Annotated in this window: 62 protein-coding genes and 2 tRNA genes (1 of these 64 running past the window's edge); 32 read left to right on the top strand and 32 right to left on the bottom strand. The window is 47.5% G+C overall.

Annotated features, from left to right (window positions below):
* The 8 genes from JW881_05270 to JW881_05235 all read right to left on the bottom strand — a co-directional run.
* A protein-coding gene (locus tag JW881_05270) for a hypothetical protein (GenBank protein MBN1696903.1) crosses the window boundary here: on the bottom strand, positions 1-588 show its beginning. It extends 1,614 nt beyond the left edge of the window; 588 of the gene's 2,202 nt are visible here — the first part of the coding sequence; it begins with the start codon at positions 586-588; its stop codon lies off the left edge, out of view.
* A 181-nt stretch (positions 589-769) separates the two neighbouring features.
* Positions 770-1,414 (bottom strand): hypothetical protein, encoded by a 645-nt coding sequence (locus tag JW881_05265; GenBank protein MBN1696902.1) that lies wholly within the window; start codon positions 1,412-1,414, stop codon positions 770-772.
* A 241-nt stretch (positions 1,415-1,655) separates the two neighbouring features.
* Positions 1,656-1,991, bottom strand: coding sequence for a divalent-cation tolerance protein CutA (locus tag JW881_05260; protein MBN1696901.1), 336 nt, complete (start codon positions 1,989-1,991; stop codon positions 1,656-1,658).
* A 94-nt stretch (positions 1,992-2,085) separates the two neighbouring features.
* Positions 2,086-2,634, bottom strand: coding sequence for a hypothetical protein (locus tag JW881_05255; GenBank protein MBN1696900.1), 549 nt, complete (start codon positions 2,632-2,634; stop codon positions 2,086-2,088).
* Positions 2,631-3,224, bottom strand: a complete 594-nt coding sequence (locus tag JW881_05250) for a winged helix-turn-helix domain-containing protein (GenBank protein MBN1696899.1) — start codon at positions 3,222-3,224, stop codon at positions 2,631-2,633. Before JW881_05250 ends, JW881_05255 begins: the two co-directional genes overlap by 4 nt.
* Before the next feature lie 47 nt (positions 3,225-3,271).
* Entirely contained in the window at positions 3,272-3,961 is a 690-nt protein-coding gene (locus tag JW881_05245) for a PspA/IM30 family protein (protein ID MBN1696898.1), read from the bottom strand.
* A gap of 18 nt (positions 3,962-3,979) precedes the next feature.
* Positions 3,980-4,330, bottom strand: coding sequence for a hypothetical protein (locus JW881_05240; GenBank protein MBN1696897.1), 351 nt, complete (start codon positions 4,328-4,330; stop codon positions 3,980-3,982).
* A gap of 81 nt (positions 4,331-4,411) precedes the next feature.
* Positions 4,412-4,960, bottom strand: coding sequence for an anti-sigma factor antagonist (locus tag JW881_05235; GenBank protein ID MBN1696896.1), 549 nt, complete (start codon positions 4,958-4,960; stop codon positions 4,412-4,414).
* 406 nt (positions 4,961-5,366) lie between these two features.
* Here JW881_05235 and JW881_05230 point away from each other — a divergent pair, with 406 nt between their 5' ends.
* Together JW881_05230 and JW881_05225 are read left to right on the top strand one after the other, a co-directional pair.
* The gene (locus tag JW881_05230; protein MBN1696895.1) at positions 5,367-6,161 is read left to right on the top strand and encodes a TrmJ/YjtD family RNA methyltransferase; all 795 of its coding nucleotides are present in this window, start codon (positions 5,367-5,369) and stop codon (positions 6,159-6,161) included.
* 45 nt (positions 6,162-6,206) lie between these two features.
* Positions 6,207-7,043 carry a hypothetical protein gene (locus tag JW881_05225; GenBank protein ID MBN1696894.1) on the top strand — a complete coding sequence of 279 codons (837 nt, stop codon included), beginning with the start codon at positions 6,207-6,209 and terminating at the stop codon, positions 7,041-7,043.
* Between the two features lie 82 nt (positions 7,044-7,125).
* On the opposite strand, the gene JW881_05220 is transcribed toward JW881_05225, so the two are convergent.
* Positions 7,126-9,345 (bottom strand): hypothetical protein, encoded by a 2,220-nt coding sequence (locus JW881_05220; protein ID MBN1696893.1) that lies wholly within the window; start codon positions 9,343-9,345, stop codon positions 7,126-7,128.
* A gap of 398 nt (positions 9,346-9,743) precedes the next feature.
* On the opposite strand from JW881_05220, the gene JW881_05215 reads away from it, so the two are divergent.
* The 3 genes from JW881_05215 (at position 9,744) to JW881_05205 (ending at position 13,175) form a co-directional block, all read left to right on the top strand.
* Positions 9,744-12,254, top strand: a complete 2,511-nt coding sequence (locus tag JW881_05215) for a S49 family peptidase (GenBank protein ID MBN1696892.1) — start codon at positions 9,744-9,746, stop codon at positions 12,252-12,254.
* A 215-nt stretch (positions 12,255-12,469) separates the two neighbouring features.
* Entirely contained in the window at positions 12,470-12,754 is a 285-nt protein-coding gene (locus tag JW881_05210) for a hypothetical protein (GenBank protein ID MBN1696891.1), read from the top strand.
* 16 nt (positions 12,755-12,770) lie between these two features.
* A complete protein-coding gene (locus tag JW881_05205; GenBank protein ID MBN1696890.1) occupies positions 12,771-13,175 on the top strand; it encodes a DUF4332 domain-containing protein in 405 nt (134 codons plus the stop codon).
* Between the two features lie 166 nt (positions 13,176-13,341).
* Here the strand turns inward: JW881_05205 and JW881_05200 are convergent, their stop codons facing one another.
* Positions 13,342-13,620 (bottom strand): hypothetical protein, encoded by a 279-nt coding sequence (locus JW881_05200; GenBank protein ID MBN1696889.1) that lies wholly within the window; start codon positions 13,618-13,620, stop codon positions 13,342-13,344.
* Between JW881_05200 and JW881_05195 the strand changes: the two genes are divergently transcribed.
* Positions 13,612-13,881: a hypothetical protein gene (locus tag JW881_05195; GenBank protein MBN1696888.1), complete on the top strand. Its 270-nt coding sequence runs from the start codon at positions 13,612-13,614 to the stop codon at positions 13,879-13,881. The two genes, JW881_05200 and JW881_05195, sit on opposite strands and share 9 nt — an antisense overlap.
* A gap of 79 nt (positions 13,882-13,960) precedes the next feature.
* Here JW881_05195 and JW881_05190 read toward each other — a convergent pair whose 3' ends face one another.
* Positions 13,961-15,247, bottom strand: coding sequence for a cation:proton antiporter (locus tag JW881_05190; GenBank protein MBN1696887.1), 1,287 nt, complete (start codon positions 15,245-15,247; stop codon positions 13,961-13,963).
* Positions 15,248-15,269: 22 nt separating this feature from the next.
* Positions 15,270-16,076: a PTS sugar transporter subunit IIA gene (locus JW881_05185; protein MBN1696886.1), complete on the bottom strand. Its 807-nt coding sequence runs from the start codon at positions 16,074-16,076 to the stop codon at positions 15,270-15,272.
* 153 nt (positions 16,077-16,229) lie between these two features.
* Between JW881_05185 and JW881_05180 the strand changes: the two genes are divergently transcribed.
* Positions 16,230-16,303, top strand: a tRNA-Arg gene (locus JW881_05180).
* On the opposite strand, the gene JW881_05175 is transcribed toward JW881_05180, so the two are convergent.
* Positions 16,277-17,005: a PTS sugar transporter subunit IIA gene (locus JW881_05175; protein MBN1696885.1), complete on the bottom strand. Its 729-nt coding sequence runs from the start codon at positions 17,003-17,005 to the stop codon at positions 16,277-16,279. The two genes, JW881_05180 and JW881_05175, sit on opposite strands and share 27 nt — an antisense overlap.
* A 153-nt stretch (positions 17,006-17,158) precedes the next feature.
* Here JW881_05175 and JW881_05170 point away from each other — a divergent pair, with 153 nt between their 5' ends.
* The 5 genes from JW881_05170 to JW881_05150 all read left to right on the top strand — a co-directional run bounded on the left by JW881_05170 (position 17,159) and on the right by JW881_05150 (position 21,924).
* Positions 17,159-18,196 (top strand): alcohol dehydrogenase catalytic domain-containing protein, encoded by a 1,038-nt coding sequence (locus JW881_05170; GenBank protein MBN1696884.1) that lies wholly within the window; start codon positions 17,159-17,161, stop codon positions 18,194-18,196.
* Positions 18,197-18,405: 209 nt separating this feature from the next.
* A complete protein-coding gene (gene araD, locus JW881_05165; protein ID MBN1696883.1) occupies positions 18,406-19,116 on the top strand; it encodes an L-ribulose-5-phosphate 4-epimerase AraD in 711 nt (236 codons plus the stop codon).
* 20 nt (positions 19,117-19,136) lie between these two features.
* Complete coding sequence (locus tag JW881_05160) at positions 19,137-20,618, top strand: fucose isomerase (protein ID MBN1696882.1); 1,482 nt, start codon at positions 19,137-19,139, stop codon at positions 20,616-20,618.
* A 429-nt stretch (positions 20,619-21,047) separates the two neighbouring features.
* Positions 21,048-21,557 carry a YkgJ family cysteine cluster protein gene (locus JW881_05155; GenBank protein ID MBN1696881.1) on the top strand — a complete coding sequence of 170 codons (510 nt, stop codon included), beginning with the start codon at positions 21,048-21,050 and terminating at the stop codon, positions 21,555-21,557.
* Positions 21,558-21,615: 58 nt separating this feature from the next.
* Positions 21,616-21,924 carry a DMT family protein gene (locus JW881_05150; GenBank protein MBN1696880.1) on the top strand — a complete coding sequence of 103 codons (309 nt, stop codon included), beginning with the start codon at positions 21,616-21,618 and terminating at the stop codon, positions 21,922-21,924.
* A 75-nt stretch (positions 21,925-21,999) separates the two neighbouring features.
* Here JW881_05150 and JW881_05145 read toward each other — a convergent pair whose 3' ends face one another.
* The 5 genes from JW881_05145 to JW881_05125 form a co-directional block, all read right to left on the bottom strand.
* Positions 22,000-23,349, bottom strand: a complete 1,350-nt coding sequence (locus JW881_05145) for a sigma-54-dependent Fis family transcriptional regulator (GenBank protein ID MBN1696879.1) — start codon at positions 23,347-23,349, stop codon at positions 22,000-22,002.
* 3 nt (positions 23,350-23,352) lie between these two features.
* Positions 23,353-24,609 carry a HAMP domain-containing histidine kinase gene (locus JW881_05140; protein MBN1696878.1) on the bottom strand — a complete coding sequence of 419 codons (1,257 nt, stop codon included), beginning with the start codon at positions 24,607-24,609 and terminating at the stop codon, positions 23,353-23,355.
* 85 nt (positions 24,610-24,694) lie between these two features.
* A complete protein-coding gene (locus JW881_05135) occupies positions 24,695-25,189 on the bottom strand; it encodes a hypothetical protein (GenBank protein ID MBN1696877.1) in 495 nt (164 codons plus the stop codon).
* 200 nt (positions 25,190-25,389) lie between these two features.
* Positions 25,390-26,112, bottom strand: a complete 723-nt coding sequence (locus JW881_05130; protein MBN1696876.1) for a hypothetical protein — start codon at positions 26,110-26,112, stop codon at positions 25,390-25,392.
* Between the two features lie 85 nt (positions 26,113-26,197).
* Entirely contained in the window at positions 26,198-27,388 is a 1,191-nt protein-coding gene (locus tag JW881_05125) for an OmpA family protein (GenBank protein ID MBN1696875.1), read from the bottom strand.
* Between the two features lie 255 nt (positions 27,389-27,643).
* Here JW881_05125 and JW881_05120 point away from each other — a divergent pair, with 255 nt between their 5' ends.
* Together JW881_05120 and JW881_05115 are read left to right on the top strand one after the other, a co-directional pair.
* A complete protein-coding gene (locus JW881_05120) occupies positions 27,644-29,224 on the top strand; it encodes a DEAD/DEAH box helicase (GenBank protein ID MBN1696874.1) in 1,581 nt (526 codons plus the stop codon).
* Entirely contained in the window at positions 29,169-29,783 is a 615-nt protein-coding gene (locus JW881_05115) for a hypothetical protein (GenBank protein ID MBN1696873.1), read from the top strand. The genes JW881_05120 and JW881_05115 overlap by 56 nt, the downstream gene beginning before the upstream one ends.
* A gap of 28 nt (positions 29,784-29,811) precedes the next feature.
* Here JW881_05115 and JW881_05110 read toward each other — a convergent pair whose 3' ends face one another.
* From JW881_05110 to JW881_05085, 6 genes are all read right to left on the bottom strand, one after another.
* On the bottom strand, positions 29,812-30,555 hold the full coding sequence (locus tag JW881_05110; protein MBN1696872.1) for a M48 family metallopeptidase: 744 nt from the start codon (positions 30,553-30,555) through the stop codon (positions 29,812-29,814).
* A complete protein-coding gene (gene larE, locus JW881_05105; GenBank protein ID MBN1696871.1) occupies positions 30,542-31,360 on the bottom strand; it encodes an ATP-dependent sacrificial sulfur transferase LarE in 819 nt (272 codons plus the stop codon). Before larE ends, JW881_05110 begins: the two co-directional genes overlap by 14 nt.
* 179 nt (positions 31,361-31,539) lie before the next feature.
* Entirely contained in the window at positions 31,540-32,304 is a 765-nt protein-coding gene (gene pgl / locus JW881_05100) for a 6-phosphogluconolactonase (protein ID MBN1696870.1), read from the bottom strand.
* 165 nt (positions 32,305-32,469) lie between these two features.
* Positions 32,470-34,089, bottom strand: coding sequence for a phosphoenolpyruvate--protein phosphotransferase (gene ptsP, locus JW881_05095; GenBank protein ID MBN1696869.1), 1,620 nt, complete (start codon positions 34,087-34,089; stop codon positions 32,470-32,472).
* Positions 34,090-34,456: 367 nt separating this feature from the next.
* Positions 34,457-34,540 (bottom strand) — tRNA-Leu (locus JW881_05090).
* A gap of 231 nt (positions 34,541-34,771) precedes the next feature.
* On the bottom strand, positions 34,772-35,392 hold the full coding sequence (locus JW881_05085; protein MBN1696868.1) for a ribonuclease H family protein: 621 nt from the start codon (positions 35,390-35,392) through the stop codon (positions 34,772-34,774).
* 275 nt (positions 35,393-35,667) lie between these two features.
* Between JW881_05085 and JW881_05080 the strand changes: the two genes are divergently transcribed.
* Entirely contained in the window at positions 35,668-36,651 is a 984-nt protein-coding gene (locus JW881_05080; GenBank protein ID MBN1696867.1) for a radical SAM protein, read from the top strand.
* On the opposite strand, the gene JW881_05075 is transcribed toward JW881_05080, so the two are convergent.
* A complete protein-coding gene (locus tag JW881_05075; GenBank protein ID MBN1696866.1) occupies positions 36,635-37,330 on the bottom strand; it encodes a UMP kinase in 696 nt (231 codons plus the stop codon). The genes JW881_05080 and JW881_05075 overlap by 17 nt on opposite strands.
* 110 nt (positions 37,331-37,440) lie before the next feature.
* Between JW881_05075 and JW881_05070 the strand changes: the two genes are divergently transcribed.
* The 4 genes from JW881_05070 to JW881_05055 are packed head-to-tail and all read left to right on the top strand — an operon-like array spanning position 37,441 to position 40,968.
* Complete coding sequence (locus tag JW881_05070) at positions 37,441-38,208, top strand: UvrB/UvrC motif-containing protein (protein ID MBN1696865.1); 768 nt, start codon at positions 37,441-37,443, stop codon at positions 38,206-38,208.
* Between the two features lie 6 nt (positions 38,209-38,214).
* The gene (locus tag JW881_05065; protein ID MBN1696864.1) at positions 38,215-39,054 is read left to right on the top strand and encodes a hypothetical protein; all 840 of its coding nucleotides are present in this window, start codon (positions 38,215-38,217) and stop codon (positions 39,052-39,054) included.
* A 44-nt stretch (positions 39,055-39,098) separates the two neighbouring features.
* A complete protein-coding gene (locus tag JW881_05060; GenBank protein MBN1696863.1) occupies positions 39,099-40,028 on the top strand; it encodes a TraB/GumN family protein in 930 nt (309 codons plus the stop codon).
* Complete coding sequence (locus JW881_05055) at positions 40,015-40,968, top strand: D-2-hydroxyacid dehydrogenase (protein ID MBN1696862.1); 954 nt, start codon at positions 40,015-40,017, stop codon at positions 40,966-40,968. Before JW881_05060 ends, JW881_05055 begins: the two co-directional genes overlap by 14 nt.
* Positions 40,969-41,050: 82 nt before the next feature.
* Here the strand turns inward: JW881_05055 and JW881_05050 are convergent, their stop codons facing one another.
* The gene (locus JW881_05050) at positions 41,051-41,980 is read right to left on the bottom strand and encodes a cation transporter (protein MBN1696861.1); all 930 of its coding nucleotides are present in this window, start codon (positions 41,978-41,980) and stop codon (positions 41,051-41,053) included.
* A 184-nt stretch (positions 41,981-42,164) separates the two neighbouring features.
* On the opposite strand from JW881_05050, the gene glmS reads away from it, so the two are divergent.
* On the top strand, positions 42,165-43,988 hold the full coding sequence (gene glmS / locus JW881_05045) for a glutamine--fructose-6-phosphate transaminase (isomerizing) (GenBank protein MBN1696860.1): 1,824 nt from the start codon (positions 42,165-42,167) through the stop codon (positions 43,986-43,988).
* Between the two features lie 78 nt (positions 43,989-44,066).
* Here glmS and JW881_05040 read toward each other — a convergent pair whose 3' ends face one another.
* Together JW881_05040 and JW881_05035 are read right to left on the bottom strand one after the other, a co-directional pair.
* Positions 44,067-44,483 carry a hypothetical protein gene (locus tag JW881_05040; GenBank protein MBN1696859.1) on the bottom strand — a complete coding sequence of 139 codons (417 nt, stop codon included), beginning with the start codon at positions 44,481-44,483 and terminating at the stop codon, positions 44,067-44,069.
* A complete protein-coding gene (locus tag JW881_05035) occupies positions 44,461-44,610 on the bottom strand; it encodes a hypothetical protein (protein ID MBN1696858.1) in 150 nt (49 codons plus the stop codon). The genes JW881_05040 and JW881_05035 overlap by 23 nt, the downstream gene beginning before the upstream one ends.
* Before the next feature lie 299 nt (positions 44,611-44,909).
* On the opposite strand from JW881_05035, the gene JW881_05030 reads away from it, so the two are divergent.
* The 4 genes from JW881_05030 (at position 44,910) to JW881_05015 (ending at position 48,265) form a co-directional block, all read left to right on the top strand.
* Positions 44,910-45,194 (top strand): flagellar biosynthesis anti-sigma factor FlgM, encoded by a 285-nt coding sequence (locus tag JW881_05030; protein MBN1696857.1) that lies wholly within the window; start codon positions 44,910-44,912, stop codon positions 45,192-45,194.
* A gap of 98 nt (positions 45,195-45,292) precedes the next feature.
* Positions 45,293-46,441, top strand: coding sequence for an iron-containing alcohol dehydrogenase (locus tag JW881_05025; protein ID MBN1696856.1), 1,149 nt, complete (start codon positions 45,293-45,295; stop codon positions 46,439-46,441).
* 12 nt (positions 46,442-46,453) lie between these two features.
* Positions 46,454-47,242: a TrmH family RNA methyltransferase gene (locus tag JW881_05020; protein ID MBN1696855.1), complete on the top strand. Its 789-nt coding sequence runs from the start codon at positions 46,454-46,456 to the stop codon at positions 47,240-47,242.
* A gap of 210 nt (positions 47,243-47,452) precedes the next feature.
* On the top strand, positions 47,453-48,265 hold the full coding sequence (locus tag JW881_05015; GenBank protein MBN1696854.1) for a hypothetical protein: 813 nt from the start codon (positions 47,453-47,455) through the stop codon (positions 48,263-48,265).
* Between the two features lie 25 nt (positions 48,266-48,290).
* Here JW881_05015 and JW881_05010 read toward each other — a convergent pair whose 3' ends face one another.
* Positions 48,291-49,361: a KamA family radical SAM protein gene (locus JW881_05010; protein MBN1696853.1), complete on the bottom strand. Its 1,071-nt coding sequence runs from the start codon at positions 49,359-49,361 to the stop codon at positions 48,291-48,293.
* Positions 49,362-49,517: 156 nt separating this feature from the next.
* On the opposite strand from JW881_05010, the gene JW881_05005 reads away from it, so the two are divergent.
* Genes JW881_05005 through amrA form a run of 4 tightly spaced genes read left to right on the top strand, consistent with a single transcriptional unit; the run spans position 49,518 to position 52,941 of the window.
* Positions 49,518-50,060 (top strand): O-acetyl-ADP-ribose deacetylase, encoded by a 543-nt coding sequence (locus JW881_05005; GenBank protein MBN1696852.1) that lies wholly within the window; start codon positions 49,518-49,520, stop codon positions 50,058-50,060.
* A gap of 15 nt (positions 50,061-50,075) precedes the next feature.
* Positions 50,076-51,500, top strand: a complete 1,425-nt coding sequence (locus JW881_05000) for an NFACT family protein (GenBank protein ID MBN1696851.1) — start codon at positions 50,076-50,078, stop codon at positions 51,498-51,500.
* Positions 51,501-51,533: 33 nt separating this feature from the next.
* The gene (gene amrB / locus JW881_04995; protein MBN1696850.1) at positions 51,534-52,388 is read left to right on the top strand and encodes an AmmeMemoRadiSam system protein B; all 855 of its coding nucleotides are present in this window, start codon (positions 51,534-51,536) and stop codon (positions 52,386-52,388) included.
* The gene (gene amrA / locus JW881_04990) at positions 52,378-52,941 is read left to right on the top strand and encodes an AmmeMemoRadiSam system protein A (GenBank protein MBN1696849.1); all 564 of its coding nucleotides are present in this window, start codon (positions 52,378-52,380) and stop codon (positions 52,939-52,941) included. Before amrB ends, amrA begins: the two co-directional genes overlap by 11 nt.
* Positions 52,942-52,969: 28 nt before the next feature.
* Here the strand turns inward: amrA and JW881_04985 are convergent, their stop codons facing one another.
* Together JW881_04985 and JW881_04980 are read right to left on the bottom strand one after the other, a co-directional pair.
* Complete coding sequence (locus JW881_04985) at positions 52,970-53,374, bottom strand: PIN domain-containing protein (GenBank protein ID MBN1696848.1); 405 nt, start codon at positions 53,372-53,374, stop codon at positions 52,970-52,972.
* Positions 53,371-53,598 carry an AbrB/MazE/SpoVT family DNA-binding domain-containing protein gene (locus tag JW881_04980; GenBank protein MBN1696847.1) on the bottom strand — a complete coding sequence of 76 codons (228 nt, stop codon included), beginning with the start codon at positions 53,596-53,598 and terminating at the stop codon, positions 53,371-53,373. Before JW881_04980 ends, JW881_04985 begins: the two co-directional genes overlap by 4 nt.
* A 211-nt stretch (positions 53,599-53,809) precedes the next feature.
* Here JW881_04980 and JW881_04975 point away from each other — a divergent pair, with 211 nt between their 5' ends.
* From JW881_04975 to JW881_04960, 4 genes are all read left to right on the top strand, one after another.
* Positions 53,810-54,049, top strand: coding sequence for a type II toxin-antitoxin system Phd/YefM family antitoxin (locus JW881_04975; protein ID MBN1696846.1), 240 nt, complete (start codon positions 53,810-53,812; stop codon positions 54,047-54,049).
* On the top strand, positions 54,046-54,447 hold the full coding sequence (locus JW881_04970) for a type II toxin-antitoxin system VapC family toxin (GenBank protein ID MBN1696845.1): 402 nt from the start codon (positions 54,046-54,048) through the stop codon (positions 54,445-54,447). The genes JW881_04975 and JW881_04970 overlap by 4 nt, the downstream gene beginning before the upstream one ends.
* 101 nt (positions 54,448-54,548) lie before the next feature.
* Entirely contained in the window at positions 54,549-55,997 is a 1,449-nt protein-coding gene (locus JW881_04965; protein MBN1696844.1) for a hypothetical protein, read from the top strand.
* A 105-nt stretch (positions 55,998-56,102) separates the two neighbouring features.
* Positions 56,103-56,552: a hypothetical protein gene (locus tag JW881_04960; GenBank protein ID MBN1696843.1), complete on the top strand. Its 450-nt coding sequence runs from the start codon at positions 56,103-56,105 to the stop codon at positions 56,550-56,552.
* A gap of 70 nt (positions 56,553-56,622) precedes the next feature.
* Here JW881_04960 and JW881_04955 read toward each other — a convergent pair.
* A partial coding sequence (locus tag JW881_04955) for a PocR ligand-binding domain-containing protein (protein MBN1696842.1) occupies positions 56,623-57,671 on the bottom strand: 1,049 nt, incomplete at its 5' end.

Raw genomic sequence — 57,671 nt, 5'->3', positions numbered from 1 at the left:
GTGAAGGATGTAATAACCGCCGAGTATAAGGCAAAGCGCGCTGAAAATCCGGTATATTTCCACATTGATGAAGTTGAGTACCATGCCGTCGAAAATGTATTCATCATAATTGCCGATTGAAATTTCGGGTATCTCGAACTTTCCGTATTCATGAAACATCCTTACCGCGATGAGGTTGGGTTCGTCGTAGCGGACGATTTCCGGAGGTATGGCGTACTGTTTGAGAGATGCATCGTCAAAATTAAAATCAGGCGGAAAGCTTCCGTGAAACCCCGTGAGGACGCCATTGACAAATACTTCGACCGCTCCGAAAGTTTTCCCCAAAAGCAGAAAGATTTTTTCACCCTCAAGGCGTTTGGTAACGGTGAAAGAACCCCGAATCCAGAGAAACAGGGCGTCGTGCGGTTTTGATGTATCGAGGTCCGCCTTGTAGGGAAGCACACCTTTTTTCCAGCCTGCATCGTCAAACCCGGTGTTTTTGTATCGTGGATGGTCGTCGAATCTGAAACGCCATGTCGATGAAACTGCGGTTCTTTTTTCAATCGAGTGAATCGTATCTCCGGCTGCCGGAACCGTGAATGAAAGCAAAATGAATAAATGTAGTAAACTTTTTATTAAGGGACTCACAAAATTAAAGTATAGTCGTCCGCGGCACATATGCAAACCATTTTGAATATATTTTTATTCCCGTTTCGGGCATTACCGGCGGGTATCTCTCCTCCCCGGTAATGCCCGTTCAATAAAGGGAAACAGCTCTTCACTCGTTATCTTACCACTTGATAATGAGTTCAAGCCTGTCCTTTACCGACATCATATTGGATATGGGAATGCGGTAAGTACAGGTCTTTTTGTCGGCGGAAAGCTCACCGATATTATGTTCCTTGATCGGTTTCGGGGTTTCGACGCTGAATGCCAGTTCGTAACCGGCGAACATCGACTCGATCATCGCGATACTCTCTTCATCGACATCTTCCTCCGACCCCTCGGTGATGAGTTGCTTGTAGATATATGTTCCCCCTTCTTTTTTATAACTGATCGTCCATTCGGAGAAGGTTTCAGAGTCATTGAGTTTTTCGACATTATCGAACTCGAGTTCCGCATTGATTATGAGATCCTTTTCATTCTCTTCCTGTGTTACATTGACCACACGCAATCCTTCAATGCCTTCGACCTGTTCCTCAAAATCTTCCTTGGTAATGGGAAGCGGCATGTCGCTTCCTCCCTCTGCAGACGATTCCTCGCCTTCGCCTTCAGCCTCTTTTCCCATATTGAGCAGCATCTGCGAGATCCTGTACGAGAAAAAGATATGGCCCGAACCATCGGCATTGAGTTTGATCCTGCTTTCAACCCCCAAACAGGACGCGAGAAAAAAAGCAGTCATGATAACGATAACGATAATAATAGATTTCTTCATTTCAGGCTCCTTAATATAAGATAATCCCCCACAATGTCCACACCACTGTTCCGGTATTCCGGGAATACTAGGATAATTTATATTTATTTTCACCGCGTTGCTTTTTTATCCGGCTGCTGATGCATCCGTTCGATATAAAAAGATGTGAGACATATCCCTCCTTCTATGAAGGATAATACAATTAATCCAATATTGCCAGCGAAAAAGCCCCGTATTCGGTATATTCTTCCCGTCGCTGTAATCAAACCGGCGCAGCGGACACTGTTTCATCGATCCAGTTGAAATATGACGGGAGTCCGGCCGATATCGGTAGAAAGATGAGTTCCGGGATCTCGTAGGGATGGATCGTTTTTAAGACCTCCTCTATGCTTTTTGTGCATTTTTCTTTTGTTTTTATAAACATGAGGGCTTCTGTATCCTTTTCCACCTTTCCTTTCCACCAGTAAAAACTCGATATCGGACCGGCGATTTGTATGCACGCGGCAAGGCGTTTTTCCACGATTACCCTGGCAATATGTTCGGCGTCATCCTGAGGAGCCGCTATTATTCCCAGAACATACTCCTTCTTTGTTTTCATCTTTTTTTACCCCTTTATAGACTGTATTATTGATAATCCGTCTTCCGTAACGATGATTTTTGATCCGGGATATACCCGAATCAACAGCAGGATATTATCGATCGAGAAGACCGGAAAGCCCGGCTTCTTCAAGAAGCAACTTCAGATCGGATTTTATCCGGTCTTTCATTCGTCTGTATTCCGATAACGGCCCTCCGATCGGATCCGGGATGTCAAAACCGGACTCTCCGTCCTTATTCCGGACAAAACCTCCCAGGGTGAAGACACGGTCGGCCCAGCGGGGAACCGATGTTTTTACCGCGTCCGTTTGTTGCCGGGTCATCGTAAGAATAAGATCGGGTTTTTCGATTTTAGTGATCAGTCTCCCGCGATGCCGCTGACACCGCCGTACCGGTACCCCCTCTTCTCTCATGAGCATGTGCGCCGAGTTTTGCGAGATCGGCATATCGTCATATGAGGTGCCGGCGGATTCGATAATGATGTATCTGTTCATATCGGAAAGCGAATTGAATCGACTGAGAAGCATTTTTTCAAAGAGAATTTCGGCGACAGGTGAACGGCAACAGTTAGCCGTACAGACAAAGACGATGCGCAGGGGCCGCTTTTTCTGTTTTTTTTTCAATTCGGTTAAGAAGCTTTTCATTGGATCATATATCCTCCGTTTTTAATCGTTTTTATGAATGTGTCCGCTTCGGGCTTTGGAATTATTTTTGTCAATTTTTTACGGAGAGAGGATATATGGACATCCAGCACCCTGCTTTTAGTGTTTCCTCTTTTGTTCCAGATCGTATAAAACAACACTTCTCTGCTGACGGTTTTTCCCCGTTGTCTCAGCAAACGGGTAAGTATTTTATATTCATGTATAGAGAGGGGGGCGATTCCCAAGGCAGTTATTGCCCCGGTTCCCCTGAAGGAGATACTGCCCCAGGGAAAAGAATAATGCTTTTCACAGATGTTCTTGATACGGGTAAGCCTGACATCAAGCTCGTCAATCGCCCACTCGTCTTTAAGATAATCCGAACACCCTGATAGAAATGCCTTTCGTAAATAAGAAGGGCTTCCGTATCCGATTATCGGAAGCCCGTTGTCCGCCGTATTTCTCCGGTCCAGAATCGCCTCGATTTCTTCTGCCGGAGCGATATAGATATCCGCTTTGTCTTCAGTAAGCGGTTTTTCGGAAAAAAGAATCTCAATATCGTCACGTTCCCTGAAATAAAACTTTATTCGTTCCACCAGGGATTGACTGCCGGTGATGATATTGACTCTGAATTTGTTTTCTATTACTCCCCGCCGCCTTCTTTGTCCATTTTTGCCTTCAATTCCTCGAGAAGGAGGTCGGCACTCGTCCCCGAAGACTCGAGTTCCTTGAATTGTTTGTCCAGGTCGGATGATGCGCTCATATCTTCGAGTTCTCCCAGCGCATCGGCTTCTGCCTCTATTCTGTCGACCTTCTGGGACATTCTGTCGAACACGGCAAAAGCATTATTGTTTGCCATCGAGCCCATGGTCTGCTGGATTTTCTTTGTCGTCTCGGCCCTCTTTGCCCGTGCAATAAGGATATTCTTCTTTCTCTGGGCTTCCTCAATTTTCTGTTGAAGTGCCCGTAATGAATCCTTGAGTTTCGACACTGCGGCGTGCTGCGCTTCCCATTGGGGTTTTAACTCACCATGATAGTTCGCATACTCCTGTTTGCGAAGCAGTGCCTGTTTTGCAAGATCTTCTTTTCCGGCCTTGAGGGCGATCATTGCCTTGCCTTCCCATTCCTGTGCTTTCTGAAGATTTTCATTCATCTGCCGTTCGAGTCTTTTTTCATCGGCGATTGCAGAGGCGACACCTTTTTTTGCATCAATAAGATGTTCGTTCATATCGATAATCATCTGATTGAGCATTTTTTCCGGATCTTCTGCCTTGCTGATCAAATCATTTATATTTGCCTTGAATACGTCTGATACTCTCTTAAAAATTCCCATACGAAAGACCTCCTTTTCTTAATTTCGATACTCTGCAAGTACCTTGTAGTGTTGGGTCAGTGCCAATCCAATTGCGTCAAGAGAAGCCTGCAGTTCCTTTAAATCGAGGGTTTCTCCCTCAAGCGTATCAAGAAGGACGATTGCATTTCCTTCAATTGCATAAGCACCATGCATTAAATCCGTTGCATTGAGTGCTAAAAGCTTGCTGAAAAGTTCTTCCTTCCCTTTATTTGGCACTTGCATAACATTGACGGTAATTGTCACAATAGAATCCTCCAGAGTAACCGCGATATTTTGAAGCGACCTGCTTTCGTCTGAAATAATCCAGAGGTTATCCTCTTTTCGCTCATAGGGGACATCGAGCTCGATAAAATAATTCTCTATTTTCTCTTTGATATTCATAAGCCTCTCCCATATATTTAATATTTTGGATAAAGAAACGATGATTCCTTACCCAAGTAATACCTGGCCCGTATTATCGATCACCAGGATGCTTTTACATTCGGAACATCGAAATCGACCGGCTTTTATGGCTTTTAATTTTTTAGAGCAAATAGGGCATTTGAAAATTTTGGGGAATATTTCTGGTTTTAATTCGTCTGTTGTTTTTCTGAAAAAAGCAACCGCTTCTTCGAGGTTGTCTTTGATATTGAAAAATTGAGAAAAACCGAGGAGTTGAAACACTTCATATACCTTGGGTTGAATCTCGAGGAGGACAATATCTCCTCCGCGCGGTTTGACGGATTTAAGAAACGCCGTAAATGACCCGATTCCGGTACTTGACACATAGTTTAGTCCGCCGCAATGAAAAATAAGCTTTGTAAATCCCGATTCAATCGCTTTTCCCACACGTTTTTGAAAGTTGTTGGAATTATATGTGTCAATATAGCCTGTCAGGTATAAGGCAACAAGTCCATTTATATCTTTGAAATTCTGGAGTCGTATTTTTAGACTATCGTCCTTTTCGTCATCAAAACCAGGAACTATTTCATTATTCATAGTATTCCTTTATGCCCAATTATATTTACACGATTGCATAAAAAAAATCAACCTCACTGATACAGTTTATATATTATAAATCATACAGGTATTTGTCAAATAAAATTCAAAAAAAAGTATCATGTTTGCCGGTTTCTCTCACCTGCATTCTATCCATATCATATCATCGGTAATTTTTGTCTATTTCAAAAGACTATCCCGGATTTATTACAGTTTATCAATAATAACTACATTATCATAGTTTTCCAATCGTTTTCACGTATTTTACACGTTTTTATATCAAAGAGAAGTGGAATTTAACGGGTAAAAACTTAAAAATATGAACTTTTATCGCCGGATACGCCGTATATGCTTTTGTTTGCCATACGGTATACGGTCCGGCAGCGCGGTTTTCGCCTGATTCGGGATGATGAACGGGGGTCCGGTGCAGGTTGTCGAGACAAGCAACGATATGGTATCCTTTGTTATGGACAGTGCTTTGGAGAATATTCGCATCATTCTGGTTCATCCGCAGGATGCGAAAAATGTCGGTGCGGTATGCAGGGCAATGAAAACAATGCACGTGAAGTCGCTTGCCATTGTCGGAAGGAAAAGGCTTGATCTCACCGAGGTAAAAAATCTCGCCATTCATGCATATGATGTGTTCGAACAAGCGATGACGGTAAGCCGGCTTGAAGAGGCGATCGGGGATATTTCTCTCGTTCTGGGAGTAACGAGGCGGAGGGGGAAAAAAAGGAAATACTTTTCCCTGTCGCCGGAAGAGGCGATAGCAAAAATAATGCAGCATCCGAACGGAAAAGCGGCTTTTGTATTCGGAAATGAAGAATCGGGGCTTTCGGATGCCGAACTCGCTCTCTGCCATGTGGCCGTACACATCCCGAGTTCACCCCTTTTCCCTTCACTCAACCTTTCTCACGCCGTTCAAATTCTTGCCTACCTGTTATACAGGGAATCAACAACCGCCGGATCGCACTCACGATATACACCGATAACGGATGAAAAACTGAAACTGCTGGTCTCCGTGATGATTCACTCACTCAAACACATCGGGTTTTTTACAAGGGGCAAACCGGAAGATCTCGGCCGTTTTTTCAAGGATATTCTTGCCCGCGCCGGGCTGTCGGGAAGGGAGGCGAAAAGACTCGAAACGGTATTTCGAAAAATCAGCGGGCTTGTCGTAAAACATAGGGGCGGTTATTGACCCGCCGTATCGATATCGATATTATTTGAAATGAAAGGGGGAATTATGAAAAAAAAGGGAATAATTCTCATTATTTTTGCCCTGTTTATACTGCAGCTTCCTTTTGTTTTTCCCGTTTCCCGAACAGATTTTGACGATATTATCGACTTTTCAGTGACCCTCGAGGTACTGAGTCGGTCACTTGAAAGCGGAAATTATGATGCGATCGATACCAATAAACTCGTTCTCCTTAACGGTACAATGTCCGTCGTCAAACCCGCAAAATCAAATGCGTTTTTTCTCTCGCCCGACGATTTTCCCGTCCCTTCGAATTTCATTTTGAAATTGAAAAACGGAAAAGATCCCCTGTCGCGAATGCTCATGGAATCGGTTTCTGATCAATTGCGGACAAAAATCAAAGCTTACGGAAGTGCCTCATCCGGGACGGTCCTCCTTGTCAGGGAACTTGTTGCCGAACTAAATACCATTATCGAAAACGGTCCGCTTTATGAGCCTTCGCGTCTGAAATCCGTTGTTTCCGATAAGGACCTCCTCGCCCTTGCCTCATCATCACTGTCCGGAGAAGACGTCTCGTTCGTCAACAGGCTGATACTGGAATCGGCATATCCGGGAGACCTGAAGAAATTTGAGGTGCGTGTGGAAATTTTATACGGCACATGGGTAGGGTACGACGAAGTGAAGAGCTACAAGACGATTATCACCTTTACCGGCACCGAAACCTTTAAATTGTACAGGCGTAAAAGTACACGAAATGTGTCCGGGGCGATGATCGATGTGAATGCCACCGTGCTTATCGTGGCGCAGATTATCGAACCCATAACCCTGGTGACCGGAGAAAAAGCATGGCATCTGAACGGTGTGTATATCAGGGAGATCAAATAAGGATATCTCCAACTCCGGCATCCCGAATAGAAAATATCCTTATTTGGAATCACCATGAAATGGGACCCGCTTGCGGGCGGGGTCAAACCATAATACTCGAGGAGTTGGCCGTGATGGTAAGTGCCTGAAAGGCACATTTGCCGCAGTAACGCTGGTTGTTGATCAGGTATTTGACGGTTTCGTTCAATTGTTCCTGTTCCTTTGAATTGACGTTCGATGCGCTGCTGCCGCTTTTAATCCAGCCGAGCAGTTTCATGTTTTCCCTTGACTTGAACTCGTTTTCGAATACGTAGCGTTTAATCGCGTTCTGGTACGAGGGTTCGTCACTCAGAAGGACCGAATAACTGACACTCGCGATCGCGTCACTCAACTCTTTCCGGAAGGTGTCTTTATCCGGAATGCCAAGATACTGCTCGATGGTCTGCATGAACCGTTCGTCGGGCTGAACATCGGCCTGGGTGACTTCGTGTTTCACGGTGGTATTATGCGCATAAGCCCTGACGTGGTCCGTGTATTTCTTCCATGTCGTTTCGATAACCGTGTCGTCCCTGAGTATCGCGCTGTAAACGTCGCTCGCGATCTGGCCGAATATCCATTTCTTGACCTGGGGAAGAATTTTTTCCACATAGTGATTGAGCCGCGTCTTGTCTGTCGCAAAATTCTCTTTCAACGCGTTTTCGATACGCACGTAGAGATCGAGCGGGGTGACGCAGGGGTTCTGCAGTGCGATTGAGGTAAGCATGGCGGGATCGGTCTTTTCCTCCTTCAGGCGCTTTATGTTGGCATAATGTTCGTCGATCTGGAAATGTTCGGTGTTTTCAAAAACATTCTGGATGAAACGGGGATCGAGTCCGAATGTCCCCTCCGAGGGTTTGACGAACTCGAACTCCTCGAGAATTGTCCGTACCATATTATTGTCCACACCGCTGTCGGCCCGGCCCGCATAAATGAGTCCTTTTTGCAGGAGGGAAAGATTGGGATTCTGTTTTGATTCATATAGCCTCGTCATCACCGCGACCAGACTCAGGAATTGCAGGCTGTGGGGGGCGACGTGGGCGGTATGCTTCTTCGCTTTCACCCATTTCCGCTGTTCATTCGAATAGGTAAAGAGATAGATATTCTCTTCGTCCTTGAAATTGACAGAAAGCGGCATCTCTATGAATGTGGTTCGGGACTGGAGTGCCTCGAACGTTTTGTTCGCCATGAACATGTTGTACTCGTGAAAATTGGTATGTCCGATTATCACCCCATTGAAGGGGATCGGCGGCTGGCCTTCGGGCTTAAAAAACCTGTCCTGTGTTGCAAAAAGCATTTCATAGAGAAATTTGTCAGAAAGTTTGAGTATTTCATGAATTTCGACAAACCCGTTTGCGCCGCTGCAAAGCTCTCCTTTATAGTCATGGACAAGGGGATGAGATTCGCTGCCGAAGAGCGGAAGCAGGCTGTAGTCGATATTGCCGACGAGTGACCCCGCTTCCTGGCTTTTTTCGTCCCTCGGTGTGTATGAGCCGATACCTGCTTTAGTTCTGGCGTCGTATATCATCCTCCTCACTTTTAAAAAGGGTATGAGTTCTGCGAATGATATTTCTTTTTTATTCATGAATTCATTGATGATGAAATCGGCAAAGGGCGAGATCAGCCCGTCTATCTTGATTCTGAATTCGTTATCGTACTGGGGATGCGAGTGAAGAAACTCCTTGACCCGGCCGGGATCGAGCGATGCGTTGAGTTGTGCAAGAAAATCCTTTCTCAAGGCAGGGGGAATTATCTGAAGCGGCCGTTCGAAAATAGGCCCCTGGATATAATAAATATTTCCCTCCTTGAAGAGGGCTTTTTCCTTTAGCCGTTCGTCCAGGGTGGGGATGAGAAGGGTATAGGTTCTCCCCTCTTCCGTTTTTGAGTACATGTTCAATGCTCGTTTGATGCCGTCCATCGAGCGTGACTTGGCTGCCCCCGGGGGGCCCAGAAGGATCCACAATCGTTTGGAGGCCTCGAGCCCCCGGCTTGCATTATCGATTTTTTCAACAAGGTTTTCTTTTGCTTTCTGCTGGCCGAACACCACGTACTCACCGACAAGCTGCTCGTCCTCGAAAAATTTATACCGGTGGCGTATGGGTTTGCCTGGTATTATCGTATATTCGACACCGCTTGTGAGAATCATATCATGAAGCAGTTGAAAGGTATTTCGCGTAATCCATGGTTTTTGCTTGATAAGATCCAGATAATCGGGAAAAGAAAGAATTTCGTCTTCAGGCCTGTTTTCAGATGCTTTCTGGAAGATTTGATAAAGATTGGAATCCATAACCGCTCCTTCTTTTGAATCAGGTTTCCGTTGTCCCGACGACCGGCTGCCACTTCAATATATCACGTCATGTAAAAAAAACCATCCAACCGTTCGGTTTTCATATCAAAATCGGTGTAAAAACAACGTTCATTGAAAAAGATAAGCCGAAGAGCCAACGGCGTCAAGTAATATAACGCTTTTTATCGGGACGCGGGGTGGCGTCCCCGTGATCGTAGCGATACAATGTCACGGCCGTTATTCTGTTTATTACCATAGTATGACGGCTTCCTGACTCACGGCAAAATGATACCATATGTCTGTAATTTCCGGAATACCGGTGTTCCAATGCAGTGCTGTTCTTGACAGAATGACAATACGAAAGTACTCTGATCCGACACGAGAAAAGGAGGGAGATTGTGAAAAAAGTATTCTTTGGAATTTTATTTTTATTGGGATTGATTCCCTGTTTTCCCCAGCCGCCATTCACTCCGTATCACGATAATACGCAGTTTTTACTCGCCCCCCCGGGGGAGATGGATATCGGGCTTTACGGTTTTGTCAACCCCGCCGTGTTGAGTTACGTAAGATCGTTCGATACCATGACTGCTTTCTCCAATCTGGCCGATGACGAATATACCTTTGACCGCTTTGGATTTTTTCTGGCATTTCCCGGATTGGGTTTCGGTGTCATGAACAGACTCGGCTTGAATGATGACTGGAAGGCGACGTACAGGATATCCAGCAGTTTCGGTAATACCGCCTTCAGTGTCGGCTTCGGATACGAGTGGACGGAAGACGCTTCGGGCATATTCGATGCCGACAACCTTTATGTCATGGGACTTCTCGCACGGCCTTTCCCCTTCCTTTCGCTCGGTCTTTCCGGGAGTACATCCTTTTCGGGAGAGCACTATGAAGCGGTTTTTGAAACCGGCATAAGGCCGTTTCGGGCCGATTTCCTTACCCTTTTCGCCGATTATGCACTACAGGATTCCCGGGATTTTGACGAACTCCTTGACGGCACCTCGAGTATCGGGCTTGTTGCGCGATTTCCGTTTATCGAAGGGTTGTATTGTTCCGGACGGTTTTATCCGAAGACGCTCGATTTTTCAATCGGACTGAAAATATCATCGGGGTATTCAAGCCTGGCCGTCGTACCGCATTTTTCATCCGGGATGGGGATGACCCGTTTCACATATACCATGCGCGCGGGAGCCGCCGAACCCGGATTGATCGATACACTGGTGACAGGGGGCGGCAACTATGTTAAACTCGAATTGAACGGAACACTCGAATACCAGGGGGTTTCCTTTTTCCGTAAACGGAACACGCTTCTTTCTCTTTTAAAACAGATCGATAACGCGGGAAAAGATCCGTCGGTCGCCGGAATCGCGGTCAATACCTCGGGACTGCAGGCGGACGCTGAAATGTTATGGGAAATACGCCGGATGCTCGAGGATTTCAAAGCGTCGGGCAAACATGTCGTCATATACCTGGATAACGGGGGGGTCAATCTCTACCATCTCGCGACGGTCGCGGACAGGGTCGTCATCGATCCCCTGGGCGGGATCATGCTTCAGGGTTACCTCGCGGGCTTTTCCTTTTATAAAGGCAGCCTGGAAAAACTGGGGATCGGTTTCGAGGAAATCCGCCTCTATACCTATAAATCCGCTTTGGAATCGTTGTCGAGGGAATCGATGTCCGACGCGAACAGGGAACAGTACGACAGGTATATCGGTGATATTTACGATTATGTCAAAAAGGAAATTTGCGATGCGCGCGGAATAGCGGAAGACGAATTCGATACACTGGTGGATACCGTGATCCGCTTTAATGCCGAAACCGCGATATCTCACAACCTCGCCGATGCCGCCGGCAGGTGGGACGCGATTGAAGAGGAGATTGAAAAACTCGAAGGGAGAAAGACGGCCCTTATCCCCCCCGAGGCGATGATGTCGCTGAAAGGGCCGTATGACAAAAACTGGGGCGTTCCCAAAACGATCGCCGTCGTTTACGCCCTCGGTGTCTGCGCCATGGATACGGGAATCAAGGCGCGTTCGCTCGAGAAGGTCATCGATGCGGCGGGGGAAGATCCTGTTATCAGGGCCATTGTGGTCCGCGTCGATTCGCCCGGCGGCGATCCCCTTGCTTCGGACCTCGTCGCCGAGGCGATCGAACGCTGTAAAAAGAAAAAGCCGGTCGTCATTTCTCAGGGCCTGGTCGCGGGCTCGGGCGGGTATTGGCTTTCCATGAACGGGGACGCGATCTGCACCGCACCGCAGACCCTGACCGGTTCAATCGGCGCGATCGGGGGGTGGATGTACGATAATGGATTGAAAGAAAAGCTGGGAATCACCACGGATTTCGTAAAGCGGGGCGACCACGCGGATCTTGGATTCGGTTTTGCCCTCCCGTATCTCATGCTCGGATTACCGGACCGTAACCTGGATCAGGATGAACGGCGTATGCTCGAAGATACCATCGCCTATATTTACAAGCAGTTTGTCTCAAAAGTGGCTTCCGGCCGAAATAAAGAGGAAGATGAGATTGAGAAAATTGCGCAGGGAAGAATCTGGTCGGGGCTCGCGGCAAAGGAAGTGGGCCTTGCCGATGAAATCGGCGGGTTATGGAAGGCGATCGCGATTGCAAAGGAAATGGCGGGCATTCCCGAAAAGGAACGCGTCGAGATTGTCGAGCTTCCGGCGGTCGACTTCATGTCGGTCTACGCCCCCTTTCTGTCCCTGCTGGGGATAACGGTCAACGAAAAGGCGGACGGTATGGTTGACGCCGGCAGCGTGTTACCCGAAGCGGCGGCGCCGTTCGGCCCCCTTTTCGAATACCTCAGGTTCAGGCTCGATAATAACGGGAAGGCAATGCCGATCCTCGATTTCGAGATGATGGACGTTCTTTTGGGAGAAAGAAATTTCTGATGAGAGAATCACCGGAAAAACGGTGTTATCACGCGGCTGACGATATTGTATCCACGGGGACAAGGATGCAAATGTATTTAAAAAGGCAAAAAGTACAAGAAACTTATAATATTTATTGACTTTCTTGTATGCCGGGTCTATAAATAATATTACCATCGAATATAATTTCTGGATTATGAAGATGGAAAACCAATGGTAATATAAAGGAGAAAAAAATGAATGTCATTGCATTGATCGTACAAGCGGTAAGCGGTGCCGTCGGCGGAAACATCACCGGCAAGCTGGTGAAACCAATTGACATGGGCGTCGTTGTCAATTCGATCGCGGGTATTGTCGGGGGCGGACTCGGAGGCCAGCTTCTCAATATGCTCGGAGTGGCCGTCATGCCGTCCGGTTCTTTTGATATCGCGAGCATTCTGGCAAATGTCGCATCGGGCGCCGTGGGCGGTGGTGTTCTCATGACGATCGTCGGACTTGTCGCGAAACTATTCAAAAAATGAAAGGAGCACGGTATTAATGGCGAAACTTGAAGAAGTCGAGGGAATCGGCGTCAAATACGCGAAAATGTTGAAGAAAGCGGGAGTACGCTCTACGGGCGATCTGCTCAAAAAGGGAGCGACACCGGATGGACGTAAAAAAATCAGCGAAGGTTCGGGGATCACGCCGAAACTCGTTCTCGAATGGGTCAATCATGTGGATCTTTTCAGGATAAAGGGCGTTGGGTCGGAATACGCCGATCTTCTCGAAGAGGCGGGAGTCGATACGATTCCCGAGCTTTGCCAGAGAAGGGCCGACAATCTCTTTCAGAAAATGAAGGATATCAATACCTCGAAAAAACTGGTACGGAAAATACCGGTTGAAAAACAGGTCAACGACTGGATTGCCCAGGCGAAGAAGCTTCCGAGAATGATCACATATTAGTGAAAAAAAGATGGTCAACGAAAACCCCCCGGATTATGGGAAATGCGGAATCGTCGTTTTCGATGTCCGGTAATTCGATGCCGGCGCTGCTTTTTCCCCGCTCGGCCATATAAAGGGGGACCATCTTGTCTTTCTTCAGTGTTTTCCCTTTCCTGTGACGGATCGGTCATATCGTTTTCTTGATGATCCGCGAACCGATCTCGTCAAGATTTTTCATTTTCTCGATTCCGGTAAAAAAGTCTTTCAGTTCGACGATCACCTCGACGATGATGAGGCGGACAAGCTGTTCGTTAGCAGGCGATGTACTCAACAGGATGGATGATGCGTCCTGTCTGATCGTGATGAGGATGTCTTCCTTGCGCACCTGATAGATATTGTTTTCATAATTGAGTCTGTTGACGGAAAACTCCTCATTGATAAAAGCGTTTCTGATGTTGTGGCGCATGAAATCGGCGATTTTTATGCAATGGCTTTCGAGCGAACGGGTCCTGAACATCCCGCTGACGTAACGCATGCGATTATTGTCGAGAATGCCCAAAACACCGCATTGCTTTTGTTCGATTCGAACGGGACCATCCGTCGCGGAGATATTTCAGACAGGCGCGTTAAAGTAATGGAATTCCAGCCCGGGGAAGGTGTGTATTACTGCATTGGTGTCATACAGGACCTGCGTCTTGAGCATATCGACGGAATGCCGGAGAGATAAGATCGGGACACGATGAAGACGGGAGAAGGATTCGGGACGAGGCAATCCGAAGGCATCCTGAATCCGGATGCCGCATGTATCATTTCCCGGCAGGTCTGATTTCCCCGGCTTTTTGAAGGGCTATTTTCGTCAGGATGGGACCGATGATTTCAAAGATAATGCTCGTTGCGGTAATCGTTGTGATAATGGTCGTCCCGATGATTCCCCCCGCGTTGTCGGCGCCGATACCGTCGAACCTCTGTTTTACGATAAGCGAAAGGCCGATCGCGACGCCGGCCTGGGACAATATGCCCATTCCGAGGAATTTTTTTATTTTCGGCTCGGCTCCTCCGATACACGCCCCAAGCCATGCCCCGCTCATGAGACCGAACGATCGTGAAAGGACATAGACAATGCCGATCAGTCCCAGAGAAGGCAGGACATATACATTCAGATTCGATCCGGCGAGGGTGAAAAACAATATGAACAGGAGGGGGAGAACATTTGAAAGCTCTTCGCCGATTCTGTTGATATTCGTGTTGTCCAGCAAATTGACCAGCATGATTCCGGTCACCATGTTGGTGAGAATGACCGAAAGATGGAATACCTCGCATATGCCCGTGATTATAAAGACAAAGGCGAAAATAACGATAAAGATATCTTTATTTGAATGTAATTTTTTTACGATGAAACGCAGCAGTACGCCGAATACACATCCGATACCGAGACTGAGCCCTATTTCCATCAGCGGATTGACGATCAGTGTCATCATGTTCGACGTGTTTCCGGTCTGACTTTCCAGCAGGCTTTTTGCGATTGCAGCGGCAAAACCGAAGATGATTATTCCGAGACCGTCGTCGAACCCCACGACCGCATAGAGGGCTTTGGTGAGGCTTCCCCGCGCGTTATATTCCTTTATCACGGCAACCGTACCGGCGGGCGCGCTCGCGGGTGCGATCGAACCGAAGAGGAGTGCGAGGGGAAGCGCGATATGGTCCGGTACCGGACTCACCAGGGCAATGACATAGACGACCGCGGTGACAACGATAAACGCCATGAATGATTCCGAGATAATTATCAATATGATGCTTTTCCCCTGTTCTTTCAAGGCTTTTAAATGCAATTCCAGGCCTATACCCAGCGCGACGAATCCCAGAGCGATCTCCGTTATGAACGAGAGGTTGTTCATGACCGGTTCGTTCAATATATCAAGGAGGGAAGGTCCCAGAACGACCCCGATGATCATGAATCCGATGATCGAAGGCAGTTTTATGTATTTCATTGTCTTTCCGAAAAACAATCCGATAAAGGTGACGGTTCCGATAATGAGAATCAACGGCAGGTGCAGGTTCGTAAAAAAAGACTGGATCGTATTCAATATTTCCATAAATGTATCTCCATGTTAGGGTTCAGAAATCTATCTGGCCGTTCGAGTAAAACAACTCATTGGCGGTGATGAGAATCCCCGATTCTTTTTCGATCGTCTCGACGGTCGTGTTAATTTTCCGGATCACATTGTTTGCCAGTGTTTTATCGACGACTGCGATGATGATTTTGCTGTATTTTTTTTTCTCGTCCGTCCAGAACGATGTGTAAATCGGAAGCTTATGAAGGTAATACCCCGCGTTATAGGTCGACAGAACGGAAATCGAACCTTCGACGACCTCGGACAATATTTGCAGAATATCGTTAAAATATTTTTCCGTTTGAATGAAGATATGAAAAAGCACTTTCTCTTTTTCGATTATTTTCGTGTCTTCGGTTTTTGTGTTGCTTTCTATGATACGGAGAATGTCCTCCTTTGAACCCGCGTTCAGGATTGTCTGTATATTCTTTTTTATCAATCGTGAAATTGACGACAGCAGCTTGATGTGTTTGTTTCTCTGGTCGGCGGGGCCGATAATAAAGAAGAATATTTTTGTTTTTTTCCCGTCGATCGATTTGAAATCGACGCCCTTTTTATTGATTAAGATCCCTGTGACGAACTCGTTTATCGTATCGAAACTGCAATGCGGAATCGCCACGCTGTTTTCAAATCCGGTCGATCCTATTTCTTCCCTTTCCGCCAGTTTGGCGAATATTGCTTCTTCTGTTATGTTTTTCAATATGCCATTGCGTTTTGCCAGCGCGGCTATTTCTTTGAGTACCTCTGTTTTATCCGAAGCGGTCGAATCGATTTCCATACAATCCGGATTAATCAATGATAAAAGATTCATGGTTTCCTCCTTGGATAGTTATCTTATTAAATAAACATTACCTGTTCCGATTCACACTCTCGAAAGGGTTTCCATTGTCGAAAAATCCCGTCCCCCTCTCTTTGGCCATTGACATTATGCCGATTACATCGTAGACTCCGCATATAATGACAGGCCCCAGTAGCTCAGCAGGATAGAGCGTCGGTTTCCTAAACCGCAGGTCACACGTTCGAATCGTGTCTGGGGCAGTTTTTTTCAATTCGAATGAGAATCCCAAGAAACTCATCCGGACTTTCCGCATCCAGAAAACGTTTGAGAAGGTCACCGCTTTTAAAACACTCCGCCAGTCGCGCAAGAACCCGAAGATGTGCGGTCATACTGTTGATGCAGAGGAGACAGAAAAGAAAGGTCTTGTCCCCGTCGATCGATTCGAAATCGGTTCCCTTTCTGCACATCCCGAAGACCAGAAGGGGCTGCCGAATTTTGATTTCACGCGGGTTCCTGACATGGGGAAACGCGATTCCCTTCCATAATGCCGTCGACGCCATTTTTTCCCGCTGCAGCAGCTTTCTGATAAGTTCTTCGCCGTCATCGACTATTCCCCTGTCACGGAGAGGCTTGACCAATTGTTCCAGTATTTCTTTTTTCGTTCCCGGTTTCATGTCCGTGATGATAAACTCTTTTTGTGTGAGTCTGGAAACGGGAACAATCGGGGTGTCCGATTCGATAAGCCTGATCAGTTCATGTTGTGTTTTTTTTCCGGTTTTCGATTCCAGCCATCCGGTGATCGCGGACCGCTCGAACCGCCACTGGCTTCCGATTCTCACACAGGGAATCTCCCCCCGGTGAATCATCCTGAAAATGGTCTTTTCGGCCACCCTGAGGTATTGGGCTACCTCGGCAAGGGTCATAAAATCAGCAAGTTCTTCTTTTCTGTCAATATCAGCCATAATTAAAGTCCACTATTGTCTATTATAGTCAATTATTGGAAATTGTAAATACCCTGATACGCAAATAGTTCTTTTTTTTAGGTGATTCTCATACCGGGCGAGACCGATGCATCTTGACTTTCGATTCACAAATATTTACTATTGAAACAAGATATGAAAGCGGCCCGGCTCGTTGACAGGAAGAAAATAGAGATTTGTGACATCCCTCCGGTATCATTACGGAATGAGACCGATGTCCTCGTCAAAGTGGGGGTGGCGGGAATATGCGGATCGGACATTCATTATTACGAGAACGGCAATATCGGTGAACAGGTGATATCATTTCCCCAAATCCTCGGTCATGAAATGAGCGGTACCGTGGTTGCGGTCGCTTCCGGGGTCAATCGGGTCTCTCCCGGCGACAGGGTGGCGATTGATCCGGCGGTATCATGCTTTTCCTGTGACCAATGTAAAGCGGGAAGACCGCATACATGCAGAAGCCTGAAATTTCTGGGTTGTCCGGGGCAGCTCGAGGGCTGCTATACCGAATATGTCGTTATGCCGCAGGAAAGCTGTTATCCGGTTCCGGATTCGATGCCCCTGGAAATCGCCACGATCTGCGAACCCCTTTCCATCGGGTATTATGCCGTTCAAAGTGTCGGAGACGTGACGGGTAGAAATATCGGGATACTCGGCGCCGGCCCGATAGGGTTGAGTGTCATGCTGGTCTGTCTCATGAAGGGGGCCGGCCGGACATATGTCACCGATTTGCTGGATTACCGGTGTGATATAGCCCGGAAGCACGGCGCCTCGTGGACGGGAAATCCAAACAGCATCGATGTCGTGAGTGAGATCGGGAAACATGAACCGCTTCAGCTGGATTTCGTGTTCGAGTGCTGCGGAAAGCAGGAAGCCCTTGAACAGGCCCTCTTGCTCCTTAAGCCGGGAGGTACCCTTGCCGTCATTGGTATCCCTGGTTTTTCGCATTACCGCTTTCAGGCGGATATGGCACGGCGAAAAGAAATATGTATCCGGAATATCAGACGTCAGAATGAGTGTACCGGTATCGTGATCGATGCGGTCGCTTCAGGCAACCTCGATCCGGGATTTATGATAACGCATCGATTTCAGCTCGAAGAGATATCGAGGGCGTTTTCGATCGTTTCCGGCTACAGGGAGAATGTCGTAAAAGCAATGATCGCGATAGCGTAGAGAATACCGGGCGATATAAACATACCCGGGAAATGGATTCCGGCTTATAAACGGAATCGGGAAAGAGGGTGTCCGGCCCTTATGTGTTATCGTTAACGCATATCCGGATCGGCGATGGGAAAGCGCGACACAAGGATTCCGGTATCGCTCGTATGACCTTTTTATACCGGATGCCCTTGTTTTTATTATTTGGAAATGGAGTCGAGGAGATGAGTGATTTTAAAGCCCTTAAGGAAAGGGTATATCGATGCAACATGGAACTTGAGAGGCAAGGTATTGTTAAAAAAACCTTTGGGAATGCAAGCTGCATTGACAGGAACCGAAAAATTTTTGCCATAAAGCCGAGCGGCGTTCCGTACGAGGAACTCTCTCCGGAGAAGATGGTGATCGTCGATCTGGACAACAATGTTATTGAAGGCGATCTCAATCCATCGACGGACACCAAAACACATTCCTGTCTCTACTCGCATTTCCTCCTGATCGGAGGTGTGGTTCATACGCACTCGACATTTGCGGTCGCCTGGGCACAGGCAAAAAAACCGATTCCCGTGTTCGGGACGACCCACGCGGATTTCACCGCATCGGAAATACCATGTACAAAAGTGATGAGTGATAAGGCGATATCGGGAGATTATGAAATCGAAACTGGAAGGCTTATCGTCCGGACTTTTAAAAATCTTTCCTACCGGGAAATACAAATGGTCCTCGTTGCCTGTCATGGTCCATTCACCTGGGGAGAAACGCCGGAAAAGGCGGTTGACAACAGTATTATGCTTGAAGAAATTGCAAAAACGGCCTGCATCACGCTTAACATCAATCCTTACACGAAACACATAAAGAACACACTCATCCGCAAACACCATGATCGCAAACACGGCAGCAATGCCTATTATGGACAGTATAGCGGCCGATCTCTATGATACGCAAGGAGTATGCTACAATGAAAAATATCGCCCATATCAATCCCGGTATTATCGCAGTCAGCAGGGATTGTTTTCCGACCGAATTGTCGGCAAGAAGAAAAAAAGTGGTTCTTCAAAAAGCCGCGGAAAAAAAGATCGAACTCACGGACATAGAGACGATTGTCGAGAGTGAAAAAGACGTGCCCGGGGCATTACGGGAAATGGAGGATAAGAAGGTAAACACCCTTATCATCTATCTTGGAAATTTCGGACCGGAGATATCGACATCGCTTTTGGCAAAGCGGTTTCAGGGGCCCGTCATGATGGTGGCCGCCGCCGAAGAAAGCGGAAACGACCTTGTCAATGGCAGAGGCGACGCGTATTGCGGATTGTTGAGTGCTTCCTACAATTGCGGTTTGAAAAAAGCCGTTCCGTTCATTCCGGAGTATCCTGTCGGAGTTCCCGACGAGATTGCTGCGATGATCGGGGATTTTCTGCCGGTTGCAAGAATTATATTGAGTCTGAAGCGGCTCAAGATTTTTTCGTTCGGGCCCCGGCCCCATGATTTTGTCGCCTGTAACGCTCCGATCAAACCGCTTTATGATCTGGGTATCGAAATTATGGAGAACAGCGAACTCGATCTGTATGATATCTATCGTTCCGCAGAGAATGATCCACGTATTCCGGATCTGGTAAACGACATGCGGCGGGAACTAAAGGGCGGCAATACCTATCCCGGGCTTCTCGCCAAACTGGCCCGATACGAGATCGCCCTGATGAATTTTTTTGAAGAGAACCTCGGCGCGTGCGATTACGGCATTTTCGCGAATAAATGCTGGCCTTCTTTCGAGAAATATTTCTGGTTTGTTCCCTGTTATGTCAATTCACGGCTGGCCCTGAGGGGAATCCCCGTTTCATGTGAGGTCGATATTTACGGGGCATTAAGTGAATATATCCTCACCTGCGCCGGTGAATCACCGGCGACAATCCTCGATATCAACAATACCGTCCCCCGTGACCTGATAGAAAAAGAGAAGACGGCATGCAAACAATATAAGTCTTCCGATTTATTTATGGGATTCCATTGCGGCAATACACCGTCCTGTTTTATCTGCGACCCGAAAATCAATTATCAGCGTATCATGCACAGGCTGATGGAACCGGGAAAAGAACCCGACATTACACGGGGAACCCTTGAAGGAAGGATGCTTCCGGGAGACGTTACCATTTTCCGGCTTCAATCAACGGCAGACACCCGGCTAAAGGCGTACTGCGCGCAGGGGGAGGTTTTACCACTCGAGCCGCATTCGTTCGGCAGTATCGGCGTGATCGGGATTACGGAGATGGGACGTTTTTACCGGCATGTGTTGATCGAAAACAGGTTTCCGCATCATACGGCCTTGACCTATAAACATCTCGGAAAATACCTGTTCGGTGCACTTGGACTCCTTGGTGTACGGGATATCTATTATAACAAGCCGGCAGGGGATGTATACGTGACCGAAAACCCGTTTCATTAACAGTTATCCTCCGGTTAAGGAATAATTGTGATGACGTTTCGGGCAATGTGAGGGAACCGTTCCGTGAACGTCTTTACCATCGGACTGCCTCTTGCGGGGAGCCGTTGAGGAAGACAGTGTACAGATAGATAAGCTTTTTATCACATGAATACTTGACACCGGTGTTTTTTTTTGGCATATTCTATCTGCCTTGTGTGTGATTGTTATTGTCGGGAACCGGAACGTACCGCAGGGTTTTTCCCAATCGCTGTTTTCCGGTACCGGTTTTTTTACGGACAGGTGTTTTATGGAATGTAAAGTAGCGGTGAGTATCGCATCATTAACCTACCAGTAATACGACCTTTTCATACAATTAAGACTTCTTGGGAATATTGAATATCAGACAAGACAGATCCATCTGTCGAAAAGATCGAAAAAGGTGTAACGACTATGAGATTATGTATATTATGTGCCGGAATAAAGTCTTCCTGCTGCTGTGTCGGCAGAGATATATTTATAACCCTGGGTGATGTTGAAAGAATAAGCGAAAGTACGGGATATGAGGATTTCTATGAATACAGGGTTCCCTCCGATCGTTCATATATCGAACAGACGGACGATCCGCAATGGAATTACTATACACTAAAAAGCGGCGGGAGAAGAAGGGTGTTGAAACGGGGACGGCAGCTTCATTGTATCTTCCTTTCCGGCAAAGGGTGTCTGCTTTCACTCGAGACGCGGCCCCTGGTCTGCCGTTTGCATCCGTATGTATATAATGAAGAAAGGTTGACGGGATTAGCGGATGAATGTCCGGTTGAACTTCTCAATGGCCCAGAAACGATCCATGAATCGATCGGTTTAAACGAGAGTATGGCTGAAGCGTGGAGAAAAACATTGTACAGGGAGCTGGTCGAGGAGAGTATGAACCTCATGGATGACATGAAAAGAGGCGATAGGTGACGACCGCACTTATCGCTATTACCCTGCTTGTTTGTTCAAATGTTTTTATGACGTTCGCGTGGTACGGACACCTGAATTCAAGGCGATCCCGATATGGCTTGTCGTCGTCATAAGCTGGCTCATCGCGTTTGTCGAATACTGCTTTCAGGTCCCTGCGAACAGGATAGGACACACGGTTTTTTCTGCGGCGCAATTGAAAACCATCCAGGAGATTATCACCCTCCTGGTGTTTTGTTTTTTTTCCGTGTTTTACTTGAACGAGCATATACGGTGGAACTATATCGCAGGATTCTTTTTATCCTGCTCGCCGGGTTTTTTGTTTTCTATAAATGGTATGCATGAGAGATTATGTAAAGATCCTTTTTAGCTGTTAGCTGCATATAAATATGAACAGGGCGCTGAAACAAATATCGATTACAGCGGCGGCCTTTATAGGCAACGACTATACTCGGGATGACTCACCGTCTTCCCGGAGTCCGTACTCCCTGATTTTGTTAAAAAGGGTTCTTCTGGTAATCCCCAGTTCAATAGCAGTCTTTGTCCTATTCCCTTCCCAGCGGTGTAACGCGGCGAGAATAGCCTTTTTTTCCATCTCTTGCAATGTCCCTGCCGGGGATGATACGACCTTTGCTTCTTGTGGAAGATCGAAATCCTTTACGGTCAGTATATCTGCCTCTGAAAGGATAAACGCGCGTTCGACAAGATTTTCAAGTTCTCGGATATTTCCGGGGAATGAGTAGTCGTTGAGGAGTCTGAGGGCCTCCGGGGTAATACCTCCGATTTTATTTTCCGCCCCCCGCATGGTCCGGTTGAAGCGTTCGATAAAAAAACCGGTGAGTTTTGGAATATCTTCTTTGCGGTCGCGAAGTGGGGGGAGATGGATCGAGACCACGTTGAGCCGGAAAAAGAGGTCTTCACGGAACCGGCCTTCATCGATCAGGGTTTTAAGGTTCCTGTTGGTTGCACAAATGATACGCACATCAAGCGGGATGGGTTCCGTTCCCCCGAGCCGGCGGATAATTTTTTCCTGGAGAAAACGCAGCAGTTTTACCTGGAGGTGGATCGGCATATCGCCGATTTCATCGAGAAAGAGGGTGCCTGAGGAAGCAAGTTCGAACATACCGATTTTTCGTGATGAAGCTCCCGTGAATGCACCTTTTTCATAGCCAAACAGTTCGCTTTCAAGCAGGGTTTCGGGAACCCCGCCGATATTGATCGGAATAAAAGGATGCGATGCCCTTGATGAAAGCCGGTGTATCGCTTGAGCGGTCACCTCCTTGCCCGTGCCGCTTTCTCCTGTAACTAAAACAATCGAATCCGAAGCGGACACTTTCTCTATGAGTTTGTTGATTTTTTTATATACCGGTGATTCGCTGACCCACATATCGTTTTTTTCAGCGATCGATTGACCCGCGAGAAAACTATCGTGACGGCGCTGGTCTTCCACAAGCCTTTTTATCCGGAGGATCAGTTCTTCGGGATCGAATGGTTTGACGATGTAATCACCGGCGCCCTGTTTCATGGCTTCGACTGCATCGCGTACTTCCCCGTAAGCGGAAATCATAATAACGGGAAGGAGCGGCCTGTCGTTTTTAAGCCAGCGAAGGAGTGATATCCCGTCCATGCCGGGCATCCGGAGATCAATGACGGCCGCGTCGAAAGGTTCGGTCTCGAACAACCTTTTTGCCGAAAGCCCGTTTTCCGCAGGTATTCCCTCGATACCTTCGAGTTTCAGGTAACGTACGATAGAATCACGGATATTCATTTCATCGTCGGCAATAAGCACTCGCATACGCTACCCCCGCTTTCTGAACAGTATCCTCACTTCGGTGCCGCCCCCGTCCCTGGGGAAAAGCCTTATTTCGCCGCCGCTTGCCTCGCAGAATCGTTTTGCGATGGCAAGTCCCATGCCGGAACCGCGTGTTTTTGTGGTATAAAAAGGATCGAAAAGATGTTCCACCGATTCACCCCCGATACCCTTGCCCGAATCAAGCACGGAAACACGAACGCCGTGTTTGGTTCGTGACAGTTCAATATCGACCTGAAATACGTGTTCCTCTTTGGTCGATTCATGGCTTTCGATCGCGTTCATGATGACGTTTTCAAGCAGTGACCGGAGTCTGTCCCTGTCAAAAAGAATCGTGACATCCGAACCGGCCGTGTTCCTGAATGTAACGGGGTGATTGTATCGTTTGAGAAGATCGACGATAAATGTGTTCAGGTTGATTTTTTCCGGTTTTCCCGCGGGATCGCGGACAAAATCGGAAATTCTTCTGGTGAGGAGTGTCAGGCGCTCGATTTCCTCCTCGATAAGGACCAAATCCGCCAGGTTTTTTTTCGGCAATGTCTTCTTAAGATAGCCTGTCTGTATTCGCATCGCACCAAGCGGATTTTTAATTTCATGCGAAAGTGTACGGGCCATTTCGCCCAGCTGGGCGAGTTGTGCCTGTGCGACGAGTTTTTTTCTGTATTCCGTATTTTTTTTGTAAAGAAGCATCGTCACAATCATTGTTAAAAGGAGAAACGCGGGGATGCCTATTCTCGAAATACGGTTAAGACCGTACTTGTTCATATATGATGAAGCGTCGAATTCCAAATAAATGATAGCGGGGGGTCGGCCGGGCTGCATTCTCGGCATTCTTCTCATGTGTTCCGCTATATCGTCGGGATTGGTCATCGGGTGCCTCCCGATTCGCCTGATAATGACAAGGCTTTTATTTTTTTTATCGTAACGAATTCGTCTCGCGGTTCTTTCCATATCGGCGCTATTCAGTTTTTCGGGCGCGTTCCGCCATGTCTGTATTTTTTCACCATTCCAGTCATAGACACCGAATCCGATGACCCTTTCGTCGATCTCGATGTTCCCGTTCAACTGATTGCGCAGCATCGATTCCGAAAGAAACGCGGTCATCCGTTCGGCTTCGTATTCAAGAAGGAGCCTGTTCCGTTCCGCTTCGCCGCGAAACAAGACGAAAATGAGTAAGGCCATACCAGTAAAGAGGAAAATGAGAACGATGTAAAACAGATACTCGCTCAGGTTGACGGGCTTCATGGTATGTATACCTTATCCTGTTTAGGAAAAAAAAGCCAGCCGCAGATTATTCTGCGGCCGGCCCGGAACAAACGGTTCCGGTTCTTTACTCGAAACAGCTGCCGTCTCCCCGCTGAGGGAAGTGGCCGGGATGTCTGCCGGGGTTTTTACCTCCCGGGCCGCCCCGTCGAGGAAAATCCGTTCCGCCGAACGCTTCTTTGAGATCATACTCTTTGCCTTTCACAATCGCCCGAGTGACGACAAAGATTTCTTCTCCTTCTTCGAGCGTGTTCATGGGGCATTCTCCGTTCGCTTTGAGAAGGACGCCTTCGACGGTTACCTGCTCTCCATCTTTAATCTCGAGTTGTAAGACGGCGAACCGGGGGACGGCGAGAAGATAGACGGCTGTCCCCGTATTGAGTTCGGGCATTATTCTGTTTTTGATGACGAGTGCGCCGGTCACCGTGATTTTTTCCTTGGATTCGATAAGGTTTTCCCACCGTTCACGGCGGGGATTGTTTGATTCATTCTGTCCGTTTGCAAAAATGAATCCCGTCGAGACAAGCAGTATCGTTATCAGGAAAAGTTTTTTTATTTTCATATCAGCCTCCTTGACTATATGTTCATTATATTAAATGCAAAATGTATGCCAGGATTTTTCAGACGGTTTCGTCTCCGGACGGTCTGATTTCTTTCTTTACATACCGGGGAATTATATGAAAGGGGGAAAGACGGGAACATTTTTCCCATCCGCGTTCATCCGGGTAATCTTTTCCCGTGAATATGTGTCGGGCGTATATATTATCTGAATACTATCTCATAATCGAGTGGTTCTGAGAGGAGAAGGACGTCGAGCAGCGGAATATCAAAGTAAACGATGCCGTCTTTGATATATCCGCCCTTCTGGGAGACAATCGTTCCCTTTACGGTCACCGTCACCTTCACGATTTCCTTTTTAACGGCAATACGTCCCTCTTCGCCCATGGCGAACTCGACAATGTCAAGGTATTCGCGTTGGGAGATATTTTCTTTCGGTTGGGGGGCAAGGTTTTGGAATACGGGATTGTCAAGTATGGGAAAGAGTTCGGTGATAATTGTGTAATTCTCTTTTTCAAGGTGAAAATGAAGTATTTTCAATCCCTGGCTGTTTTTAAATGTCAGGAGAGGGGTGAGAGTGTTTTCAGATTGTAGATGTAACAGCCGGGCGATCCGGGTAAAAGAAAGCGTCACTTCCAGTTTTTCCTGGGAAGGGGAAGTAACGGTCAGCGCTTTAACCCCCTCCTGTTTCCCCAGTTCCTTTTTAATCTCCTGTATCTCGAAAATATCCATATCCTCGGAAAACTCTTCGTCGGACATCGCTTCGGCAAGATCCAGAATATAGAGGAGAAAAACCGGTTTGAGTTCGACCGAAAGTGTCGATTGACCGCTTCCGTCGACGGCTATCGAAATATCCTGTCTGACAGAGCAGGAAAAAAACACGAGGATGACAAAAAAGGTTATTATAAACGAAGTCGCTTTTCGCATTGGTTTCGACAATACCCCCTTACGATATGAAACGTCAAGCCTCCTCCGGCTTCGACAATTCTTTTATATCCTTGGCCGGGCCGGTCTAATTTTCCAGAATCTTGATTTCGACACGCCTGTTTTGTTTCATTCCTTCTTCCGTATCGTTTTCCGCAACAGGATACCTGGAACCATACCCTTTGAATATCATGTTGTTTTTTACGCCCAAAAGAAACAGATATTCTCCCACGGCTTTTGCCCGTTTCTCCGATAGTAACCTCCGTCCTTCTTCCGTTCCGGCCAGCGCCGTATGGCCCGCGATAAGAATATCCCGTGAGGCATATTTTTTAAGTATATTCGCGATAGCCTTGAGTTTCTTCTGTTCTTTGGGTAAAAGCATGTCCGATTCGGGGAGAAAATTGATATCCTGGAGCGTTATCGTGACACCCGTGTCGTCGGAACGTACCGACGTATCCTCTATTTTTTCTTTTTCAATTGTTTCCCTTATTTCCTCTTCGATCTTCGCTTTATCCATTTTCGGTGATTCGATAAACGCTCCCGTCGAGGTACCGACATATTCATATAATGTATTGTCGTTAAACCCATAGATAATATCAAAATCATCCGTATAGGAGTGATATCTTCCTTTTGCGATATCCCAGTAAAATACCTGTTCGACCTTGCCGAAAATGAGAATCGGAAACCAGTCGGACAGGCCTTTTAATTCGGGAAATTCACGGTACAAGTTGTAGTTAAGCTTTAAAACCGCGCATTTTACACCATCAATCACCTGGTTTTTTACATATTCGTAGTCGACTTCGATCGGGATGGATATCGGGGCTTGTATATTAAATGGTCTGAAATATTGAATCTCTTCGGCTTTCGCCTTCCACTTGTATCCGGGATTGATATCTTTCAAAGGAAACAGAGGAATATTTCTTACAAGAGGATAGAGATAATTCTTGTCGATCTCATACCTGCCCTGTGAATCAATCCAGAAGTTGGAGGTAAACTCCTCATCGAGTTTGTATATTTCAGAGTTGACGGCCGCTTTTTCGGACGTCTGATATTTGCCGGATATCTGCCATTTTTTTTCGACGGCGTCGGTGACGTCGAACGCGATTTTTGTCAATATCTCTGCAGTGTGATGTAATTCACCGTTCACATATACTTTTTCATTTACTTTTGTCAGAATTTTGTATTTTTCTCCCTTTATATATTTAAATTGAAGCATTTCCGCCTGAAGAAAACTCACGGATAGTATGAACAGTAAGAAAATAAATGCTTTTCGCTTCATAACCGCACCCCTTGCATTAATTATCGGTCTTTTTTCCGCTCCCTATCATAACCTTCGGTTCAATAAGAAAGTTACACGTCGATATATTACTAATATAGCACAGCGAATGGAGAATGAAGTATGCCATTGACCATATTCTTGCCTTTTTTTGTCATCGTGAAACCGGAAATGTTTCCGCCAAATAATTTGTAAAAACTTGACCAAATGCGAAAGACGTGCTATAGTTAACGATAAATAGTTTTTTGACAGGTTTATATGTTTAAAAAAGCTCACACTCTCTGGAAAAAAGAAATAGGAGAGCTTTTACGCAAAGCAGGCTATCTGAAGCCGACTCCTTTGCAGAAAAAGGTGATTCCCGTTATTTTAAAGGGAAAAAATATTGCTATTGAAGCCGGTGATAGAACAGGTAAGACTGCTGCTTTTATCCTTCCCGTTTTGGAGATGATGCATAAAAATAGGGCAGGGATAAAAGCATTAGTCCTTACATCATCATTTGACCGGGTTAAAAAAATAACCAGAGAGTTCCATAAATTCATACAATATTTCTCAAAAGAGGTGAATGTTACCCTTATAGGCAGCGAGAAGGGAAGCAGGAAGGAATTCCGTCTGCTTTCACAAAAACCCGATATCGTCATCGGAACAACAAGCAGGGTGATCGATCATATAAGAAGGGGAAATCTCTCTTTCGATGGCTTGCAGTTTCAGGTGATTGACGGAACGGATATGGAGAAGTTTCCGGGATTTGAACCGGACCTGCATTTTATCGCGACGAAACTGCCTCAGCAGTTACAGACGATCCTTTTCTCTCCCGTCCCGTTATCTTCTCTTGACAACCTGCTGTCGACGCTTCATCGTCCCCTGACGGTAGGCAGACAGGAATGGGAAAAAGAAAACGAAAGACCGGATTATTCATGGCTTGATATTGAAAAGATAAGCCAGCAGAAAAGAATAAGCGTGCTTTGCGAGTTTATTACGACAAAATCGATAAATTCACTGTTACTTTACGCTGATAATGAAGAAACCATCTCGATACTGATGCGTTCCCTGAAGCACGGCGGCTTTCCCGTCAAAAGGTACTCGAATAAAATCGAGGAAGGCAAGAAGGATAAAATTTGTAACGCCTTTAATCAGAAAAAGATTCCTGTTCTTGTTGCCTCGCCGGCAGACATTCAAAATCCGAAATCTTTCTGGCCGTCACATATACTCTATTTTGATGTCCCGGTTCAGTCCGGCTGTTATTCCGGATTGACGGCGATGGAATCGCACGGAATCAAAGAGATTATTTTTTTTATAACCGGCAAGGACATGAACAAATTAACGACAACGGAGGAGATGAAAAACGTGGATATCAAAAAAGAACCGCTCCCTTCGGAAAAAGATGTGGTGAAAGGGATGACAGCGGAAATTATCAAGAAAATCAGGGAAGAGGAAGATGCGGATGATCTGAATGCCTTGAAAAAAATGGTAAAACAACATGTTCCTTTTTATATGCGGTCCTATTTTATGGCGTATCTTTTCAAGGAATTAATGGGGAAAAGGTTCGGGAAAAAGAAATCCGCAATCACCACCCTTTTTATCAGTGTGGGCAAGAACAGGCATGTTTTTCCGAATGACCTCGTCTCCCTGTTCACCGAACATCTGAAAATAAAGCGTTCTGAAATCAAAGAAGTCAAGGTACTCGACAATTATTCGTTTCTCGACATATCCTCGCGGCATGCTTCACGTGCGATTTCCGTTCTCTCCGGTAAAGAACTCAAGGGTAAGGTAATAAACGTCAATTATGCAAGAAAAAAGTCACGGGGACGCAGATCCGGCAATAACAATAAGGCGAATTGAAGAAGTTGATTCAATTGTTGCAGAAGCCATTTCAACCCTTTCCCGGGGGCGGATTGAGATAGAAATCGGCAGCGGAAACGGTCATTTTCTTGTCGCATATGGTGAAAAAGCAAAGGATACTTTTTTAATCGGTATTGAATTAAAAAAGAAACGATGCCTCAAGATTCTCAAAAAGATTAAAAACAGATCGCTTCATAATATTACCGTGGTTCAGGAAAAGGCGGAGGTCCTTCTTCAAAGATTGCCGCCGCGCTGTATCGATCATTATCATGTTTATTTTCCCGATCCGTGGCCGAAAACCAGACATAGGAGAAGGCGGTTTATTAGAAAATCGAATCTGGATATTCTCTGTAACACATTGAAGCCGGGCGGAAGACTCTCTTTTGCGACGGATTTTTTTGATTATTCGGTACAGGCAAAACTCCTGCTCCTTCTTCATCCCGGTTTTACACTAATGGATGACAATCCTCCCGAAGAGGTGTTTCTTTCCGTGTATGCGAACAAGTTTATGGATCACGGACAGAAAATATATCTTATGACGGCCCGGAAAAATGAATGAGTATCGGTGTATCCCGTCGTCAACCGCACTAAAACCAGCACCGGTCGTAGTTTTCCTTCAGCCAATTTTTTCTTTTTTTATAGTCCGGCATAACCTTCCTCACAAGCGACCAGAATCTGTGTGAATGATTTTTTTCGATCAGGTGGGCAAGTTCATGGACACAGACGTAATCGAGGACGCCCTCCGGTGCAAAGAGAAGGCGGGTCGAAATATTGATATTCCCTCTCGAAGAGCAGCTTCCCCAATTCGATTTATTGTATTTATAAAATATTTTTCCTGTTTTCTTTCGAAAGTGTTTTTTATTTAGCTCTTCTATCCGTTTTTTTAACGCCGGAAGCCGTTGTTTTGCTATACATCTGCTCAGAAGGGCGGTACATTCCTTTAATCGTTCTTCTTCGGTAAGCCGGGAGGAGATAATGAGTCGTATTTCTTTCCCGGTAATCGCGGACGAGCTTGTTTTTTTATCCGTATATGACAGTCTGATAATATATGATCCTTTGTTCAGCCGGAGGACATCTCCGTCGCGATAGCTTCTTCCCGAACCAGGCTTAAGATGTCTTTCAAGGTATTCACGTCTGATTTCCATCTTTTTTTTTGCCCAATCGGTAAACTTTTTGACCTGGGCTTTTTTCTCGGTTTCGGTCATGGTAAGCGGAAGCCTTATATAAATCCCTTTTTTGCCGATTGAAATACGGGAGTTCTTCCTTTTCTCGCAATATATGGTAAGGGGAAGCTTGATGGTACCTGAAACGATAAACTCATTCTTTTTCATTAAAAACGTTCATTCTGCCTGTCCGGTATCCGTCGGGATCGATTTCCACTTCCCTGAATCCGATTTCATGCAGAACACTTTCAATTTTCTGCAGGATACGCCGGGCCTCCCGAACCCTGGTTTTTTCGACTTCAATCAGGGCTTTATCACCGAAACAGCGAACCCGGCAGAGGGTGAATCCCTGCTCTATGAGAAATTCTTCCGCCCGCTCGACCTTTTTCAACATATCATTGTGTATCGTCATATAATACGGGAATCTCGAAACAAGACAGGCCCGCGCAGGTTTATCCCACGAGGGAAGGTGTTCCGCTTTTGAAAGCTTTCGTATTTCTTCCTTGCCAAGCCCCGCCTCCCTGAGGGGGGACAGCACGCCACACTCCTCGAGGGCCTTTTTACCCGGCCTGTAGTCGTTATCGTCATCCGTATTGGAGCCCTCGATCACGTGGGTAAAATTTCTTTTCTCCGCAATCGCTGTGATTTTTAAAAAAAGGCTTTTTTTACAATGATAGCAGCGGTCCGGGGGATTCCCCTTCTCGTTTATTTCATGTAACCCCGATGCCGCAATGACAAGATGTGCAATGCCGTTGTCTTTTGTATACGCCGTCGCATCGTTCAATTCGGAAGCGGGAATCATCTCGGAACCGGCGGTAACGGCCAATACATTTTCATTTCCGAGTACCTCGACCGCACACCGGAGAAGCAATGTCGAGTCGACGCCGCCCGAATAGGCGACGATGACCTTCCCCAGTTCCTTGAGACGGTTTTTTAACATGGCGTATTTTTTTTGAATATCAACCTTTGTCATACACGATCTTTGCCTGACAGACCGCCCTGTGCTTTCTCCGGTCGGGAACCGTTTTTTTATGATACGTTTTCAGTCCCGGTTTTTACCTTAATTTACACCCTTCGGGCGTCTGCCTGTTTTCTGTACTATATTCCTAATGGCGGATTATGGCAATAAATCATCGGGAAAAAAGCCTGATCTTACCGATTGCGGCTGTGCGGCGATGCGCCGTTGGACCAGATATCCGTTGTTACGAAATAAATGCAATGTTTCGCCTGAATCCACGCCGCGGGGATATCGGAAGTGCCGTTCATCACTTTTTTGAAACTTTCACGTTTTTTTTCTCCGCTTATGAGGAAGATGATCTGCTGTGCCCGGTTAAGAATCCGCGGCGTGAGAGAAAGCCGCCATGTATTGAGTCCGGGAACATAGACTGAAGCCGCGAAGACCGGCAGGTCCTTCGATACCGTCTCGAATTCTCCCGCTTCCAAAAGCACCCTGCTTTGGGGAAAAAGCGACGCCGTATGGCCGTCTTCTCCCATGCCGAGAAGAAGGATATCGGGTACTTTATTCCTGTCAATAAAGTGTTCATGGATGATACGGTTATAATCAAATGCACATTTATACGGTTCCTTTGTACATGCTTTCCAGGAGAAAATATTTTCTTCCGGTATCTTTAGTTTGCCGAGCAGGTATTTCCGTACCATTCTTTCATTGCTGTCTTCATGGTCGGCGGGCACCCATCGTTCGTCCCCGAAAAACCAATTGATGTTTTTCAAAGGAAACCGTCCGTCCGATAGAATCGAGGCGAGTTCATTGTAACAATCGATCGGGGTGTTTCCACCGGTAAGAATAATATCGAACGTTTTGCCGTCATGGCAGGCTTTTTCTATCCGGTCGGATAAAAAAGAAGCGCATGACCGTGAAAGAGTTTGCAGACTATTAAAGACTCTTACCTGTTTCATAAAAACCGAAATAAAACGACATTCTCAAAACATGCTATATATGTATTTGATTGCTTCGTTACATAAATTAATCAAATAATGCGCAAGAATCAAGTGGTTTGCGGTTGCCGTTATATAAATGGATGGTGGTATGGACGCGCACGTTTCTGCACTGGGGGGCAGGTCTTATTTTAATCCCATTCTTAATTCCGGTATCTGGCGAATGCCGACACTGATACGCGTAATACCGATCTCTTTGAGACGGATGATATATTTTTTGTTGCCCGCTATTTCTCCGCAAACGGAAAGGGGACGGTTTTCATCTTTCGCCGCCTTGGCGATTAACGTTATCAGATTCCACAGGGCTTCCTTGTCGGGATTATAATCATAGGCGACATATTCATTGTCCCGGTCGACCGCATAGAGGTATTGAATGAGGTCGTTGGTTCCGATGCTGGCGAAATCGGCATGTTTGAGTATTTTTTTCGCCTCGAGACATGCGGACGGTACCTCGAACATTACCCCATGCTTTATTTCTCCCGGGTTGAGATCCGCCGTTTCTTCGAGAAAACGCTGTTTCATGATTAAAAATTGTTCGAGATCCACGATCATGGGGTAAAGCACCCAGACCGGACCGAATTCGGAAGCACGGACCAATGCCCGTGCCTGCGGTGCGAGAAGTTCGTTTCGTGCGACAAGAAGTCTGCTGCCCCTGAATCCCAGTGCCGGATTTATTTCCGCGGGAAGATCGAGAAAATCCGCGGTCTTGTCGCCGCCGACGTCGATCAGTCTGAAATAGACCGGCTGCCCTTTCATGGCCATCACAACCGTCTTGTACCGCTTGAACTGTTCGTCTTCGGAGAGTATTTCTCCCTGTGCCAGAAATTCGAATTCGGTTCTGTAGAGCCCGACACCTTCCGCTTTTACGATGACCGCCTCCTCGATATCCTGATGCCTGCTTATGTTCGCCATCACTTTCATCCCGTCGACGGGATCAACGGCATACAGTCCCTTCGGAATATATACCTTGCCGCTTTTATATTGTGCGATCGTTTTCTGGGAGGGCCATATGATGACATTTCCTTCATTTCCGTTCAGGAGTATCTCCGTCCCGCAGGATACCATGCTGTGAATATTCTGGATGCCGCTTACCGCCGGAATTCCCATGGCCCGTGCGAGTATCGCCGCGTGGGATGATATACCGCCGTGTTCGGTTACGAAACCGACAATCTGCTGTTTTTCGAGTCCGACGGTAAGGCTGGGCGTGAGTTCCCGGGCGACGATAATCCTGTTTTTTCCCCGCTGACATTGCGCTATGCCGGTACAGAGAAACGACGGCGTGACTTCGGAGAGAATGTCCAAAAGCCTTCTCTTGATTTCCCCGATATCGGTCGCGCGTGCCTTGATGTATTCGTTGTCGACGTCCAGCAGCCTCGTTTCGTAGGAATCCAACACCCGTATGACGGCGGCTTCGGCATTCGCCCCTTCATTTTCTATATCGTCGAACATCTCGTCGTGGATGCTGGTGTCCTCGAGGATCATTTTCTGGGCGATAAAGATTTTCGATTCCGCATCACCTATCCGCTTTTTAACATCGACGATGACCCTGGAAAGCTGATCGGCTCCTATTTGTATTGCCTGGATAAGGCGTCCTTTTTCCTTTTTTCTTTCGGATTTATTAACTTTGTAAATTGGGATATTTGCATGGCGATCTTCATTGAAAAGGCAAACTCTCGCAACGGCGACTCCCTCACTGATTTTTATCCCCGCAAGCCGTGTCTCTTCTCCAAATTTGATCATTTGCATAATTGATACGCCCTTACCGGTAAAAAGTCAAGCACTTTTAACAAGAAGGCCCTTCAGGAGTCTGCCGGACTTATCCTGTTTAGTGCATAAATATTCATTCCAAATGTAAATAATGACGGTCTTCCAAATATCCGCATTACTAATATTATCGATAATATTATCGGTATTTTTGTGTATCAAATCACGATCAATAATCACATATTTTCATGATAATATGGTACGGATGAAATTGTTTTGTTATCTTTCTGAATGATTCGCCTTTTTTTGTCACCACATCGGATAGACCGGTCCGGTCCGTATCGATAACGGATACGCAGACTTCCGGGATCGTTCCCGTTATACCCGGCTTCTTTTTTGTTTTTAATAGTGCTGGCGGTGGGAGTCGAACCCACACGTCCCGAAGGACACCAGATTTTGAGTCTGGCACGTCTACCAGTTTCATCACGCCAGCAAAATAACAGTCCAATAGCCTTGAAGACCAAACCGCGTCTACCGGTTTCATCACGCCAGCAAAATAACAGTCCAATAGCCTTGAAGACCAAACCGCGTCTACCGGTTTCATCATCGACAGTTTTTTATATGACAATATTGCTGGCCCTATATTAGTATCTTGAGGTAATATAGTCAAGTAATGCCGATCGATGATCGGTAATTTCCCGCGTCGACCGGTTTCATGAAGCCGTCATTTCCTGTTAAAATCCGCGGGGATTTCTCCCCATCGCTTTGTGTCCCACTTCAGTATTTTATTCCGATATGAGCGGGTACGCAATTTTTCAACCGCCCGCTCAATGAGTCCGCCGAGCGTATTATCTTCGTCAAGCGGCAGTTTTGTCCCGCAGCTTTTTTTCCCGACCCACGAGATGGCGACGCTGGAATCCGAATAGACCGGGCAACCTTTCCCCTGTTTTTCCAGATATTCCAGGGCGTCAACTATGGCGAGAAACTCACCGATATTATTCGTTCCCCGTTCAAACGGTCCGGCTTTGAACAGTTGCTTTCCCGTCTTCGTATATACCCCCCGGTATTCCATTACGCCGGGATTCCCGGAACACGCCGCGTCCACGGCTATACTGTCGAGTACCGGTCGATATCCTTTTTCACATGACCGGGTTTCCGCGTTCGTCACATTATGTGCCGTCCGCCGTATGCCGTGTTGTTTCAGGGCATCCTCGGCTGCTTCCAGAGTATTGAATGATTTGAAACCGGCATTTGCGTAATGGTCGATCTGTTCCTTACACGCCTCCCAGGAATCGAATATACCGATGGTGCGGCCCCGCCAGACCGCATAATATTTTTTTGCCATATACCTTTGCCCCGCTTTCATATATTGTGTTTTTTGTTCGGTCTTGTTCGCGAAACGGATCGTTACACGCCGCCGGCTTGGTACGGACCATTCTATCAATATCGGTACGGTTTGAAAACCATTGTTACGGCAAAAAAGGCCGTCTGTAAAGGCAGCGGTCGGCGCATATCAGTCTATACAAGCCGGTGTACGGGTACTTCATCATTACGGGGTTACGGGAAAAGATCCTTGCACCCCGATTGTCTCACATAAAAAAATGTTGTAGCTTTTCCTTGATGGACGGATTCGACGGGCTTTATAAGGAACTTTACTCGCATTGCATGCTCTGCCCCCGTCAATGCGGTGTGGACAGGCTGAAAGGGGAGAGGGGATTCTGCGGTGAAACATCGGAAATCAGGATTGCCTCCGCGTGCCTGCATTTCGGAGAGGAACCGCCGATTTCAGGAACGGGAGGATCGGGTACCGTCTTTTTTTCCGGTTGTACACTCAGGTGCCGCTTTTGCCAGAATTATCAGATAAGCCGGGAAGGAATGGGCGGGACGGTCACCGCGGATGAACTCTGCGGAATTTTTCTCACGCTTCAGAAAAGGGGAGCCGAGAATATCAATCTCGTCACCGCGACCCATTTTATCCCGGGCGTTATCCGGGCCGTTTTACGGGCAAAGGAGGCGGGACTCCTCATTCCCGTTGTCTGGAATTCTTCCGGATTTGAGGAGACGGACATTCTGAAACTTCTGGATGTTGTAGTCGATATTTATATTCCGGATATGAAGACACTGGATGGGGCGTTTGCACGCCGTTTTTTTTACTCACCCTCATATCCGGAAAAAGCGGTACGGGCAATTTCATTAATGTCCGGTAAAAAAACCCGTTCCATGGAGAACGGGATGTTGAAAAGCGGTCTGGTTATGCGGCATCTTGTCATTCCGGGCGGAATTCCTCAGACACGGGCCGTTTTGGAATGGTATAAAAACAATCTCGAACCGGAGGCGATGCTTTCCCTCATGTTCCAGTTTATTCCGGTCGGCATATCCGATATGAAAGAGAATGAGGCGCCGGATCGATATGTGAATCGGGAAGAATATGAAGAAGTGATGGATATAATCCGGCGCATCGGGATTGATGACGGTTTCATCCAGGATCCTGCGAATGACGGCGACTGGCTGCCTGATTTCGGCAGAAGGAATCCGTTTCCTTCATCATGCGCAATACCGGTCTGGCATTTTTCCGATGATGATAATCTCATCCGGGACCGATAACCGTTCCTTCAAACGGCTTTCCGTTAAGGATATGCTTCACGTTATCGAGGTCGCGGCCGTTTGCAAAAATAACGCGCATGCCGCATGCCGCGGCACGCTTTGCCGCAATCGGGTCAAAGGGGGCGTTTTTCCCCGGTTCCCAGCCCTCCCCGACAATGTGCCTGAAATCTTCCCAGCCGACGGTATCGAGCGGGGTAGCAGCGGGATTTTTTTTCGGATCGTCGGTATAGATTTTTGCGAGATTCGAGAGATTTATCACCTGATCCGCTGAAAATCGCTCTGCAAGGATCACCGCATCGTAATCGGTTGAAAATCCGGGTTTCCAGCCCGCAGCGACAAGGATTTTCCCGTCAAACCGCACAACCGAGGTGGGATCGGTGACGACGTCATTGAGGCAATATACAGAAAAGATTTCTTTCATCAGCGCCGCGTTCAGCCGGGTCGCCGCAATCCCGATCCTGTCCGCCGCATCGTGTTCTCCGGAAGTGACGATCGCTTTGTAGGCACGCTGATATTCACGCGCGGGACTTCCCCCACCGCATACTAAAATGATTTTTCGCGATTCACCACGATCCAGATACGTCGCGACAAGATCGAAAAAAGCCTTGAGAAATTCAATGTCGACCTTCTCCGGCGCGATTATCGATCCGCCCAGAGAGATGATTTTTATATCATTCATACGCACATCCTTGTTATTTTTCCCGTAAAAAGATAGCCGCTTCATAAAAAAATTGTTTACATTGTTATAAATTGGTATATATTAATAATAAGGAGTGTGCAAGGGTTCTGATGAAACTCGATATTACGGAAATATTAAATGAATGGGACTACGATCCTGATAACCATATACGGGTACTCCGGCTCAAGGACGGGAGGGAGATTATTCAGGTGCGGCAGCCACTTGGAATCGAACAATACGAACTCGAAGGTCGTCCGGACGGAAAACATCCGTTCAACAAGGAATCCGTCCTTCGGGAATTTCTCGACAGGCTGGAATACCACAAACTCCTTTTTACTTCGGACGATAATTTTCGTTTGAGCCGTGACGATTTTCTGCTGCTTCAGGATGAAGGAATGCTGTATTACGCACGCTATCTCATCCTCTATCAGATCGGTGATTTTGAAAGAACCGCGAAGGATACCGAACATAACCTCAAAATCTGTGAACTCGTCGATCGGTTTTTGGAAGAAGACGATTACAAGAACGAACTTCTCCAGTACAGGCCGTATATCCTCAGAATGAACGCGCTTTCGAACGCGATGATTCAGATGCAAAAAAAGCTGAAAGGGGTCGCGAAGGAAATACTCAAGTCCGCGATCGATTTTATTCAGAATATTCCCGTGATAGACACACCGACATTTAAAATAGAAAAAAGCAGGGCGCTTGAAACACTCAGAATGACGCTTTTGGAGATTTCCGACAACAGTCTCACCGACGTCGAAAAGCTTCAGATGGATCTTGAAAAGGCGGTTGAATCGGAAAATTATGAAAAAGCCGCCGAAATCAGGGATAAAATAAACAGACTCAAGGGTAAAAAAGAAAGTAATACAGGATAAAACCGATTGACAGTCTCCATCATCCAGATCAATTCCGGTTTGGACAAGCAAAATAATCTCTGCAAGGTGAAACGGTTACTCGAGAGGGCACAAGCATCGCGGCCGGATGTCATCGTTTTACCCGAATATGTCAATTATTTCGGCCCGCTTTCCACAGCGCGCCGGGAGGGGGAAGCGGGGGGTAAAAGCGACTGGTACGCGACATTTTCCGGCTTCGCGGCCGATAATCATGTCGATATCGTAGCCGGCCTTCTGAAACAGACGGAAGATGGGAAAGCGGCGAGTTGTGCGGTTCATTTTCCGAAAGGGGATAAGACCCCTGTGGAATATATGAAAATGCACCTTTTCGATATCGATCTCGGGGACGAGGTCGTGATAAAGGAATCCGCGTTTCTTGCCAGGGGAAAGGCCCCTGTTACCTCAATCGTAAGCGGCATCCCCTCCGGGTTCGCGGTCTGCTACGACCTCCGCTTCCCGGAGCTTTTTCGAAGCCTTACGGTGCGGGGGATACGGGTCGTCTTTCTTCCCGCCGCCTTTACCCATACGACAGGCAGGGCGCACTGGGAACTCCTTGTAAGGGCGCGGGCTGTCGAAAACCAGCTGTTTATCATTGCGGCAAATCAGGTCGGTCCCTCGGGCGCGGGACAATTGTCGTATGGCCACAGTATGATCGTCGATCCCTGGGGCCGGATCACCTCGCGTGCGCCGGGTATTGAACATGATGAAAAAGAATGTATACTGACAGGTGAAATTGATTTTTCGATTCAGGATAACATCCGAAAGGAGTTGCCCTGCCTCGACCACATCCGGCGGGATGTCTTTTCGTTGCAGGCCCATTGCGAATGAGATCCTGTCGGAACCGTTTCTTTTCACGGGCAGGAAAGGAATCAATGATGAAATACAATATCAGCGGGAACAAAACCGGCCGTTATGTTTCCTGCCGGACCGGGGTTTCCTTACTCCTCGTCTTTTTTCTTTTAAACGCCTGTGGAAGTACGCAGGAGAAGGGGACCGGCAGTACAAAAATCTTTTTATGGGAAGTCGAATCGGAGACGACAACCTGCTATCTCCTCGGCTCGATTCATCTGGCGCCGAAGGAAGTCTATCCGCTTGCGGACATTATCGAGCAGGCCTTCGATTATTCGGATATTCTGGTTGTGGAAATCGATGTCACGGCCGCGGCAGCCGGTGAGGACTTCTACGAAAGAACCATGTATCCGCCCGGTGAAACCCTGAAAATGCATATTTCTGAAGAGCTTTACGAACTGACGCGGAAGACGCTCGACGATCTGGGTTTGGGAATCGGATTTTTCAAACTTTTTAAACCATGGGCGGTCGCCATGACCATAGAAACGCTGAAACTGGCTGACAAGGGATATGATCCGGAGCTGGGAATCGATATGTACTTTTTAAAAAAGGCGAGGGGAAACAAGGAGATCAGGGAACTCGAAAGCATCGAGTTTCAGGTCGATCTTTTTGACGGTTTATCCGACGAACTTCAGGAGCAATTCCTTTATTCGACGATTTCCGGACTCGATAACTCGGATGAGGAAATAGATGAATTTTTGGAAGCCTGGAAAACAGGTGATACGGAGCGGCTCGAGACCCTTCTTTTTGAGAGTATGCAGAAAGACCGGGAACTGCTTCCCGTTTATGACAAGCTGCTTCATGAGCGGAACGCAAACATGGTCCAAAAAATCGAGGGATACCTGGAAACCGACCGTGTGTATTTTGTGGTTGTCGGGGCGGCACACCTTATCGGAGAGACGGGGATTGTCCGGCGGCTCGAAGAAAAGGGGTATCGGTGTGTCCAGTTCTGAGGTGAAACTGATATCGGTATTTATTACCCATCCTGTTGTCTCTTGCTGGAACTTTTCGGAAGATAACGCTCGATATCTACAGGACGCCCTTCCCGAAACCCGGATCGTCGTTTGTAAAACAGAGGAGGAGTTTCTTTCCGGACTCTCCGAAACCGAAATCGCCCTTGTCTGGTATTTTAAACAGGAATGGCTAAAGAAAGCCCCGAAGTTGATGTGGATTATCACCCCCGCCGCCGGCAGGGATTATTTTTCCGTCACCCCGCCTCCGGGATTGACAATCGATTATTGTACCTTTCACGGCGAACTCATGGGAGAAACGGTTCTTGCCATGATGCTCGCACAGGTACGGGGAATTCGCGATACGATACGCGCCCAGGAAAAGGAACGCTGGCCCCGTGCAATCGTACAGGAACATATGCGGCCGCTGCGGGGATCACACCTCCTCGTGTGCGGTTTCGGTCATATCGGCAGATGGGTGGGAAGGCTTGCCAAACCATTCGGGATGCGGATTACCGGGATCAATAGAACGAATCTGAATCCTCCTCAATATTTTGAAAAGGGGGATAAGGTCCTGACGCCTGCCGATCTCGATCGAATACTTCCCGAAACGGACCACCTTGTGCTGGCCCTGCCCGGGGGAGCGGAAACCGCCAATATAATCGATAAAAAAAGAATTTCCCTGCTGCCCTCTCATGCGGTAATCTATAATGTGGGCCGCGGTAACGCCATCGATGAAGCGGCATTGCTTTCTGCGCTTTCCAAAAGGTCGATCGAGGCGGCATATCTCGATGTTTTCGGGGAAGAACCCCTCCCGGAAGCCTCTCCCCTCAGGCGGTCGCCCTACATTTTTATTATGCCCCATGCCTCGGCAATTTCGCCGAATTATCTTTCGCTGTTCAGCCGGGAGGTTGTGCTAAAGTACCGGAAGCGGTACCGATGATAACCGGTGTTTTATAGAGGATTGTACGGACGGGTTCGCTCGGTCCGGCCGGAGACCGGATGTCTTTTTTCGAAAATGTTCATCAATCGTTGATATTCTTTTCTGAAAGGCCGTATTTTTCATCACGTTCGACATTGCCGCTCGGTTCGACATGGACGATGATATCGTAGACGTTTTCGAGCCTTTCTTTTATCTTTTCCTCCACGGCGGCGGCGATCGAATGGCCTTCTCTCACTTTAATTTCAGGATGTACCTCGATATCGAGACTGATGATATACATATCGCCGATGCAGCGGATCCGTGTTCTGTGGGGATTCGCCGCACCCGGCACTTCACCGACGGCGGTGAAAATAATATTGTAAAGCGATTCATCCTTGAGACCGTCCATGACTTCCAGACTTGATTCCAGAAATATTTGTATCGCCGATTTTATGATCCAGAGACTAACGAGGATCGCCACAACATAGTCGATCACCGGCATACGAAAGGCGTAGGTGAAAATCAGCCCGGAGAGAACACTCACGGAGATGAAGATATCGTTTCTCATATTCTGCGCGTTTGCCAGAAGCATTGCGCTTCTGTTTTTTTTCCCTTCCCGAAACAGGATGACGGCGAGGGTGGTTTTGCCCGCTATCGAAATCAGGGTAACGACAAGGGCGAGTATCCCCGGTATTTCACGGACCTTGCCTTCCAGTATGCCGGTGACGGTGGTGATAATAAGCTGGACACCGATAAAAAAAATGATAAAGGCGACAATTTTGGTGGCGACCGCTTCCGCGCGGCGATGCCCGTACGGATGCCGTACATCCGGGGGTTTTGAAATAATCTGTGCGGCAATCATCGTAACAAACGATGTGATGATATCGGTGGCACTGTCGATACCGTCTCCGGTGACGGCGAGGCTTCCGGAAAAGAGACCGGCGGCAATCTTGCTCACCGAAAGGAGTGCGTTTCCCGCTACCGCGATTAAAGATGTCCTGTATATGGCGCGCGCCCGTTGCCGGTCAAGCATCACCGATTATCGTCCTTTAAAAGTATTTGAGAAATTCAATTATAATCAAAAAAGATGGTCCGGCAAGGTTTATTTTCCACTTTTTTCGGGGCATTTCCCGCACTTGTGTGAAACCGGATTAAGATGGTATAGTATAATAGTAAATGAAGCTGGAAAATGTTGAGACAGATGAGGGGGACAAAATATGTGTGGTATCATCGGTTACTGCGGTCCTAAAAACGCGACTCAGGTGCTTGTCGAGGGATTGAAGCGGCTCGAATACCGGGGCTATGATTCAGCCGGTATAGCAATCGGGAAAGAGGGGCACCTTGATGTGGTCAAAACAAAGGGAAAGATAAAGGACCTTAATTCCATCATTCCGGCCAGGTTGAACGGGCATTTCGGCATAGGTCATACACGGTGGGCAACCCATGGCGGCGTCAACAATATCAACGCCCATCCGCACGTCGATTGCAGCGGGAAAATATCGATCGTCCACAACGGAATCATCGAAAACTACGAAAGTCTGAAAGGGATGCTCTCGACCGAAGGCCATACCTTTATTACGGAAACGGATTCCGAAGTCATCGCCCACCTTATCGAGAAATATTACTCGGGTGATCTCGAAAAGGCGGTGAAGCAGGCGATTCCCCTTCTCAAGGGGACATATGGTATCGTCTGCATTCACGCGGACGAGCCGCAGAGAATCATCGGGGCGCGGAACGGATCCCCCCTGGTCGTCGGGGTCGGCGAGAATGAAATGTTCGTCGCATCCGATGTCACCGCCATTATCGCGCATACGAAACAGGCGGTCTATCTCGAAGATTGGGAGGTTGTTTCGCTTACCCCCGAGGGATTTTTGACGACTGATATAAACAACAGGGAAATAGCAAAGGACATCGAACAGATAAGCTGGGAACTCCAGGAAATCGAAAAGAACGGGTTTCCCTGTTTCATGGAAAAGGAAATTTTCGAACAGCCCGAATCCGTCAAACGGGCAATGAGCGGGAGGATCGATTTTGAACAGGCCACGGCCCATCTCGGGGGATTGAATCTATCCACAAAGGAACTCATCAATATCGAACGTATAAAAATAATCGCGGCCGGCACTTCTTATCATGCGGGAATGGTCGGAGCGTACCTGCTCGAGTCCATACCTCGGATACCGGCAATCGCGGAACTCGCTTCCGAAGTCCGGTACCGGAATCCGATCATCGAACGGAATACCCTTTATTTTGCCGTATCGCAGTCCGGAGAGACCACGGACACCCTGTGCGCGATGAAGGAGCTCCAGCGGAAGGGGGCGACGGTGCTCGGGATCTGTAATGTCGTCGGTTCGAGTATCGCCCGCGATTCGGACGGCGGCGTGTATATCCACTCGGGTCCTGAAATCGCTGTAGCTTCGACAAAGGCCTTTACCTCCCAGATCACGGTGTTTTACCTTTTCTCTCTCCTCATGGCTCGCATGAGGGATCTATCCTACAGAACCGGTTTGATGTATATCGAAGACATTCAGGGGATTCCTTCGAAGATCGAGTGGATCCTCCGGTCGCGAAAAAAAATACAGGCGATGGCAAAAAAATACGCCCATTACAAGGATTTTCTTTTTCTCGGCAGGGGAATCAATTATCCGGTTGCTTTAGAAGGGGCACTTAAACTGAAGGAAATCTCCTATATTCATGCGGAAGGGTACAGCGCGGCGGAAATAAAACACGGTCCGATCGCGCTTATCAACGAAGAAACCCCGAGTATCTTTCTTGTCCCCGACGATAATCTGCGGGAAAAAATAATTTCAAACATGAAGGAGGTAAAGGCCAGAAACGGAAAGGTGATAGCGATTTGTGTCGAAGGCGACGAGATGATAAAAAACATCGCGGACGAGACCATCGAGGTGCCGCGTGTGCACGAACTCTTTTATCCCTTTATCATGGTGATACCCCTTCAGCTTTTTGCCTATTATTGCGCGCTCGAACTCGGCAGGGATGTCGATCAGCCGAGAAATCTGGCAAAAAGCGTGACGGTCGAATAAACCGTCTCACCGATATCCGGACTTGATTGTCGAATCGTTCATATCATATCGCTTGAGACGGATGTTTTTCTTAAGCGCTTACCCCGTTTTGATTTTCAGGCAGACAGTGCAGCCCTCAATATGGACACGGTTTTTCCCCTCCCGCCTCCACATCCTGCCGATGAGATATGCGCCGGCGTGGATCTGCCTTTTACAAACCGGACACTTTTTTTTCACGGTTGCTTTCTCGCCGTGACAGAACCGGCATCCGTAGAGATAGACTCTTTTTTCATCCTTTTTTCCGGGCCATGATTCCGTCCGGATTCGTTCTCCGGGCAAAAGCCATGATTGACAAAGCGGGCATTTCATTTTCCGCTTCCGGTCCATTGTCCGCGGCACCGGATGTTTCATGACATACGTGATGACCAAGCCGGTGATACAGATAAGGATTATTCCGATAATGACTAAAACCGGTAGATTGATTGCTACTCCTTCATGAATATTTCTTGTTTCCACGGGCTCCTCTTTGCGGCTTGCCCCTGGTCCCATGAAGAAACTTTCCTTCGTTCATCATTATATTCTTTATCGATTCTTTTGGAAAAGATGAAGGTTTTTTACCTTTAAGCCGTGTCTTTTTCTTCATTTTTTTTGCTCCCGGCCGGCTGGTTCCTTTCTCACTGATAGTATAGCCGTGATACCGTGGTTTCGCAAATTTTTTTTAAAATTTCCCGGAATTCCCTCAAATTTATGGGAATTTCAAACGAAATTAAAGTACAGTCACATTAATAAAAAAATGAATTTTACTTGACTGATTTCACTGAAAGGGACAAAATGAATCCATGGGTGGATAAAAATGGTAGTATTATGTGCAAATTTGATAAAAAAAATGTTAAGTTTATATAAAGTTTTTCCGATATATAAGATGAAAGGAAGGGTTCTATAATGACCATCGAGAGAATAAACGTACCTGATCCAATCTCCAAATACAATAAAGTCGATAACGCTGCAAAGACCAAGAAGACTCACAACAAAGACTCCATCAATCTCTCCGAAGAGGCAAAATCAAAAGCAGAGGTCTATAATGCAACAGAACTTGCAAAAACATCACCTGCGGTACGGAAAGATCGGGTAGAAGAGGTAAAAAAGAAACTCGAAGATCCTTCTTACATCAACGACAGGGTGATAGAGGCCGTTGCAGACGAAATAATGAAATATTTTGAAATATAGTCGTCAATAATGTGATAATGTCAGGAAAACTGATGGATAATGTAAAGGCGGAGAAGCTTGATACCTTCTCCGCTTTTTCTTTTTAAGGAGCCGTAAAATTGTCGGATTTGTACCTTCATATTCCGTCAAAGGTTGTTTTGGGCGTTGATACGATACACCGTATCGGGGGTCTTGTTTCGGAGATTGCCGAACGGGTCCTCATCGTGACCGAAGCAATTCTCTATGAAAACAATACCATTCAGCGCGTGCAGGAAATACTCGAGAACAAGGGGATCAAGCATATTACCTTCGATGAGGTAGTTCCCAACTCGACAAGCGTTGTGGCCGAGAATGGCGTCAGCTTGGCGAGGGTTTCTCACGCGGATGCGGTTATCGGCCTCGGAGGAATAAAAACACTCTGTACGGCGAAATGTATTGCCATGACATCCCCCACGGGCAGGAGTATCGATCAATTTCTGCTGGGATTTAAACCGGCGGGGGAACCACTCCCCTATATCGAAGTACCGACAACATGCAGGAATCCCTTTATGCTGACGGACGAATATCTCCTGGTCGACGCACGGGACAGGAAGGGGATCATCGGAGTGACGCAACCGGACATCACGAGACTCGTAATCATCGATCCGGAATTGAGCAGTTCCCTTCCCCTTAAATATACGGGCACGACCGTTCTCTCGACCCTTCTGCTTGCTATCGAGGGTTATCTTTCGGATAAAAGCACTTTTTTCTCCGACCTCGTTTTCAGAAAAGCGATCGATACCCTCAATTCGTTTATCCCCTTGCTGGTCGAGCATCCGGAAGACGGTACGCACCGTGTCCATGCAGCGACGGCGGGCTTTCTTGTCGCGATGGGACTCACCCACGTCCGTGCGGGAATCGGGACGGCGCTTTCCTATGCCCTGAATGCGCGCCTTTTAGTGCCCAAGTCCTGGGTCTCTTCGATCCTCCTGCCCTACGTCCTCGAGTTTCATGCCGCAACAAGCGAAGAAAAACTCGCGCGTATCGCGATTCTCCTGGGAGAATCGACCGAAGGACTATCGCCCCACGATGCGGTAAAAAAGGCTGTTGGCGGGGTGCGCAGGCTGCTTGCCTTTCTTAAAATACCTTCCCGGTTGAGGGATTTCGATGTGAGTCTCGAAGATATGTCCGGTGTGATCGAGACGGCATGTTCCTTCAGGATGATCAGTGAAGTTTCGCGGGAAGTAAAGCCCGATGAAATTTATGACATCATCAAGGCCGCATATTGAACGGGGACGCCGATGTTTACATTGAAGAAACTCATACGGCTGCCGTATAAAACAAGACTGAGGAAACTTGTCATGATTCTCAAACAGGCGGAAGTGGAAGTTTCGCGGGGAGAAATCATCGATTTTCCGTATATCGGGGAAATTCTCACCGGCTGTGAACCCCATTTCCCGCCCGAGCTTTCCGGATATATCAGGGAACATATTACTGATATCGAGACGCCAGGGAAGGAAAGGCGATTTTTGAATACCGTTCGTCATATCCTTCTCTCCCTCCTTGGCAGCGAACCCGTCGAATGGGATTTTATACTTCCGGAAACCGGTGCTCTCGATCCGGAAAAACGGATCGTTTTTCCGGCAAGCGTTTTTCTCGAGGATCTTCGTTCTCCTTTTAATGTGGGCGCGATATTCAGGTCCGCCGAAGCATTCGGCGTCTCCCGGATCTATCTGACCGCAATAACACCCTCTCCCGAACATAAAAAGGCGTTGAGAACATCGCGCGGCTGTTCGGATGTCGTACCGTGGACCCGAGGCTCACTGGATTCGATTTCCACACCCGAAGGTATCTTTGCTCTCGAACTCGGCGGAACACCGATACATTCCTTTCGTTTCCCGGAGACCGGCTGTGTTCTTATCGGGTCGGAAGAATTGGGATTGAGTCCCGAAGCCCTCGCGCTTGCCGACAGCGGTTGCGGCCGTGTTTCGATCCCGCTCGGCGGCGCGAAACGGTCCCTGAATGTCTCCGTCGCTTTCGGGATACTCATGTTTTACTGGTATTCCACTCATTCAGGTTCTTTTAAGTGATTCATGAGCGGCGGTAACAGAATATCGGCCTTTTTTGCCGTAAATCAGGGAAACAATTCAATTTTTTTTGCTCGATTTCATGATATCGATAAATTTCAACAAAAATCATTCCAATGCTTGAAAACGTGAAATAATTTTATTATTTTTTTAATGAAAGCAAATAAAAAAAGTTTAATAAAGACGTTTATGTAATGAGAAGGGATAAGAGAAATGAAAAGGAATATTTCACTTAAGTATTTGAAGCAATATCTGTCCGACTTTCTTTGGAAACTTCAGGAAACATTGAATGACGATCCCGCTTTTCAGGATTACCGTTCGTTTATTTTCCGGACGGAGCTGGACAATGTATTGACCTATATGGAAAAAAAACTGTCCGGTGAAAGCGATCTGAATGAAGTAAGGGAAGCTCTCAGATATATTCTGAATGCGGATGATTTCGATTATGTTTCTCTCCTCAGGGAAACCGCTCGTCTTACGTTTCTGAGACAGGACGAGGCAAGGGATCTCCTCTCCTATATCTGGAGATACATCTTCGAAGACAGCTTCGAATATCCGCCCGGCCTTTCCTGTAATGACTTCGTTTTGGATGAGCAATTGCCGGAAAAAAAGATCGATATTACCACGATTATCACCCAGAAAAAATGGCACCATGCGACCGAACAGATTTCATGGGATACCCAGATATTTTTCGACAAGGACGGAACGGGCACACTCTGTTATATTCATCTCAAAAACGCCAATCATATTCTTTTTAATTTCAGGTATAAAATAAAAAAGAATGAATATACGGGAAACTCCCTAATCATGATTCACTTTCCCGATCTCAATGTCGCGTTCGAACTTGCGATCAAGGTAATCAAGGCGATGAAGCGGATATACAGGCGGCCGAAAAACGGTTCGAAAAACGGCACCAACGGCCATAATACGGTGATCAAGCTTTCGGACAATCCTTTTTTTCTCACACAGGATTTTCTTCAACGGAGAAATCATTTTCCTCAGGAAACGGTCTTTTACCAGTTGTGACCGGCGGTTTTTCAGGGAAAATTCGTTACTCGGCGGGATAACGGTGGCGTGTCCCGTCGTAATCTTCGATCGCATACCATTGGTTACCGGCACGCTCAACGGTAACGTGCGGAAGCATCACCTTTCCGCCGCCTCCGGGAAGATCCACGGCGTAAAAGGGGAGGGCTATTCCCGAAAGCGACGATGAAAGCCGTTTGTACAATGAAAGTCCTTTTGAAAGCGGGAGACGGAAATGGGAGGTGCCTGCCGCGAGATCCCCCTGAAAAAGATAATACGGCTTGACCGGGAGGCAGGCAAGCCCATTGAAGAGAAGGGTGAGTTCCTCCACGCTATCGTTAACCCCCATTAACAGAACACTCTGGTTCAGTACGGGAAAGCCGGATGAGATCAGCCGGGAAACCGCCTGCCTGCTCTGACCGGTAATTTCCCGGCTGTGATTGAACTGTGTCACGAACCAGAGGGGGCCCCTTTTTTTTAACTCACGGCACAACACCGTTGTGATTCGCTGGGGGAGAACGACCGGGACACGGGTGCATATTCGTATAAGCAGGTGCCGTTTCAGGGAACGGATCGCATCGAGAATCTCCAGGATGACGCCATCATCGAGGACAAGGGGATCTCCCCCCGAAACGAGCAGTTCGCCGATTTCCGTGTTTGCGGAAAGAAAGGCGAGCGCCTCTTCGAGTCCGTTACGATCGATTGTCTTGCGGCCTGTGGCGGCGAACCCCCGTCGATAGCAATGCCGGCAATAGACGGCGCAGAGATTGGTGACACGCAGGACAGCCCTGTTCGTATACCGGCGGATTAGCGAAGGGACTGCTTCGAATTTTTTTTCAGCGAGGGGGTCTTGTGATTCATATTCCTTTACCTCAAACTCCTTTGAAGAAGGAAGAAACTGCTTTCGTATCGGGTCCGCCGGATCGAGCGGGTCGGCGAGTTTGAGATAATACGGCGTTACGGCAACGGGAAGGATTACGCGGCCCTCAGTCCGTTCGAAAAAAAGTCTTTCATCCTCACGAAGGGTGAAATGCGCCGAAAAATCTTCCGCTACGGTTTTTCTGTGTACAAGCTGCCAGTGCCAGTCGGATGCATCCATGATAAGGAAATAGTACTACAGGCGGGCGCCTCTTTCAACCGGGACAATATAATCGTTGAGGTGATGCGTCGGTTGCATGATAAAGGAAAACGGTCACTGTACAAAAAACCGTATTTATTTTACCATAATGCCTGACGCGCAAGCAGGAGGAATCCTATGATACTGAAATCCCTTTTGGGGGGCAGACTCGTTATTGAAACCGGCGATATCACGGATAAGGCCGTCGATGCGATCGTCAATGCGGCGAACTCTTCGCTCATGGGCGGCGGCGGTGTCGACGGGGCGATTCACAGGCGCGGCGGTCATGCGATTCTGGAAGAATGCAAAAAAATACGTGCAACCGCATACCCCGATGGTCTTCCCCCCGGTATGGCGGTCCTTACGGGAGGGGGAGACCTTCCCGCTTCCCATGTCATCCATACGGTCGGGCCCGTGTGGCACGGGGGCGGCAAAGGGGAACCGGAAGTCCTTGCCGGGGCATATACAAGTTGTCTTGCAATCGCATCCGGGATGAAGATGAACGTTATCGCGTTCCCGTCGATTTCCACAGGTGTATACGGCTATCCAAAGGAAAAAGCGGCGGTTTTAGTCTATGGGGTCATCAAGGATTTTCTGACCTCCAACGATAAACCGGAAAAAGTCTGTCTCGTCTTTTTTTCACCGGACGATGCCGATATTTTTTTATCGAATATACGCTAAAAAGGGGGAATCCGATTGCTGCTTAACTGGAAGGAAATCGACCTTATACTTTCCGAACTCTCTCTTGAAGGAAGTATCATTCAACAGGTACACCAGCCCGTTCATTCGGTTATTCTCTTTGATCTTTACCGGCCCCGCGACAGTCTTACCCTTTATGTTTCATTATCGCCTTCCTCATGCCGGATACATTCGGCCGAAAGAAAGTTTACGAATCCCAAAAAAATACAGCGTTTCGCGGGATTGCTCCGTTCTTATGTGAAGGGGGGGAGGATAATGCGGGCGTATCAAATCGGATGCGAACGGATTGTCAAGCTGGAAGTAAGGAAAGAAGAGCGGGATACCCTCATCTGGATCCGGTTGTGGGGAGGGGCGGCGAATATGATCGTCACCGAGGAAAACGGAACAATCCTCGATGCCTGTTACCGGCGGCCGAAACGGGGGGAAATATCAGGGGGTTTCTATAATCCGGAAAAAAACCGGGATATAAAACCCGGGGTGGAAAAGGGAGAGAAATACCGTATCAGGGAACTACCCGGAGAGGGCCCGTTCAATAAAAAAATCGGAGATTATTTTTTCAGTCAGGAAGATGGGGACAGGAAGAAAAAGCTTTACGATTCCATAACCCACGCATTAAACGAGAACGAGTCGTATCTTTGTGCCCTGTATGAGAAAACAGTGAAACAAATAGCCGAATACGACAATTTCGAACGTTTCAGGGAAATGGGGGATATAGTTGCGAGTAATCTTCATAATATCGGCAAGGGAGACAAATGGCTCGAAACGTATGATTTTTTCAGCAACAATAAAATGATAGCTATCGAACTGAACCCCACCCTTTCTCCACAGGACAATGCAAAGCGATATTATGATAAATACAAAAAGGCAAAAAGCGCTTTACGATCTCTGGAGCAGCGGGAAAAAAGACTTAAAAGGGAACTGGATGCCGTCAGGAAAAAGAGGGCCCTTCTTCAGCATGACGACAGCCTCGAAACCCTCTCGTCTCTGAAACGAACGTTCCGTAAGAAACCGCAAAAAACGCCTTCGCCGGGGCGCCCCGGTCTCGCTTTTTTTTCAGGTGATTTCCAGATAATCGTGGGTAAAACCGGCAGGGAAAATGATCTTTTATTGAGAAAGTATGTTCGCGGGAACGATTACTGGTTCCATATCCGTGATTATCCGGGTGCCTATGTTTTTGTCAGATCGAAAACGGGCAGAAGCATCCCCCTTCAGACAATGCTCGATGCGGGGAATCTCGCCGTGTTTTACAGCAAGGGGAAGGAATCCGGGAAAGGGGATGTTTATTATACCCGCGTGAAATACCTGCATCGTGTCAAAAAGGGAAAGGTGGGAATGGTCATTCCGACACAGGAAAAGAATCTCTACGTCGTTCTTGATATGAGACGGATTGAAAAGTTAAAAAAATTGAAACCTCTATATTGATTTCTCGGGTTCAATCAATAATAATCTTACTATATGGCTAAGAAATCTCAGGCAGAGGGGAAAATACGGGGTTCAATCGTTAACGGGATATTTTATCCTTCGGAAGAAGATAAGCTTCGATCGCTTCTCGAAAAGCTTCTGAATGAATCACCGGAGAAACCGGGAAATGCTTTTGCCATTGTTTCACCGCATGCCGGTTATTCCTATGCGGGAGGCATCATCGCTTCCGCCTTTAAATCCGCCCTGAAACGGACGATAAAATACATCGTAATCATTGCACCGATTCATAATAATCCTTCCAACGGAATCTTTCTGCCCGAATCCAAGTTTTTTCTTACACCGATCGGTTCGATCCCGGTGAATCAGGAAATGGTGGAGGAAATGCATTCGTGCAGCACGGAGATTCTCTGCAAGGATCTCCCCCATCTGGAGGAACACTGTATTGAAGTGCAGCTTCCATTTATTCGGCATCTTTTCCCCCAGGCATCGATTATTCCGGTGCTGCTGGGTAACTCGGCCATGCGCAATATAAAAATGCTCAGCAACGCCCTCCAATTGACATTCTCTCCGCACTATATGCATACATTGTTCGTCATAACGGCAAACATGAGCGGTTATATCAGGGAAGAGGACGCGGACAGGGAAACGGAGCTTCTCATCTCGCTTATCATCGAGAAAAACTGGAAAGGTATTGTTGCTCAGAAAGAAAACAAAACACTGAGTTCATGCGGAGCGGGATGTATCGCCTCGATCCTGTCTTTCAACAATGTCAATTACCGGCTCAGGGTGATCGAACAGAACAGCTCGCTGAGTATCGAACAAAACAGGAAAAAAAAGGTGAACTACGCGTCGATCGCTATATATAACGAGGAAAACGATGGAGTTTAATCTGACGGACGAGGAAAAAAGAATTCTCCTTGTTGTGGCCCGGACATCGATCCTGCATCATTTTACAGGGGAGATATCCGATTATCCTGAACCCACGCCGGCCCTTCTCGAACCCTGCGGGGCGTTCGTTACCCTTCACAAGAAGGGAAGGCTGCGGGGCTGTATCGGATATGTCGTTGCCGTCAAACCCCTTTTTGTCACGGTCAAGGATGTCGCTGCCTCGAGTGCGTTCAGTGACCCGCGGTTTCCTCCCGTGACCAAAGACGAAACCGGCAGTCTCGAAATCGAAATATCGGTCCTGTCGCCGCTTCGAAAGATAGACGATGTCGATGAAATAGAAGTCGGCAAACACGGGATAATGATCAGGAGGGGATTCGCTTCGGGTTTGCTTCTGCCCCAGGTAGCGACGGACAACAACTGGGATCTTTCCACCTTTCTCTCCCATACCTGCATGAAGGCGGGGCTTACCGGTGACTGCTGGAAGCAGCCGGATACGTCGATCGAAATATTTTCAGCCTCCGTTTTCAACGAAAAGGAGTTCGGGCTTCCCTGATAAACGGGCCGTTACCCGTTTTTTCAATCTACGGACATATTATTCGTACGGAGGGGAAATAATAGCCGATTCTTTTTGCATCTCTCGTGATCAGTTCCAGCGACATTACCGCCGCGTGGGCCCCGATAAAGAAATCAGGCAGCGTGGTCGTTTTGACGCCTTTTCCCCTTCGATATTGCATGAAAGCCTTTCCTGCGAGAAAGAGGGCCTCCTTTGGAATTTCGATCAACCGGAATCCGCATTCGAAAACGGTCTTTTCCAGATCTTCGATCCGGTCGAACCCGATGGATATTTCCGTGTAAATGACCGGATTGATACACAACAGATGGTCCCGCGAATACCCGTCGAGTACACCGGCGGACCAGTCGAACCATACCGGATCGTTTTCAAAAATATCGAGAATCACATTCGAATCGACCAGAATTTGCTTCACCGTTCCCCCCTGGTAAGCGCCATGATGTCGTCGGTCGACATTTTGACGGTCGCGATACCCCTGAATTTTTCGAATCTGTTTTGTTTGTTTTCCGGGTTTTTGATTATTTCGATATATATTTTTCCCTTGTCATCGAAAAACTCGACCTCGACATTTTCATTTATGCCGTATTTTTCCCGCAAAGCGAGCGGAATGGTTACCTGTCCTTTGGATGTCACGCGCATTATTCACTCCTTCAAGTAATACTCTTACCAGTAAGAATAATACTTTTAATCTACATTTTCAAGAGGAAAAATGTATAAAAGGGAGAAATTGGTGAAATATGAAGCGTATAATTCCACATGAATGATCAATTTTTTAGTAAGCGCTGCCTGTTGCTGTATTATATTTTCCTGACAACTTGACAAGTTTGTCTGATCGGTGTACCTTTATTATATGAAAACAATGCCCGTCGGCAAATTAAAAAGCCATTTCTCCGAGGTGATCGAGGCTGTGAAAAACGGCGAGCACATCGTGATATCGTATGGAAAAAAGAAAAAAAAGATAGCGGTTATCATTCCCTTCTCTCAATTTGCGGGTGAGAATGGTATCAAACCAGGCATTCTCAGGGAGAAAGCGGCCTGCGCCTTTTCCGATGATTTTGAAATGACACCTGAAGAGCTGGCGGGTGAATGAATTACCTCGTTGATACCCATTACCTCCTCTGGGCGCTTATCGAGCCTTCCGGAATCAGCACATCCGTCATGGAAATCCTCACGGATACCCGGACGGTTGCTTTCGCGAGCAAAATCAGTTTCTGGGAAATAGCGCTCAAGTACTCGATCGGCAAGCTCAGGCTCGAAGGGACGACCCCCGAAGAAATTCTCGATGCCGCATCCGCTGCGGGGTTTCGTATTTTCGACATAAGCGGCGAGGATCTCGCGGCGTCCCACCGTCTTCCGTTTATCGCGGACCACAAAGATCCCTTTGACAGGCTTATCGTGTGGCAGTGCATACGAAACGATATGACGCTTTTAACCGCGGACAGGCGGCTTGAGGGATACAAGCCGCACGGGTTGAAAATCGTCATATAAAACGGCAATTACCGCGGGGGTTGTGCGGGCAGGTACGAAATGTTCATTTTCTTACTATATCCTTTCTTCCCCCCGCAAAGCCTGTTGAATGAAATCCCCGCATGGGGTACTATGACGGCATGAACAACATAAAGGAAATTATCGCGGACGCCCTTCCCCGCCCGATTCTGGTAAACGGAAAAACATTTCTGGGGGTACCCACCGGGGTCCGGGGGAGCAGCTTCATGCTTACGAAATTGAGCAACATGAAGCATTCGCCCGGCATGATCGTCCGCGGGCTCCAGATCATCGACTGGAAGTTTACCGGCTTTACCAGGGTGGGGGAGGAGACCTTCCTCTACGGTCCTGAAGAAAAGGGGATCCTCCTCGCGGACCTGCTCGATGCGTCCCCGAAAGATCTCCTGCCCCTGCTCGAAAAACTCGTTGGCGCCTTTAACCTGTTAAAGGAGAGAACGCTTCCCCTCTTCAGAATATACCTGCATTCGGTCGTGTTTTTAAACGACGGGGGCGTCCTTTTTCTGCCGCCCGATATCATGAAAGAGATCACCGACATCCGGAACCGCAGGGAGAAAATATATCTAAAAACGATCGTCACCCATCCGGACCTGCGGGGGGAACAGAGTATTTCATTTTGTACGGCCGTGCTGCTGTATCACTCGTTGACAGGCCTCTTCCCGTTCCACGCGGAAGAAGAGGAAGAGATACACAACCGGATGAGGAACCTCGACGTCACCACGCCGAAGGCGGCCGTTCCCTCATTGAGAGACGACGTGGCTGCGATGATCGGTCTCGCGCTGGACAGAAAAAGCGTACGGCCGCCGTCACTCGACGAGTGGATGGAATCGTTCGAAAAATGGTCGAAGGAGGGGTTCGAACGGCAGTTGTCGGATGAGGAATTAAAGCGGGTGACGGAAGAAGTACGAATGGAAAAAATGCGGTATACCGCATCGTATCGGAGGAAAATATTCTGGCAGAAGAACTTCAGAATGATTCTTGGAATCGGCATCGTTTCCCTGGTCGCTTTCGTCTTTCTTGGCTCGATCGTCCACAATATTTTTTTCAGAACCAGGGCCACGAATGGGATGAGTCCAAAGGAAGTGGTGGAGGCATACTACCGGAGCATCAATAACCTCGATCCATTGACCCTCGGTGATTGTGTGGTCGGGAATGCGGGAAAGGACAATGTCGAAGTGGTGACAAACCTTTACGTGATCACGCGCCAGCGGCTTGCTTATGAAAAGACAAGTTTTTATATATCCGCCGATGAATGGGACAAAAAGGGGAGGCCTGAACTCCGGCCGTATACCATTCTTCACGGCGTGGCGCGGCTCGAGATTTCGGAACTCCATGGGGAACCGGATCCCGCTTTTCTCGCGTCCTACGAGCGGTGGCACACTGAATCCGAAGATGCGGGGAGCCCCGGTTCGAGCGCCGGAATCGAGTATTTCGGCATGAAAGTCAAAGAAAGGCTTTATCTCCGCCTGAACCGGGGCGACTGGGTGATATTCAACATCGATGTGATCGAAGAGACGTCGCTTGAACGGCAATAACCTTTTACTTGATAGCTGCGGATAAATAAATTATACTTTTTCCTGTGGATATCGACGGGGTGTCCCGTAAAAATTTTTTATTTTCAAATATAATAGGAGGAAAATATGAACAAAAAAAGCATTTCTTTGGCGATTGTTGTGATAATTGCTTTCCTTGCTTTTGTTTCATGCGAATCCGACGGTGACGGTTCAGGCGACGGTTATACGGTCGTCTTCGATTTTATCAATATCGCCGATCTTGACGGTGCCGGCGCTCATGACGGTGAAACCATCTATGCGAAACTGACGACAAGCGATTGTATGGCGGAGGCGGTCGTATGGGGAAGCGCCGTCATCTCCGGCGATGCGGCATCGATGACATTGGAGGATATTCCCGAGGGGACTTATATCGGGTGCGGATTTATCGATGTCAATGGAAACGCTTCGGGCGGCGGGGACTCGATACCTGATACGGGAGATTATGCCGGAGATTCGGGCGATACGAATATTTCCATTACGGAAGACGATAACGTTAATATAGATGTCAGCGGCTGGAGTGTAATACCTCCAGGTTGATGCCGACAACGGCCGGTTGATATGCCTCGATATATCAAGCGGAAGCGTTTCCCGATGAAAGTCTTTTTTCTCACTCCCTGACATCCGAATCGAAATAGGGGGTGATATGCGTCTTCTTCCGGCGGTAGCCTGTCGGTGAAAGCCCTTCCTTTTTTCTGAACACATGGCTGAAGTAGTTCGAATCATTGTAGCCCACCCGAAAGGCGATATCGATGATATCGAGGGAGGTGTTCCGAAGGAGGTTCTTCGCTTTTTCGATTCTCACTGAAGTGACATAATCGATGAATGAAATCCCCGTTTCATCCTTGAACATATGACTCATGTAATAGTCGCTGACACAGGCCGTCCGCGCGATATCCGCGAGTTTTATTTCCTGATCGAAATGCGAATGGATATACTCCTTTGCCTCTTCGACGATTTCCTGCCGGGACCTGCCGCCGCCTTTCGATTTTCGTTTCAGTTCGACATTTTCCATCTCGATGTCGACGATGTAGTTGACGATATTGAAAAGCATTTCCGAACCCGCTTCGATCGTTTTCATATCTTTTACCGGAAGCCGGTGGAACGCATCGAGAAGGATATCTTTCTTGTCGTTGACTTCGGGAAGCCCGATGAAGCGGTCGAACCGGTCCATGTTCATTTCCCCGACTCTGGTCTGCCCGGTAAGAATGGCGCCCACGTACCTGTCGCGGATAATAATCGGGATAACGATATCGATGAGGCCGGCATGACATTGATAGATATAAGGGCGTTTGAGGGCCGCTGCCTTCGCGCAGCCCTCCCGGTCGGATTCCCTGCAGCACCTGCGCATGGACGATTTTCCCAGGATCAGACAGAACTCACGCGAACCCCGCGGCGCGGTAATCATCTTTCCCCGCTCATCGACAAGGGTCGAGGACAGTCCGGTCAACAGTTCGAATTCGTCGAGAAACTGCTGTAATATGCTGATATTGAGAACGCGCTGTAATGAAATAATCCGGTTTTCTTCCATGTTCAGCTCAATGTATAGCGATGTATCCGTCATGGCGGCCGCCGTTGCCTGAAAGATACTTTCCGTTGCCTGAAAGATACTTTCCGTTGCCTGAAAGATACTTTCCGTTGCCTGAAAGATACTTTCCG

This window comes from Spirochaetales bacterium (assembly GCA_016930085.1).
In the GTDB taxonomy this organism is placed as follows: Bacteria; Spirochaetota; Spirochaetia; order SZUA-6; family JAFGRV01; genus JAFGHO01.
The sequence above is the reverse complement of the archived record's forward strand: the minus strand, read 5'-3'. Positions and strand labels throughout refer to the sequence as shown.

Coding starts and splice junctions, on each gene's coding strand:
- amrA (MBN1696849.1), top strand. CDS start 52,378: ATGGAGTTTAATCTGACGGACGAGGAAAAAAGAATTCTCCTTGTTGTG.
- JW881_05015 (MBN1696854.1), top strand. CDS start 47,453: ATGAAAAGGAATATTTCACTTAAGTATTTGAAGCAATATCTGTCCGAC.
- JW881_05230 (MBN1696895.1), top strand. CDS start 5,367: ATGATGAACGGGGGTCCGGTGCAGGTTGTCGAGACAAGCAACGATATG.
- JW881_05060 (MBN1696863.1), top strand. CDS start 39,099: ATGATGAAATACAATATCAGCGGGAACAAAACCGGCCGTTATGTTTCC.
- JW881_05220 (MBN1696893.1), bottom strand. CDS start 9,345: ATGGATTCCAATCTTTATCAAATCTTCCAGAAAGCATCTGAAAACAGG.
- JW881_05205 (MBN1696890.1), top strand. CDS start 12,771: ATGGCGAAACTTGAAGAAGTCGAGGGAATCGGCGTCAAATACGCGAAA.
- JW881_05110 (MBN1696872.1), bottom strand. CDS start 30,555: ATGAAAAAGAATGAGTTTATCGTTTCAGGTACCATCAAGCTTCCCCTT.
- JW881_05155 (MBN1696881.1), top strand. CDS start 21,048: ATGAGATTATGTATATTATGTGCCGGAATAAAGTCTTCCTGCTGCTGT.
- JW881_05210 (MBN1696891.1), top strand. CDS start 12,470: ATGAATGTCATTGCATTGATCGTACAAGCGGTAAGCGGTGCCGTCGGC.
- JW881_05030 (MBN1696857.1), top strand. CDS start 44,910: ATGACCATCGAGAGAATAAACGTACCTGATCCAATCTCCAAATACAAT.
- JW881_05260 (MBN1696901.1), bottom strand. CDS start 1,991: ATGAAAACAAAGAAGGAGTATGTTCTGGGAATAATAGCGGCTCCTCAG.
- amrB (MBN1696850.1), top strand. CDS start 51,534: ATGGCTAAGAAATCTCAGGCAGAGGGGAAAATACGGGGTTCAATCGTT.
- JW881_05185 (MBN1696886.1), bottom strand. CDS start 16,076: ATGAATCTTTTATCATTGATTAATCCGGATTGTATGGAAATCGATTCG.
- JW881_05005 (MBN1696852.1), top strand. CDS start 49,518: ATGATACTGAAATCCCTTTTGGGGGGCAGACTCGTTATTGAAACCGGC.
- JW881_04960 (MBN1696843.1), top strand. CDS start 56,103: ATGAACAAAAAAAGCATTTCTTTGGCGATTGTTGTGATAATTGCTTTC.
- JW881_05255 (MBN1696900.1), bottom strand. CDS start 2,634: ATGAAAAGCTTCTTAACCGAATTGAAAAAAAAACAGAAAAAGCGGCCC.
- JW881_05170 (MBN1696884.1), top strand. CDS start 17,159: ATGAAAGCGGCCCGGCTCGTTGACAGGAAGAAAATAGAGATTTGTGAC.
- JW881_05225 (MBN1696894.1), top strand. CDS start 6,207: ATGAAAAAAAAGGGAATAATTCTCATTATTTTTGCCCTGTTTATACTG.
- JW881_05120 (MBN1696874.1), top strand. CDS start 27,644: ATGTTTAAAAAAGCTCACACTCTCTGGAAAAAAGAAATAGGAGAGCTT.
- larE (MBN1696871.1), bottom strand. CDS start 31,360: ATGACAAAGGTTGATATTCAAAAAAAATACGCCATGTTAAAAAACCGT.
- JW881_05190 (MBN1696887.1), bottom strand. CDS start 15,247: ATGGAAATATTGAATACGATCCAGTCTTTTTTTACGAACCTGCACCTG.
- JW881_05200 (MBN1696889.1), bottom strand. CDS start 13,620: ATGCGCCACAACATCAGAAACGCTTTTATCAATGAGGAGTTTTCCGTC.
- JW881_05050 (MBN1696861.1), bottom strand. CDS start 41,980: ATGCTTGACCGGCAACGGGCGCGCGCCATATACAGGACATCTTTAATC.
- pgl (MBN1696870.1), bottom strand. CDS start 32,304: ATGAAACAGGTAAGAGTCTTTAATAGTCTGCAAACTCTTTCACGGTCA.
- JW881_05175 (MBN1696885.1), bottom strand. CDS start 17,005: ATGGCTGATATTGACAGAAAAGAAGAACTTGCTGATTTTATGACCCTT.
- JW881_05135 (MBN1696877.1), bottom strand. CDS start 25,189: ATGAAAATAAAAAAACTTTTCCTGATAACGATACTGCTTGTCTCGACG.
- JW881_05070 (MBN1696865.1), top strand. CDS start 37,441: ATGAAACTCGATATTACGGAAATATTAAATGAATGGGACTACGATCCT.
- JW881_05145 (MBN1696879.1), bottom strand. CDS start 23,349: ATGCGAGTGCTTATTGCCGACGATGAAATGAATATCCGTGATTCTATC.
- ptsP (MBN1696869.1), bottom strand. CDS start 34,089: ATGCAAATGATCAAATTTGGAGAAGAGACACGGCTTGCGGGGATAAAA.
- JW881_05035 (MBN1696858.1), bottom strand. CDS start 44,610: ATGAAGAAAAAGACACGGCTTAAAGGTAAAAAACCTTCATCTTTTCCA.
- JW881_05010 (MBN1696853.1), bottom strand. CDS start 49,361: ATGGATGCATCCGACTGGCACTGGCAGCTTGTACACAGAAAAACCGTA.
- JW881_05085 (MBN1696868.1), bottom strand. CDS start 35,392: ATGGCAAAAAAATATTATGCGGTCTGGCGGGGCCGCACCATCGGTATA.
- JW881_05160 (MBN1696882.1), top strand. CDS start 19,137: ATGAAAAATATCGCCCATATCAATCCCGGTATTATCGCAGTCAGCAGG.
- JW881_05130 (MBN1696876.1), bottom strand. CDS start 26,112: ATGCGAAAAGCGACTTCGTTTATAATAACCTTTTTTGTCATCCTCGTG.
- JW881_05125 (MBN1696875.1), bottom strand. CDS start 27,388: ATGAAGCGAAAAGCATTTATTTTCTTACTGTTCATACTATCCGTGAGT.
- JW881_04965 (MBN1696844.1), top strand. CDS start 54,549: ATGGGGTACTATGACGGCATGAACAACATAAAGGAAATTATCGCGGAC.
- JW881_05245 (MBN1696898.1), bottom strand. CDS start 3,961: ATGGGAATTTTTAAGAGAGTATCAGACGTATTCAAGGCAAATATAAAT.
- JW881_05140 (MBN1696878.1), bottom strand. CDS start 24,609: ATGAAGCCCGTCAACCTGAGCGAGTATCTGTTTTACATCGTTCTCATT.
- JW881_05075 (MBN1696866.1), bottom strand. CDS start 37,330: ATGAATGATATAAAAATCATCTCTCTGGGCGGATCGATAATCGCGCCG.
- JW881_05020 (MBN1696855.1), top strand. CDS start 46,454: ATGTTTACATTGAAGAAACTCATACGGCTGCCGTATAAAACAAGACTG.
- glmS (MBN1696860.1), top strand. CDS start 42,165: ATGTGTGGTATCATCGGTTACTGCGGTCCTAAAAACGCGACTCAGGTG.
- JW881_04980 (MBN1696847.1), bottom strand. CDS start 53,598: ATGCGCGTGACATCCAAAGGACAGGTAACCATTCCGCTCGCTTTGCGG.
- JW881_05080 (MBN1696867.1), top strand. CDS start 35,668: ATGGACGGATTCGACGGGCTTTATAAGGAACTTTACTCGCATTGCATG.
- JW881_05265 (MBN1696902.1), bottom strand. CDS start 1,414: ATGAAGAAATCTATTATTATCGTTATCGTTATCATGACTGCTTTTTTT.
- araD (MBN1696883.1), top strand. CDS start 18,406: ATGAGTGATTTTAAAGCCCTTAAGGAAAGGGTATATCGATGCAACATG.
- JW881_05115 (MBN1696873.1), top strand. CDS start 29,169: ATGCAAGAAAAAAGTCACGGGGACGCAGATCCGGCAATAACAATAAGG.
- JW881_05235 (MBN1696896.1), bottom strand. CDS start 4,960: ATGAATAATGAAATAGTTCCTGGTTTTGATGACGAAAAGGACGATAGT.
- JW881_04975 (MBN1696846.1), top strand. CDS start 53,810: ATGAAAACAATGCCCGTCGGCAAATTAAAAAGCCATTTCTCCGAGGTG.
- JW881_04970 (MBN1696845.1), top strand. CDS start 54,046: ATGAATTACCTCGTTGATACCCATTACCTCCTCTGGGCGCTTATCGAG.